The 56,532-nt window shown below is 66.4% G+C and carries 56 protein-coding genes and 1 pseudogene (1 of these 57 only partly in view); 27 read left to right on the plus strand and 30 right to left on the minus strand.

Annotated features, from left to right (window positions below; translation table 11 throughout):
• Window positions 1-38 precede the first annotated feature (38 nt).
• The 3 genes from ABZ293_RS17115 to ABZ293_RS17125 form a co-directional block, all read right to left on the minus strand.
• On the minus strand, window positions 39-335 hold the full coding sequence (locus ABZ293_RS17115; RefSeq protein ID WP_355181577.1) for a hypothetical protein: 297 nt from the start codon (window positions 333-335) through the stop codon (window positions 39-41).
• A 1-nt stretch (window position 336) separates the two neighbouring features.
• Entirely contained in the window at window positions 337-609 is a 273-nt protein-coding gene (locus ABZ293_RS17120) for a hypothetical protein (RefSeq protein ID WP_355181579.1), read from the minus strand.
• Between the two features lie 235 nt (window positions 610-844).
• Entirely contained in the window at window positions 845-2,500 is a 1,656-nt protein-coding gene (locus ABZ293_RS17125; RefSeq protein ID WP_355181581.1) for an FAD-binding oxidoreductase, read from the minus strand.
• A gap of 576 nt (window positions 2,501-3,076) precedes the next feature.
• Here ABZ293_RS17125 and dnaK point away from each other — a divergent pair.
• From dnaK to ABZ293_RS17150, 5 genes are all read left to right on the plus strand, one after another.
• Window positions 3,077-4,927: a molecular chaperone DnaK gene (gene dnaK, locus ABZ293_RS17130; protein WP_355181583.1), complete on the plus strand. Its 1,851-nt coding sequence runs from the start codon at window positions 3,077-3,079 to the stop codon at window positions 4,925-4,927.
• Window positions 4,924-5,607: a nucleotide exchange factor GrpE gene (grpE, locus tag ABZ293_RS17135; RefSeq protein ID WP_355181585.1), complete on the plus strand. Its 684-nt coding sequence runs from the start codon at window positions 4,924-4,926 to the stop codon at window positions 5,605-5,607. The genes dnaK and grpE overlap by 4 nt, the downstream gene beginning before the upstream one ends.
• 24 nt (window positions 5,608-5,631) lie before the next feature.
• Complete coding sequence (dnaJ, locus tag ABZ293_RS17140) at window positions 5,632-6,795, plus strand: molecular chaperone DnaJ (protein WP_354954772.1); 1,164 nt, start codon at window positions 5,632-5,634, stop codon at window positions 6,793-6,795.
• Window positions 6,795-7,196: a helix-turn-helix transcriptional regulator gene (locus tag ABZ293_RS17145; RefSeq protein WP_355181587.1), complete on the plus strand. Its 402-nt coding sequence runs from the start codon at window positions 6,795-6,797 to the stop codon at window positions 7,194-7,196. Before dnaJ ends, ABZ293_RS17145 begins: the two co-directional genes overlap by 1 nt.
• 663 nt (window positions 7,197-7,859) lie before the next feature.
• On the plus strand, window positions 7,860-9,029 hold the full coding sequence (locus ABZ293_RS17150; RefSeq protein WP_355181589.1) for a globin domain-containing protein: 1,170 nt from the start codon (window positions 7,860-7,862) through the stop codon (window positions 9,027-9,029).
• 80 nt (window positions 9,030-9,109) lie between these two features.
• On the opposite strand, the gene ABZ293_RS17155 is transcribed toward ABZ293_RS17150, so the two are convergent.
• The 4 genes from ABZ293_RS17155 to ABZ293_RS17170 all read right to left on the minus strand — a co-directional run bounded on the left by ABZ293_RS17155 (window position 9,110) and on the right by ABZ293_RS17170 (window position 12,552).
• On the minus strand, window positions 9,110-9,886 hold the full coding sequence (locus ABZ293_RS17155; protein WP_355181591.1) for an FAD-binding oxidoreductase: 777 nt from the start codon (window positions 9,884-9,886) through the stop codon (window positions 9,110-9,112).
• 8 nt (window positions 9,887-9,894) lie between these two features.
• Window positions 9,895-11,052: an FAD-binding oxidoreductase gene (locus ABZ293_RS17160; RefSeq protein ID WP_355181593.1), complete on the minus strand. Its 1,158-nt coding sequence runs from the start codon at window positions 11,050-11,052 to the stop codon at window positions 9,895-9,897.
• A 292-nt stretch (window positions 11,053-11,344) separates the two neighbouring features.
• Window positions 11,345-11,599 (minus strand): hypothetical protein, encoded by a 255-nt coding sequence (locus ABZ293_RS17165; RefSeq protein ID WP_355181595.1) that lies wholly within the window; start codon window positions 11,597-11,599, stop codon window positions 11,345-11,347.
• 17 nt (window positions 11,600-11,616) lie between these two features.
• On the minus strand, window positions 11,617-12,552 hold the full coding sequence (locus ABZ293_RS17170; RefSeq protein WP_355181597.1) for an NADP-dependent oxidoreductase: 936 nt from the start codon (window positions 12,550-12,552) through the stop codon (window positions 11,617-11,619).
• A 300-nt stretch (window positions 12,553-12,852) separates the two neighbouring features.
• On the opposite strand from ABZ293_RS17170, the gene clpB reads away from it, so the two are divergent.
• The 5 genes from clpB (at window position 12,853) to pyrE (ending at window position 19,194) form a co-directional block, all read left to right on the plus strand.
• Window positions 12,853-15,411, plus strand: coding sequence for an ATP-dependent chaperone ClpB (gene clpB, locus ABZ293_RS17175; protein ID WP_355181599.1), 2,559 nt, complete (start codon window positions 12,853-12,855; stop codon window positions 15,409-15,411).
• A 142-nt stretch (window positions 15,412-15,553) separates the two neighbouring features.
• Window positions 15,554-16,393, plus strand: a complete 840-nt coding sequence (locus tag ABZ293_RS17180; RefSeq protein WP_355181601.1) for a DUF5666 domain-containing protein — start codon at window positions 15,554-15,556, stop codon at window positions 16,391-16,393.
• Window positions 16,394-16,551: 158 nt separating this feature from the next.
• Window positions 16,552-17,691: a hypothetical protein gene (locus tag ABZ293_RS17185; RefSeq protein ID WP_355181603.1), complete on the plus strand. Its 1,140-nt coding sequence runs from the start codon at window positions 16,552-16,554 to the stop codon at window positions 17,689-17,691.
• Between the two features lie 70 nt (window positions 17,692-17,761).
• On the plus strand, window positions 17,762-18,622 hold the full coding sequence (locus tag ABZ293_RS17190; protein WP_355181605.1) for an SDR family NAD(P)-dependent oxidoreductase: 861 nt from the start codon (window positions 17,762-17,764) through the stop codon (window positions 18,620-18,622).
• A gap of 5 nt (window positions 18,623-18,627) precedes the next feature.
• The gene (pyrE, locus tag ABZ293_RS17195) at window positions 18,628-19,194 is read left to right on the plus strand and encodes an orotate phosphoribosyltransferase (protein WP_355181607.1); all 567 of its coding nucleotides are present in this window, start codon (window positions 18,628-18,630) and stop codon (window positions 19,192-19,194) included.
• Window positions 19,195-19,300: 106 nt separating this feature from the next.
• On the opposite strand, the gene ABZ293_RS17200 is transcribed toward pyrE, so the two are convergent.
• The gene (locus tag ABZ293_RS17200; RefSeq protein ID WP_355181609.1) at window positions 19,301-19,594 is read right to left on the minus strand and encodes an antibiotic biosynthesis monooxygenase; all 294 of its coding nucleotides are present in this window, start codon (window positions 19,592-19,594) and stop codon (window positions 19,301-19,303) included.
• Between the two features lie 299 nt (window positions 19,595-19,893).
• On the opposite strand from ABZ293_RS17200, the gene ABZ293_RS17205 reads away from it, so the two are divergent.
• Both ABZ293_RS17205 and ABZ293_RS17210 read left to right on the plus strand, forming a co-directional pair.
• Entirely contained in the window at window positions 19,894-20,952 is a 1,059-nt protein-coding gene (locus ABZ293_RS17205; protein WP_355181611.1) for a beta-ketoacyl-ACP synthase 3, read from the plus strand.
• A 122-nt stretch (window positions 20,953-21,074) separates the two neighbouring features.
• Entirely contained in the window at window positions 21,075-21,764 is a 690-nt protein-coding gene (locus tag ABZ293_RS17210; protein WP_355181612.1) for a lysoplasmalogenase, read from the plus strand.
• On the opposite strand, the gene ABZ293_RS17215 is transcribed toward ABZ293_RS17210, so the two are convergent.
• The 3 genes from ABZ293_RS17215 to ABZ293_RS17225 form a co-directional block, all read right to left on the minus strand.
• Window positions 21,742-22,194: a hypothetical protein gene (locus ABZ293_RS17215; protein WP_355181614.1), complete on the minus strand. Its 453-nt coding sequence runs from the start codon at window positions 22,192-22,194 to the stop codon at window positions 21,742-21,744. The genes ABZ293_RS17210 and ABZ293_RS17215 overlap by 23 nt on opposite strands.
• 210 nt (window positions 22,195-22,404) lie before the next feature.
• Window positions 22,405-23,058, minus strand: coding sequence for a response regulator transcription factor (locus tag ABZ293_RS17220; protein ID WP_354954488.1), 654 nt, complete (start codon window positions 23,056-23,058; stop codon window positions 22,405-22,407).
• Window positions 23,055-24,419, minus strand: a complete 1,365-nt coding sequence (locus tag ABZ293_RS17225; RefSeq protein WP_355181616.1) for a sensor domain-containing protein — start codon at window positions 24,417-24,419, stop codon at window positions 23,055-23,057. The genes ABZ293_RS17220 and ABZ293_RS17225 overlap by 4 nt, the downstream gene beginning before the upstream one ends.
• A 95-nt stretch (window positions 24,420-24,514) precedes the next feature.
• Here ABZ293_RS17225 and ABZ293_RS17230 point away from each other — a divergent pair, with 95 nt between their 5' ends.
• From ABZ293_RS17230 to ABZ293_RS17240, 3 genes are all read left to right on the plus strand, one after another.
• Complete coding sequence (locus ABZ293_RS17230; RefSeq protein ID WP_355181618.1) at window positions 24,515-24,850, plus strand: DUF4190 domain-containing protein; 336 nt, start codon at window positions 24,515-24,517, stop codon at window positions 24,848-24,850.
• A 28-nt stretch (window positions 24,851-24,878) separates the two neighbouring features.
• Window positions 24,879-25,559 (plus strand): TrmH family RNA methyltransferase, encoded by a 681-nt coding sequence (locus ABZ293_RS17235; protein WP_355181620.1) that lies wholly within the window; start codon window positions 24,879-24,881, stop codon window positions 25,557-25,559.
• A 117-nt stretch (window positions 25,560-25,676) separates the two neighbouring features.
• The gene (locus ABZ293_RS17240; protein ID WP_355181904.1) at window positions 25,677-26,765 is read left to right on the plus strand and encodes a glycoside hydrolase family 76 protein; all 1,089 of its coding nucleotides are present in this window, start codon (window positions 25,677-25,679) and stop codon (window positions 26,763-26,765) included.
• Window positions 26,766-26,768: 3 nt separating this feature from the next.
• On the opposite strand, the gene ABZ293_RS17245 is transcribed toward ABZ293_RS17240, so the two are convergent.
• Window positions 26,769-27,452 (minus strand): DedA family protein, encoded by a 684-nt coding sequence (locus tag ABZ293_RS17245; protein WP_355181906.1) that lies wholly within the window; start codon window positions 27,450-27,452, stop codon window positions 26,769-26,771.
• A gap of 19 nt (window positions 27,453-27,471) precedes the next feature.
• Complete coding sequence (locus tag ABZ293_RS17250) at window positions 27,472-28,128, minus strand: VTT domain-containing protein (protein ID WP_355181908.1); 657 nt, start codon at window positions 28,126-28,128, stop codon at window positions 27,472-27,474.
• A gap of 324 nt (window positions 28,129-28,452) precedes the next feature.
• Between ABZ293_RS17250 and fbaA the strand changes: the two genes are divergently transcribed.
• Both fbaA and ABZ293_RS17260 read left to right on the plus strand, forming a co-directional pair.
• Window positions 28,453-29,487, plus strand: a complete 1,035-nt coding sequence (fbaA, locus tag ABZ293_RS17255; RefSeq protein WP_355181622.1) for a class II fructose-bisphosphate aldolase — start codon at window positions 28,453-28,455, stop codon at window positions 29,485-29,487.
• 154 nt (window positions 29,488-29,641) lie between these two features.
• Window positions 29,642-30,760, plus strand: a complete 1,119-nt coding sequence (locus ABZ293_RS17260; RefSeq protein WP_355181624.1) for a BTAD domain-containing putative transcriptional regulator — start codon at window positions 29,642-29,644, stop codon at window positions 30,758-30,760.
• A gap of 56 nt (window positions 30,761-30,816) precedes the next feature.
• Here ABZ293_RS17260 and ABZ293_RS17265 read toward each other — a convergent pair whose 3' ends face one another.
• Window positions 30,817-31,152: an excalibur calcium-binding domain-containing protein gene (locus ABZ293_RS17265; protein WP_355181626.1), complete on the minus strand. Its 336-nt coding sequence runs from the start codon at window positions 31,150-31,152 to the stop codon at window positions 30,817-30,819.
• Between the two features lie 43 nt (window positions 31,153-31,195).
• Window positions 31,196-31,549 carry an excalibur calcium-binding domain-containing protein gene (locus ABZ293_RS17270; protein WP_355181628.1) on the minus strand — a complete coding sequence of 118 codons (354 nt, stop codon included), beginning with the start codon at window positions 31,547-31,549 and terminating at the stop codon, window positions 31,196-31,198.
• A 314-nt stretch (window positions 31,550-31,863) separates the two neighbouring features.
• Here ABZ293_RS17270 and ABZ293_RS17275 point away from each other — a divergent pair, with 314 nt between their 5' ends.
• Entirely contained in the window at window positions 31,864-33,321 is a 1,458-nt protein-coding gene (locus tag ABZ293_RS17275) for a DUF4185 domain-containing protein (protein WP_355181910.1), read from the plus strand.
• Between the two features lie 10 nt (window positions 33,322-33,331).
• Here ABZ293_RS17275 and ABZ293_RS17280 read toward each other — a convergent pair whose 3' ends face one another.
• Together ABZ293_RS17280 and ABZ293_RS17285 are read right to left on the minus strand one after the other, a co-directional pair.
• The gene (locus tag ABZ293_RS17280; RefSeq protein WP_355181630.1) at window positions 33,332-34,357 is read right to left on the minus strand and encodes a fused (3R)-hydroxyacyl-ACP dehydratase subunits HadA/HadB; all 1,026 of its coding nucleotides are present in this window, start codon (window positions 34,355-34,357) and stop codon (window positions 33,332-33,334) included.
• Between the two features lie 144 nt (window positions 34,358-34,501).
• A complete protein-coding gene (locus tag ABZ293_RS17285; RefSeq protein WP_355181632.1) occupies window positions 34,502-35,602 on the minus strand; it encodes a hypothetical protein in 1,101 nt (366 codons plus the stop codon).
• Window positions 35,603-35,615: 13 nt separating this feature from the next.
• On the opposite strand from ABZ293_RS17285, the gene ABZ293_RS17290 reads away from it, so the two are divergent.
• From ABZ293_RS17290 to ABZ293_RS17300, 3 genes are all read left to right on the plus strand, one after another.
• Window positions 35,616-37,883 (plus strand): hypothetical protein, encoded by a 2,268-nt coding sequence (locus tag ABZ293_RS17290; RefSeq protein ID WP_355181634.1) that lies wholly within the window; start codon window positions 35,616-35,618, stop codon window positions 37,881-37,883.
• An 88-nt stretch (window positions 37,884-37,971) separates the two neighbouring features.
• Window positions 37,972-38,421, plus strand: a complete 450-nt coding sequence (locus tag ABZ293_RS17295; RefSeq protein ID WP_355181636.1) for a DUF3151 domain-containing protein — start codon at window positions 37,972-37,974, stop codon at window positions 38,419-38,421.
• Between the two features lie 52 nt (window positions 38,422-38,473).
• Complete coding sequence (locus ABZ293_RS17300; RefSeq protein ID WP_355181912.1) at window positions 38,474-39,577, plus strand: FUSC family protein; 1,104 nt, start codon at window positions 38,474-38,476, stop codon at window positions 39,575-39,577.
• 292 nt (window positions 39,578-39,869) lie between these two features.
• Here ABZ293_RS17300 and ABZ293_RS17305 read toward each other — a convergent pair whose 3' ends face one another.
• From ABZ293_RS17305 to ABZ293_RS17315, 3 genes are all read right to left on the minus strand, one after another.
• On the minus strand, window positions 39,870-40,718 hold the full coding sequence (locus ABZ293_RS17305) for a glycosyltransferase family 2 protein (RefSeq protein ID WP_355181638.1): 849 nt from the start codon (window positions 40,716-40,718) through the stop codon (window positions 39,870-39,872).
• Between the two features lie 296 nt (window positions 40,719-41,014).
• Window positions 41,015-41,803: a site-2 protease family protein gene (locus ABZ293_RS17310; protein WP_355181640.1), complete on the minus strand. Its 789-nt coding sequence runs from the start codon at window positions 41,801-41,803 to the stop codon at window positions 41,015-41,017.
• Window positions 41,800-42,459 (minus strand): hypothetical protein, encoded by a 660-nt coding sequence (locus ABZ293_RS17315; RefSeq protein ID WP_355181642.1) that lies wholly within the window; start codon window positions 42,457-42,459, stop codon window positions 41,800-41,802. The genes ABZ293_RS17310 and ABZ293_RS17315 overlap by 4 nt, the downstream gene beginning before the upstream one ends.
• 303 nt (window positions 42,460-42,762) lie before the next feature.
• On the opposite strand from ABZ293_RS17315, the gene ABZ293_RS17320 reads away from it, so the two are divergent.
• The 5 genes from ABZ293_RS17320 to ABZ293_RS17340 all read left to right on the plus strand — a co-directional run bounded on the left by ABZ293_RS17320 (window position 42,763) and on the right by ABZ293_RS17340 (window position 48,483).
• Window positions 42,763-44,052 carry an adenylosuccinate synthase gene (locus ABZ293_RS17320; RefSeq protein ID WP_354954456.1) on the plus strand — a complete coding sequence of 430 codons (1,290 nt, stop codon included), beginning with the start codon at window positions 42,763-42,765 and terminating at the stop codon, window positions 44,050-44,052.
• Between the two features lie 80 nt (window positions 44,053-44,132).
• Window positions 44,133-46,742 (plus strand): LuxR C-terminal-related transcriptional regulator, encoded by a 2,610-nt coding sequence (locus tag ABZ293_RS17325; protein ID WP_355181644.1) that lies wholly within the window; start codon window positions 44,133-44,135, stop codon window positions 46,740-46,742.
• A gap of 10 nt (window positions 46,743-46,752) precedes the next feature.
• Complete coding sequence (locus tag ABZ293_RS17330) at window positions 46,753-47,673, plus strand: AraC family transcriptional regulator (RefSeq protein WP_355181646.1); 921 nt, start codon at window positions 46,753-46,755, stop codon at window positions 47,671-47,673.
• Window positions 47,674-47,806: 133 nt separating this feature from the next.
• The gene (locus tag ABZ293_RS17335) at window positions 47,807-48,079 is read left to right on the plus strand and encodes a type II toxin-antitoxin system prevent-host-death family antitoxin (RefSeq protein ID WP_355181648.1); all 273 of its coding nucleotides are present in this window, start codon (window positions 47,807-47,809) and stop codon (window positions 48,077-48,079) included.
• A complete protein-coding gene (locus ABZ293_RS17340; RefSeq protein ID WP_355181650.1) occupies window positions 48,079-48,483 on the plus strand; it encodes a type II toxin-antitoxin system VapC family toxin in 405 nt (134 codons plus the stop codon). Before ABZ293_RS17335 ends, ABZ293_RS17340 begins: the two co-directional genes overlap by 1 nt.
• A gap of 8 nt (window positions 48,484-48,491) precedes the next feature.
• Here the strand turns inward: ABZ293_RS17340 and ABZ293_RS17345 are convergent, their stop codons facing one another.
• The 4 genes and pseudogenes from ABZ293_RS17345 to ABZ293_RS17360 form a co-directional block, all read right to left on the minus strand.
• A complete protein-coding gene (locus ABZ293_RS17345) occupies window positions 48,492-49,244 on the minus strand; it encodes a DUF427 domain-containing protein (RefSeq protein ID WP_355181652.1) in 753 nt (250 codons plus the stop codon).
• Window positions 49,241-49,629: pseudogene (locus ABZ293_RS17350) on the minus strand (hypothetical protein); the annotation flags it as partial. The gene ABZ293_RS17345 and the pseudogene ABZ293_RS17350, both read right to left, overlap by 4 nt.
• 37 nt (window positions 49,630-49,666) lie before the next feature.
• On the minus strand, window positions 49,667-50,140 hold the full coding sequence (locus ABZ293_RS17355) for an NUDIX domain-containing protein (RefSeq protein ID WP_355181654.1): 474 nt from the start codon (window positions 50,138-50,140) through the stop codon (window positions 49,667-49,669).
• The gene (locus tag ABZ293_RS17360) at window positions 50,124-50,750 is read right to left on the minus strand and encodes a hypothetical protein (RefSeq protein ID WP_355181656.1); all 627 of its coding nucleotides are present in this window, start codon (window positions 50,748-50,750) and stop codon (window positions 50,124-50,126) included. The genes ABZ293_RS17355 and ABZ293_RS17360 overlap by 17 nt, the downstream gene beginning before the upstream one ends.
• Before the next feature lie 515 nt (window positions 50,751-51,265).
• Here ABZ293_RS17360 and ABZ293_RS17365 point away from each other — a divergent pair.
• A complete protein-coding gene (locus tag ABZ293_RS17365; RefSeq protein WP_355181658.1) occupies window positions 51,266-51,436 on the plus strand; it encodes a hypothetical protein in 171 nt (56 codons plus the stop codon).
• A 133-nt stretch (window positions 51,437-51,569) separates the two neighbouring features.
• On the opposite strand, the gene ABZ293_RS17370 is transcribed toward ABZ293_RS17365, so the two are convergent.
• The 6 genes from ABZ293_RS17370 to ABZ293_RS17395 all read right to left on the minus strand — a co-directional run.
• Window positions 51,570-52,028, minus strand: a complete 459-nt coding sequence (locus tag ABZ293_RS17370; RefSeq protein WP_355181660.1) for a MarR family transcriptional regulator — start codon at window positions 52,026-52,028, stop codon at window positions 51,570-51,572.
• 124 nt (window positions 52,029-52,152) lie between these two features.
• Complete coding sequence (locus tag ABZ293_RS17375; protein ID WP_355181662.1) at window positions 52,153-53,208, minus strand: acyl-CoA dehydrogenase family protein; 1,056 nt, start codon at window positions 53,206-53,208, stop codon at window positions 52,153-52,155.
• Window positions 53,209-53,346: 138 nt separating this feature from the next.
• Window positions 53,347-54,363 carry an acyl-CoA dehydrogenase family protein gene (locus ABZ293_RS17380; protein ID WP_355181664.1) on the minus strand — a complete coding sequence of 339 codons (1,017 nt, stop codon included), beginning with the start codon at window positions 54,361-54,363 and terminating at the stop codon, window positions 53,347-53,349.
• On the minus strand, window positions 54,360-55,502 hold the full coding sequence (locus ABZ293_RS17385) for an acyl-CoA dehydrogenase family protein (RefSeq protein ID WP_355181666.1): 1,143 nt from the start codon (window positions 55,500-55,502) through the stop codon (window positions 54,360-54,362). Before ABZ293_RS17385 ends, ABZ293_RS17380 begins: the two co-directional genes overlap by 4 nt.
• Window positions 55,502-56,428 (minus strand): enoyl-CoA hydratase, encoded by a 927-nt coding sequence (locus ABZ293_RS17390; RefSeq protein WP_355181668.1) that lies wholly within the window; start codon window positions 56,426-56,428, stop codon window positions 55,502-55,504. The genes ABZ293_RS17385 and ABZ293_RS17390 overlap by 1 nt, the downstream gene beginning before the upstream one ends.
• On the minus strand, window positions 56,428-56,532 hold the final stretch of the coding sequence (locus ABZ293_RS17395) for a FadD3 family acyl-CoA ligase (RefSeq protein WP_355181670.1). The gene runs 1,422 nt beyond the window's last position; the window shows 105 of its 1,527 coding nt (coding positions 1,423-1,527); the start codon falls outside the window, past its right edge; the stop codon is at window positions 56,428-56,430. Before ABZ293_RS17395 ends, ABZ293_RS17390 begins: the two co-directional genes overlap by 1 nt.

Genomic DNA, 56,532 nt, shown 5'->3' on the forward strand with positions numbered 1-56,532 from the left:
CGGCCCCCCCTTTTGCCGCGCCCCCCCCCGCCTCGGTATTACTGACGCTCCAGCGTCGGGATCACCACGTCGTTCAGGTATTCCTCGATGCTGCGGCCGCCGCGCTGGGCTTCGTGCACGACGACCTGCCGTTCCGCCGCCTTTTGCTTCAGTGCCGCACGGGAATCCGGTTCCACCCCGCCGCCGATTATCAGGTCGGTGATCTCGCCGGTGTCGAGGGCGCGCAACGCGTCGGCGTCGGCGATGCAGCCCTCGGCGGCAAATCCATTGGCGCGCAACAGCTTGATCGCGGTGTCGACGACGGCTTGTCCGCGGCCGATGGCAAGTACTTGCATGTCAGACTCCTGTCGGTACCAGTTCCAAAGGGTCATCGATTTCAAGGTGCTCGGGCCGTGCGTCCCTGGGTAGCACGAGGAAGCCGAGGCACATCACGGCCAAGAGGCCGACCCCGTACCACAGCGTGTATTCGAAGGTGTTGGCGAAATTCACCGCGTTGGCTCGTTCCCCCGCATCGGTGAGCACCTGCGTCACAGCATAATTGCCCGCATCGGAACTGCGGCAACTGGCCGGGATCTCGGTCGGATCGACCTCGGTGGACCGATCACGCACGCACGCAAGGAAATTCGTGACGATCTCCGCCTGTGCCGGTTCCGGCACACCGATCGCGAACAGCTCGCGCAGGCCGAGGAGATCACGGCCGGATTGGATGCGGATGTGACGGCGTCGCTCGACCCCGAAGAGCGCGCGACGCTCGTCGAGCTCCTACAGCGCACCGCGATGGGCAATGGGCTGATCCCGGATATTCATCCCGGCCTCCAGGCCGGATAGCGGCTGAGCTACGGCATCAGATCAGTACACCCGGATTGAGGATTCCGGCCGGATCCAGCGCCGATTTGGCGGCCCGCAACGCATTCGCGAACGGGTCGGGGCGCTGTCGGTCGTACCACGGTCGGTGATCCCGGCCGACCGCGTGATGGTGGGTAATGGTCCCGCCCGCACCCGAGAGTGCCTCGGAGACAGCGGCTTTGATGTCGTCCCACTGCGCGAGCGTGCTGCCCCGGCGACCCGTGGCGTAGATGCCGAAATATGGTGCCGGACCGTCCGGATACACGTGGGTGAAGCGACAGGTCACCACGCCGGTGGCGCCGACCGACCGGATGGCCGCGTTCGCGGCCTCGGTCACCGATGCCTTCAGATTGTCGAATTTGTCCCAGGTGCAGGCGGTTTCGAAGGTTTCGGTGATCATCGATCGGGCCGCGAGGGCGTCGCGCTGGTAGGGCATCCGCAGGAAGGATGATCGCCAGGTATCGGCCGCGCCCGAACTCGGTTGGCGCGCGTCGGATTCGGTGTAGCGCGCGGGTTCGGGCAGAGTGCCGCCGTGCTCGGCGACCAACTCCAGCGCGCGTTCCATCCAGGTGCGCGTCGGGTGATCGGCGGATTCGAATCCGAGTACCAGTACGCCGCCGCTGGTGGCGGCACCGGCATTGAGAAATGCCTCGGCCGGATCGAGCAGTCGGCAATTGCTCGGGTGCAGACCGGACTGTGCGATGGCCCTGGTGGCGGCAACTGCCTGCGCATAATCGTCGAAGTGCGCGGAAGCCGTTGCGCGCCAACGTGGTCGGTCCTGTAGGCGCATCCACGCCTCGGTGATGATGCCGAGTATCCCCTCGGAGCCGAGGAACATCCGGTCCGGCGACGGCCCCGCCCCGGATCCGGGCAGCCGCCTCGATTCGCTGATGCCCGTCGGTGTCACCACCCGCATCGACTCGACCAGGTCATCGATATGTGTGTACAGCGTGGCGAAATGCCCACCGGCCCTGGTGGCCAGCCAGCCGCCGAGGGTCGAGAATTCGAACGACTGCGGAAAATGCCGCAGCGTCAGATCCGCGCCGCGCAGCTGATCCTCCAATGCCGGTCCGAACACTCCGGCCTGTATTCGCGCGGCCCGGCTGGTCCGATCTATTTCCAACACGCGATCGAGGGCGCTCAGGTCCAGGCTGATCGCCCCGGCGAATTCGCCTGCCGCCCGGCCGGAATCGCGGTTCGTCCCGGCCGAATCGGTAGATGACGGATCGGACAATCGCGGCTCCACCCCGCCCACCACCGACGTCCCGCCGCCGAACGGAATTACCGCGATATTCGCCCCGGCCGCCCAGTCCAGAACGTCGACGATATCGCCTTCGTCGCGCGGCCGAACGACCAGATCCGGCGCATTGCCCACATCACCGAGCAGATTGCGCACCACATCGCGAAATGCCTGACCGTGTGCGTGTGCCGCTCGATCGGCCGGATCCGCCGACACCAGTTCGGCGAGCGAATCCGGCGCGGTCACCCGCGGTTCGGGCAGCCCGAGCGATTCCACCGATGGCGGTTCGTGTGGTGTGAGATCCGCCCCCGGCAGCATTGCCGCGACCCGCGCCGTCAGCGCGTCCAACTCCGCGCCGACGACCGCATCCTCGACATTGCCCCAGCCCCACCACGACCGCGTCCTCGTCGCCACGACCACTCCTCTCGGCGGTCCGATCGGCCGCACCACCGCCCGCCATCCTCGTGGAGCACCGATCGCCGGGCAAGCACACGCGATATCCCGGGCCGACAACGCCACCGAAATGCAGAGGCGGGTGACCGGCTCGACCGGACCGGCGCCCTCCGTGCCCAGGCGGCAACGGTTACGAGCCCGGTAGGCGGGGTCCGATAAGCCGAGGGCAGGGGGATTCATCGGGACTGGATCGGGGTTGGTCACAACTGGTGCACGTTCCTCGCCTGCGTCCATCCGGCTGGTGAGAATGGCGGACAGTGCCCTGCCGAGCGGTCCGGGAATAGATCGCGCAGGACGCCGGTTGAGCCGTTCGACAACATTGAGTGGGTTCGGCTCAAGTTTGAGTTGACTCCCGGCCGTAATCGGGTGCAGGATTGAGTCGACCACGCTCAGCGTTGCTGGGACCGTGCTCCGTGAGGTGCTTGGGGCGAGGTCTCGCGGCAGCCGAACACGGATGTCGCAGGGCGGGCAGATCGCCCGAAACCCGCGATTACCCAGCACCGACAGAAGTAGTTACGTCAACTAGGAGGAACAACCATGGCTCGTGCGGTCGGAATCGACCTCGGGACCACGAACTCGGTCGTCGCCGTTCTCGAAGGCGGCGAGCCGGTCGTCGTCGCGAACTCTGAAGGATCGCGCACTACCCCCTCGATCGTCGCGTTCGCCAAGAACGGAGAGGTTCTGGTCGGCCAGCCCGCCAAGAACCAGGCGGTCACCAACGTCGACCGCACCATCCGCTCGGTCAAGCGGCACATCGGCACCGACTGGTCGGTGGACATCGACGACAAGAAATACACCGCACAGGAGATCAGCGCGCGCGTGCTGATGAAGCTGAAGCGTGACGCCGAGGCCTACCTGGGCGAAGAGATCACCGACGCGGTCATCACCGTGCCCGCGTACTTCGAGGACTCGCAGCGTCAGGCCACCAAGGAGGCCGGTCAGATCGCCGGTCTGAACGTGCTGCGCATCGTCAACGAGCCCACCGCGGCCGCGCTCGCGTACGGCCTGGACAAGGGCGATAAGGAACAGACCATCCTGGTCTTCGACCTCGGTGGCGGCACCTTCGACGTCTCGCTGCTGGAAATCGGCGAGGGCGTCGTCGAGGTCCGCGCCACCTCCGGCGACAACCACCTCGGTGGTGACGACTGGGACGAGCGCGTCGTGACCTGGCTGGTCGACAAGTTCAAGGCCAGCGCGGGCATCGACCTGACCAAGGACAAAATGGCCATGCAGCGCCTGCGTGAGGCGGCTGAGAAGGCCAAGATCGAGCTCAGCTCCAGCCAGAGCACCTCGATCAACCTGCCCTACATCACCGTCGACGCGGACAAGAACCCGCTCTTCCTCGACGAGCAGCTGACCCGCGCCGAATTCCAGAAGATCACCTCGGACCTGCTCGACCGCACCCGCGCGCCGTTCCAGTCCGTGATCAAGGATGCGGGCATCAACGTGGCCGATATCGACCATGTCGTGCTCGTCGGTGGTTCCACCCGTATGCCCGCGGTGAGCGATCTGGTCCGCGAGCTGACCGGCGGCAAGGAGCCCAACAAGGGCGTGAACCCGGACGAGGTCGTCGCCGTCGGCGCCGCCCTGCAGGCCGGTGTGCTCAAGGGTGAGGTCAAGGACGTCCTGCTGCTCGATGTGACCCCGCTGTCGCTGGGCATCGAGACCAAGGGTGGCGTGATGACCAAGCTCATCGAGCGCAACACCACCATCCCGACCAAGCGTTCGGAGACCTTCACCACCGCCGACGACAACCAGCCGTCGGTGCAGATCCAGGTGTTCCAGGGTGAGCGCGAGATCGCCTCGCACAACAAGCTGCTCGGCTCCTTCGAGCTGACCGGAATCCCCCCGGCCCCGCGCGGCGTGCCGCAGATCGAGGTCACCTTCGACATCGACGCCAACGGCATCGTGCACGTGACCGCGAAGGATAAGGGCACCGGCAAGGAGAACACGATCAAGATCCAGGACGGCTCCGGCCTGTCCAAGGAGGAGATCGACCGGATGGTCAAGGACGCCGAGGCGCACGCCGCCGAGGACAAGGCCCGCCGCGAGGAGGCCGAGACCCGCAACCAGGCCGAGTCGCTGGTGCACCAGACCGAGAAGTTCATCAAGGAGAACGAGGACAAGGTCCCGGCCGACGTCAAGACCAAGGTCGAGGCGGCCATCGCCGAGGCGAACGAGGCGCTCAAGGGCACCGATATCGCCGCGGTGAAGTCCGCGGTGGAGAAGCTCGCGACCGAGTCGCAGGCGCTGGGCCAGGCCATCTACGAGGCGTCGGCGGCCGAGTCCGCTGCCTCCGGCAACGGCGCCGCCAGCTCCTCGGCTGGTGACGATCAGGTTGTGGACGCCGAAGTTGTGGACGAGCCGGTCGACACGGAGAAGAAGTGACACAGGGAAACTCCGAACAGGAGCCGATCACCTTCGTCGACAATCGTGGAATCGATCCGCAGGAGCGGAGCCCGCGCAGCGACCAGTCGGCACAGACTGGTGAGGTTCGGGAACCGGCGGGGGCAGAGGCCGCCGCCGGGCCCGGCCCGGAAGCCGGGAACGGCACCGAACCCCTCCTCGGTAACGATGTGGGCGCCGACGTCCTGGCCGAGACCATCACCAAGGAGCTGGCCGAGCGCACCGCCGATCTGCAGCGGCTGACCGCCGAATACGCCAACTACCGGCGGCGGGTCGAGCGGGACCGGCAGGCGACCATCGAGGCGGCCAAGGCCGCCGTGGTCTCCGAATTGCTCGGTGTCCTCGACGATCTCGATCGTGCGCGCGCCCACGGCGACCTCGAAACCGGACCGCTCAAGTCGGTCGCGGACAAGCTCGCCGACGCGCTGCACAAGCAGGGTCTGCAGGAATTCGGTACCGAGGGCGAGCCCTTCGACCCGACCCTGCACGAGGCCGTGCAGCACGAGGGCGACGGACACGATCCGGTGATCGGTGTAGTTATGCGCAAGGGCTATCGGTTCGGCGATCGGGTGCTTCGGCACGCGCTCGTCGGGGTAACCGATGGCGTGGCCGATCTGGTCGAAGAAGAGGCATCCGATGATGCCAATGCGAACAACCAATAAGAACCCGAGAGGAGGAGATGCCCGGTGAGTCAACGGGAGTGGATCGAAAAGGACTTCTACAAGGAGCTGGGTGTCTCCTCCAGCGCCTCGCAGGACGAGATCAAGAAGGCGTATCGCAAACTCGCTCGTGACTTGCATCCGGATGCCAACCCCGGCGATACCAAGGCCGAGGAGCGGTTCAAGACCGTCAGTGAGGCACATGCCGTGCTGTCGGATCCGGCCAAGCGCAAGGAGTACGACGACACCCGAAAGCTGTTCGCGGGTGGCGGATACGGGCGCGGTGGCTTCACTCCCGGTACGGGCGGCGGCTTCTCGCAGGACTTCAATATCGGCGACATCTTCGGCCAGGCGAATGCGGGCGACGGTGGCCTCGGTGACCTGCTGGGTGGGCTGTTCAACCGGGGCGGCACGCGAACCTCGAGCCGCCCGCGCCGCGGTGCGGATGTGGAGACCGAGACGACCCTCGGGTTCCGCGAGGCCGCGCAGGGCGTCACCGTTCCGCTGCGGATGACCAGTCCGTCGCCGTGTACCACCTGTCACGGCAGCGGCGCCAAGCCGGGAACCAGTCCGCGAGTCTGTCCCGTCTGCAATGGCAACGGCGTGATCAGCCGCAACCAGGGTGCGTTCGGCTTCAGCGAGCCGTGCGACGAATGCCGTGGTACCGGCTCGATCATCGATGACCCGTGCGTCGACTGCCACGGCAGCGGCATCCAGAATCGGACCCGCACCATCACGGTCCGGATTCCGCCCGGTGTCAGCGACGGGCAGAAGATCCGGCTGGCCGGACAGGGTGAGGCCGGGCTGCGTGGCGCGCCCTCGGGTGACCTCTATGTGACCGTGCACGTCAGCCAGGACAAGGTCTTCGGCCGCAATGGCGATGACCTGACCCTGGTGCTGCCGGTCAGTTACAGTGAATTGGTGCTGGGCACAACGGTTTCCGTGCCCACACTGGAAGGGCGCGTCGGCGTCAAGGTGCCGCCCGGCACCGCGGACGGCCGCATCCTGCGGGTGCGTGGCCGTGGCGTGCCCAAGCGCGGCCCCGCCGGCGGGGCGGGCGATCTGCTCGTCACCGTCAAGGTGGCCGTGCCGCAGAAGCTGGACGACAATGCCACCGAGGCGCTCAAGCGGTTCGCGGAGGCGGAGAAGACCAGCGGGTTCGATCCGCGTGCGGGATGGGCAGGTGCGTGATGTCCGATAATCCGAAGCAGGCATCCGGTGGGTCGGCGCGGGCCGAGTTCTTCATGATCTCGGTCGCGGCCCAGCTGGCGGGTATGCATGCGCAGACACTGCGCACGTATGACCGCCTGGGACTGGTTACGCCGCAACGGACTTCGGGTGGCGGTCGACGTTATTCGGCACGGGACGTCGAGCTGCTGCGCGAGGTGCAGCGGCTGTCCCAGGACGAGGGCGTCAACCTGGCGGGCATCAAGCGCATCATCGAACTCACCAATCAGGTCGAGGAACTGCAACAGCGGGTCGCCGAAATGTCGGCCGAGCTGGATCGGCTGCGCGCGGGGTACCGCCCCGATCTCGCGCCGCCGCAACGCAGTACCGCACTGGTGGTGTGGAAGCCGCGCAATCGGCGCTGAAAGGCGCTTCGGCAAAAGCAACGGCTCCGGGATTCGGTACACAACCGAGCTCGGAGCCGTTGTCGTTTCGCCAATGGGTAAATGCGTTATGCGACAACGCCGTAACCACTGCCGCAGCGAATAACCGCTGGCAGTACTCGAGCAAACTCCCGATTCCGGATTTCGGCATACGGCAGGTGGTTCGTGGCTGCGCGGCGTCGGCTCGCAACCGATAGGGTTGCCGATGATGTGCCGAGCTGTGAAGTTTGCTGCGGACGGTATTTCAGCAAACTATTCGCCGGATCGCCCGTGTGTTTTCGTCGGTCGCCAGGCCGGCGGGATGCGCGGCGTTTGCCCGAGCCGGGTAAGTGGTTGCGGCGCGCGGGTTGCCGAGGAATCGCTCTCGGAGCCGCAATGGGATGAATCTTGCAAAACGGGCCGTGCGAAACCGGCAGGTATGTGACGGATTTCGCCGCCGTGTTCGTTCTTTCGGTTTGTTTTCAAGGGTTTTCGTGGTGTTGACCGCCGTTTCAGCCGAATTACATGCTTGATGTTTATCCGACTGATTCCGTAGCTGGCAAACCTCGCCTACACTCGTTCGCATTGGCTGCTGTCAAGTGTCCCGCAGCACCTCACTTGTCGGCCACGGATTGTGTTCGAGCGCAAAAAGGGGTTGTGACACAAATGGATTCGCGGACGGTCGCTTTGATCAGAACAACGTTCAAGGCGGTTGCTGCGGAGGAGGGCGGCCCCGCCAAGCTAGCCAGTTCGTTCTATGCAATCCTTTTCACCAACTACCCCGCCGCAAGGGACTTTTTTCCGGCGGCCATGGATGCGCAGCGTGACCGATTGGTCAAGGCCATCTCCTATGCGCTGGATCGGCTCGAGGAGCCGGACAAACTATTGCCATTCCTCGCCCAACTCGGGCGGGATCACCGCAAGTACGGTGTACAGGCCGCGCACTACACCGCCGTGGCCACCTCGCTGAAGTCCGCGATGCGGATCTTCGCGGGCGCCGAGATGTGGACCGACGAGGTCGACCGGGCGTGGGATGAGGGCCTGAAGATCATCGGCGACACCATGATCGGCGCGGCCGAACAGGAATCGGCGCCATCGGTCTGGTCCGGAACCGTCGTCGAGTGCCGCGAGGTGCTGCGCAATCTCGCCGTTGTCCGGCTGCAATTGGATCAGCCGATGCAGTACGCCGCTGGCCAGTACATCAGCGTGCAGATTCCGTCCCGGCCGCGCATGTGGCGCTATATGTCCCCGGCGGTGCCCGCGAATGCGAACGGGGAGATCGAATTCCATGTCCGCGGAGTGCTCGGCGGCTGGGTCAGTCCGGCCATCGTCGGCCACACTGCCGTCGGTGACCAGTGGTACCTCGGTTCACCCCTGGGCGGACTCGGCATACCGCGCAATGTGAAACGCAAAATGCTGATGGTCGGCTGCGGTACCGGCATCGCACCCCTGCGCGCCCAGCTCATGGCGATGGCACAGCGGCGCCTCAATCCTCGGGTGCACCTGTTCGTCGGCGGACACCATCCCTGTGATCTCTATGATCTGGAGATCCTGAGCCAACTGGCCACCGCCAATAAGTGGCTCACCGTCACCCCGGTCACCGAGAGCGATGAAAACCCCTGGTGGTATCTGGATTCCGGCGAGCCCGAACGCATCTGGCCGGGCCTGGATGCCCGGGTGACCGGCCAGATCGGCAAGGTCGTCGCCAGTTACGGTTCCTGGGCCGACCGGGATGTGCAGATCGTCGGCTCACCCTCGATGGTGCAGACCACCAAGTTCCGCTTGATGGCCGCCGGTACCCAAACCAAGAACATCCGCCACGACCCGCTCTTCTGAATCTTCGGCTGAATTTTTGGCCACGCCTACGGCGCGAACGTCGCTCGTAAGACTCGCTCCGTGGTGGTCCGGTCCGGTTGTTAAAGTCCCTCGAATTGTATTGCGGCAGGGGAAGTTCCGGTTTCCACCAGCCGATCCAGGGTCACCCGGACCATATTCGGTGAGCCACAGACCAGCACCTGATGGTTGTTGAACGCGCCGTGTGAAGCAACCACATCCGCGAGCGTGCCGAAGAGCATGTCATCGAGCGGGAATCCGATATCCACCCGCGAATGCTCGTACCACTCGTCGACCCAACCCGGGTCCTCCGGGCTCTCGATGACGGGAATCACAGTGAGCCAGGGCAATTCGTTCGCCAGCAGGAACAGCATGTCGTCGGCGTACAGATCGCGCGGGGAGCGGCCGCCGGTGAACAGATAGGTCGGCGGCGGATCCTCGTGTCGGGCGAGCTCGAGGATCTGGGCGCGCATCGGGGCCAGACCGGTGCCGCCCGCGATCAGCACCACCTCATCGCCGTACGGGTCGACATTGAAAGTGCCGAGGGGAGCGCCGATCTGCCATTCGTCGCCGGGTTTGGTGTCGGTGACGATGCTGCCGCTGCACCAGCCGCCGGGCACCGTGCGCACATGGAACTCCAACTTGCCGTCCAGCGACGGCGGCAGCGCAGGGGAGAATCTGCGACGCATGCCGGGATGCTGCGGCACCCGGACCTCGACGGACTGCCCCGCGAGGAACGGGACGTACTCGCCGATCAAGCGGATCACCGCGACATCGTGGCGCAGCCGATGGTGACCGACCACCGTCGCCTTCCACTCGGGCGCGGAACCATTGCCGAGCGAGCTCGGATCTATTGTCATTGCTTCTCTCACACGGGATCTGAGCTGATTGCCCACTCTGGGGTGCCGACCGCCATGAGGGCACGGCGGGTATCGGCGATCATGCGGGCCGACCCGGCGATCTGGATCTGGCGGTCGGCCCAGGAACCGAAGCTGGCCACCACCGCGCCCAGATTTCCGATCAGGCGGCGGTGCATGCCGTACGGCTCTTCCTGCGGCGGATGCGGATACCACCACGGGTTGGTCTTCTGTTCGCACACCGGGACCACGGTCAGCCATGGATTGCTCTGCGAGAGCTGCCACATGTTCTCGACGTCGTACAGATCGCAGGGGTAGCGCCCGCCGATGAAGAAATGCACGCGCGGGTTGATACCGCGCTGGCCCATCTCGATCAGTTGTGCGCGCAGCGGGGCGATGCCGGTGCCCGCGCCGATCAGCAGCACATCGCGGCCGCTTTCGCGATCGATGTGCAGGCCGCCGAGCGGACCCGCGATCATCCAACGGTCGCCGACCCTGGTCTCATTGACAATGGCCGGACTCACCCAGCCGCCGCGGATCTTGCGAACATGGAATTCGATCTCGCCATACGGATTCGCGGGAATGGCGGGCGATAGGTAGCGCCACATCTTCGGCCGCTGCGGCAGCGAGATCGGCACATACTGCCCAGCCTGATACGGGATCGGACTATCGGATTGCAGCCGCACGATGGCCAGATCCTCGAGCACCCGACGATGGCCGACGACGGTCGCCTCCCAATACGGCCGCGACTTGTCGGAGTTGGCGCCGATGGCCATGGATGCGGAGATCAGGATGGTGATATCGCGCCAGCCCTCCTCGAGCGCGCGATTCCACATCGGCCCGTTGAACACCCGAAACGCGGCCAGCAGTGCCCGCCCGGCGATATCGTAGTGCGCGGCGATCACACCGAATTTGCGGTGATCGCGCGCCAGCTGCTCCAGGAACTTCTGCGCCCGTCCCCAGTCCTCGAGATTGTCGAGTACGAAATGGATGGCGGTCACCAGGCGCTTGGCCTGCATCTCCATCGCGGGCGGGAACAACTCCCGCAACTCTGGCTTCTCTGCGAACAGATGACCATAGAACGCACTGACCAACCGCTCGGGTCCGTTCGGCGATTCGATCACCGAGCGGAAGTTGGCGCGGACCAGCGCTGCCGAACGCGCATCCACGAGGTGGAGCTTCCTTTCCCTCTATGTGCTGCCCAGGGACATGTCCGTAACCGGCGGTCCTCCGCCGTCAAGTATCCCTGAAAGTCCCGTGGTCGGGTGGGTATGGCCGATCACGCCCGCGCCAACGGTAATCCGTGGGCAAATCGGGTCTGCTGTGGGCCTGACATGCAGGATAGGCGAACAGCCTGGCGGGCGGGTTACCGCTGGGTCAACTCGCCACGTTGGCGCGCACCGCCGGGGCGACCGATTCGGCGTAGCGGTGCACCTGTTCGACGGGGTTGCCCTCGGTCGGCTAGCAGATGAACGCGTCGATGCGCTGGTCGCGGTGCAGGGCGGACAGGTCGTCGACCCAGCGCTCGGGCGGGCCCGCCAGGAAGCCGTGGTCGGTGCCGTCATCGGTGATGGTGCCGGAGAGGTTGTAGACCCGGCGGATGGCGCGCGGGTCGCAGTGTGCTGCGGCGGCGGCTTCCTGCTGGAGGTTATCGGCCTCCGGAATCAGGAAAAGGCCGAATTCGGGTGGACGGGATGGCTTGTCGCGGGTGCGCACGCCGACATTCCGACGCTTCAGATGGCCAGCACGGTCTTGCCGCGCGCACCCACGGCGCCGATGACCGCGGCGGCCGAGGCCAGCGGGACGGTGGCGTCGATCGGCACCACCACATCGCCCTCCGCGACTCGCTCCAGCAGGCGCGTCAATTCCGGTGCGCGGCCGGAGGATTCGATATTGCCGCCATTGATCCCGCGGGTGCGCAGCGCCTGCTCGTCGGCGGCCCAGATGGTGGAGTAGACGGTGCCGCCGTCGCGGACCAGCGCGGTCAGCTCGGCCAGCGTTTCGGGCGGGCTGACCAGGTCGAAGAGCACGTCGACCCCGCCGGGATGTGCGGCGGCGATCTGCTCCGCGATCGGGCCCCGGGTGTAGTCGACGGTCTCGGCCGCGCCCAGCCGGGTCATCTGGTCGGCGGCCGCGCCGCGGGCGGTCGCGATGACGTGCGCACCCGCCATATTCGCCAACTGCACCAGGAACGAGCCGACACCGCCGGTCGCGCCGATGATCAACACCGTCTGACCCGGCTCGATCTTGCTGGCGTCCACGATGTCCTGGGCGGTGACGCCCGCGGTCGGCAGGGCCGCGGCCGCCACGGTCGGGACCCGGTCCGGGATCCGGACCAGTGTGGCGTTCTCGGGCAGTACCGCATACTCCGCGAAACTGCCGTGGCCGACGGGCGGGACCAGGAATTTGCCGACGACACGGTCGCCGACGGCGAATCCGGTGACGCCGGGGCCGATCGAGGACACGGTGCCCGCGCCGTCGACACCGAGGATCATCGGAAAATCGTGCGGCAGCTTGCCGTCCAGAATGCCATTGGCCATCTTCTGGTCGAAGGGGTTGACGCCCGCCGCCTCCAGTTGCACTCGCACCGCGCCCACGCTCGGCTCGGGCATCGGCATTTCGGCCAATTCGGGTGGTGCTCCGAAGCTTCGTACCACGATCGCGCGCATCCATCGCTCCTCGGGTTGGGCTGGATTGTGGTGCATAAACCAGGGCAAAGGCCATCGTAGGCATCCTTATGCCATAGACCCTGTGATTGATGCCATTCGGCAGTGTCGCGGCGTAGCGTTCAGCACGAGTCTGTTCAGGTGTCGGGCGAATCGGTGCGGTTCGTTCAAAAAACTAAAGTTGAGTGGAACAGACTCAACCTTTCGGACGTTGAACGGTGCGAAGCGGTGCGAGCCGCGCGGTGGAACCGCGTGGATTCCGGCGAGCTCGACACCGCGCATCGACTAGTAGGAAGGTGACTTGTGGACTCGTTCAATCCCACCACCAAGACCCAGGCGGCCCTGACCGCCGCCCTGCAGGCCGCCTCGGCCGCGGGCAATCCGGAGATTCGTCCGGCGCACTTGCTGGTGGCGTTGCTGGATCAAACCGATGGCATCGCCGCCCCGTTGCTCAAGGCCGTCGCGGTGGATCCGGCGACGGTTCGACACGAGGCGCAGGACATTGTCGACCGGCTGCCGCGCGCAACCGGTGCGACCACGACACCGCAGCTCGGCCGGGAGGCACTGGCCGCGATTACCGCCGCCCAGCGCCTGGCCACCGAACTCGGCGACGAATACGTCTCGACCGAACACGTCCTGGTCGGCCTGGCCGAGGGCGATTCGGATGTGACCATGCTGCTGAAGAAGTACGGCGCGACCCCCGACGCGCTGCGTGAGGCGTTCACCGCGGTGCGCGGCAGCGCGCGGGTGACCAGTCCGGATCCGGAGGGCAGCTACCAAGCGCTGGAGAAGTATTCGACCGACCTCACCGCGGCAGCGCGCTCCGGCAAACTCGACCCGGTCATCGGCCGCGATACCGAAATCCGTCGTGTCGTACAGGTTTTGAGCCGTCGCACCAAGAACAACCCGGTGCTCATCGGCGAGCCGGGTGTCGGCAAGACCGCCATCGTCGAGGGTTTGGCCCAGCGCATCGTGGCCGGTGATGTGCCGGAGTCGTTGCGCGGCAAGTCCGTTGTCTCGCTCGACCTCGGTGCGATGGTGGCCGGCGCGAAGTACCGGGGTGAATTCGAGGAGCGGCTCAAGGCCGTACTCGAGGAGATCAAAAGCAGTGCGGGGCAGATCATTACCTTCATCGATGAGCTGCACACCATTGTCGGCGCCGGCGCGACCGGCGAATCCGCCATGGACGCCGGCAATATGATCAAGCCGATGCTCGCCCGCGGTGAACTGCGCCTGGTCGGTGCCACCACGCTGGAGGAGTATCGCAAGTTCATCGAGAAGGACGCCGCCCTGGAGCGCCGCTTCCAGCAGGTGCTGGTCGGCGAACCGTCGGTGGAGGACACCATCGGCATTCTGCGCGGCATCAAGGAGCGCTACGAGGTGCACCACGGTGTGCGCATCACCGACTCCGCGCTGGTGGCCGCGGCCACCCTCAGCGACCGCTACATCACCTCCCGGTTCCTGCCGGATAAGGCGATCGATTTGGTCGATGAGTCCGCATCGCGGCTGCGCATGGAAATCGACTCGCGCCCAGTGGAAATCGACGAGGTCGAGCGCGCAGTGCGTCGCCTCGAGATCGAAGAGGTCGCGCTGGAGAAGGAGACCGATGCGGCCTCCAAACAGCGTTTGGACAAGTTGCGCCAGGAACTCGCCGACGACCGCGAGAAGCTCAACCAGCTGATGACCCGCTGGCAGAACGAGAAGAGTGCCATCGATCAGGTCCGAGTCCTCAAGGAGGAGTTGGAATCGCTGCGCGGTGAATCCGAGCGCGCCGAACGCGATGGCGATCTCGGCAAGGCCGCCGAACTGCGTTACGGGCGGATCCCGGCACTGGAGAAGCAGCTCGCCGAGGCCGAAAAGGCCTCTGCGACAGCCGGTGACGGCGAGGTGATGCTCAAGGAGGAGGTCGGCCCCGACGATATCGCCGAGGTGGTCTCGTCCTGGACCGGTATTCCGGTCGGCCGCATGATGGAGGGCGAAACCCAGAAGCTGCTGCGGATGGAGCAGGAGTTGGGCAAGCGCGTCGTCGGCCAGGCCGAGGCGGTGCAGGCGGTCTCCGATGCGGTGCGCCGGGCCCGAGCCGGAGTCGCGGATCCGAACCGGCCGACGGGTTCGTTCATGTTCGTCGGCCCGACCGGTGTCGGTAAGACCGAGCTGGCAAAGGCGTTGGCGGACTTCCTGTTCGACGACGAACGCGCCATGGTCCGCATCGATATGAGCGAGTACAGCGAAAAGCACTCCGTCGCGCGGCTGGTCGGCGCCCCGCCCGGCTACGTCGGTTACGACCAGGGCGGTCAGCTGACCGAGGCGGTGCGGCGCAGGCCGTACACCGTGGTGCTGTTCGACGAGATCGAGAAGGCGCATCCGGATGTCTTCGACATCCTGCTCGCCGTCCTCGACGAGGGTCGCCTGACCGACGGCCAGGGCCGCACGGTGGACTTCCGCAACACCATCCTCATCCTGACCTCGAATCTGGGTGCGGGTGGCGATCGGGACTTCGTCATGAACGCGGTCCGCGCGGCCTTCAAACCGGAATTCCTGAACCGCCTCGACGATGTGGTCATGTTCCACGCCCTCGACGAGGAGCAGCTGGAATCCATCGTCGACATCCAGCTCGACCAGCTGCAGAAGCGGCTGTCGCAGCGCAGGCTGAAGCTGGACGTCAGCGATTCGGCCCGGTTCTGGCTCGCGGTGCGCGGCTACGACCCGGTCTACGGCGCCCGCCCGCTGCGTCGCCTGATCCAGCAGTCCATCGGCGACACCCTCGCCAAGGAACTGCTCGCCGGTGAGGTCACCGACGGCGACACCGTCGCGGTCAACGTGACCCCGAACGGCGAGGGCCTGATAGTCGGCCGCGGCTGACCCAACCGCCCGCCCACCCCTGCGGCCCGGCTCGCGATCAACCCGCAGCCGGGCCGCCTCCGTACCCACCACGGAGCGAGTCTTACGAGTGGATACGCCGCGCCGCACGCGCGGCAAAGTGTCACAGCCTACCCTGGAGGCCATGACGAATCCCAACGATCCTTGGGCACAGCGACCGGAGGATGCGCCGACGGAACACATCGGTCCGCCGGGTAAGTCGGGGTTCGGGCAGGCGTCGCATTCGACGGACCACACCGAGGCGTACGGACCGGGCGGTGTGACGTCGGTTTATCCGTCCACCGAACAATTCGATCCGTGGGCGCCGCCGACCGCCAACGCCACCAAGGAATTCCCGCCGTACGAGAGCCAGCCGCAGTGGGGCTCGTACGGCGAGCCGTGGGCCGGGGGGCAGGATCCGACCCAGGTCGGTGCGTATCCCCAAGCGGGCGCGCAGTACCCGCCGGGTCCGCCGGGCGCCCCACTACCGCCCGACGAGCAGCCGCCGCGTAGGCGCAATACCGCCCTGTGGATTGCCCTCGGCCTCGGTGTGGTCCTGTTGATCGGCGCGGTCAGTGTGGTCGCCGGCGTGGTGCTCGGCGGTAAGGATTCCTCGTCGAGCACCGCCGCGAGCACCTCGGCGTTGCCGACCGCGGGCCGCCCAACCGGTACGGTCCCATCGGGTCAGCCATCGCCGACCCAGGCCATCCCGAGCCTTCCGGGGCTCGGCGGCATCGACAACCTCGGCGCGACCATGGGTACCATTTCCGCCAACTCCGGCGGCCAGCTGACCCTGGACACTCTCGGCGGCTCCAAGGTCACGGTGCGCACCACCGATAAGACCCAGGTGATCTCGCTGAAAGGCGGCAAGGCGGCCGATCTGCCGGTCGGCGACATGGTCATGGTGCAGGGCGATAAGGCCGCCGATGGTTCGATCGACGCGAAGATCATCATCAGCACCGCGCTGCCGGGAGGAACGCGGTGAGACGGCAGCGGGGGAAGAATATGGGCTACCCGAGCAACCCTGGGACAGTGACGCGCGATCGCTCGGTCGGCTCGATAGGCGAATGCCTCACCTTCGATCGGCCCGGCGCGGGGCTTATGTCGGACTTCGTCCGACTGCGCATATTAGGGTAGGCGACGATGACGGCAATGTGGTTCGGGTTGGCGGCGGTCGCGCTCGTTGGTGCGATCGTGCTGCTCTATTTCGATCGGGTCCAGCGACAGCGGACCGGTCATGCGCGCCAGGTCTGGGCAAAGGCCCAGGGCTATACGTATGTGTCGGTGGAACCGGCGCTCGCGTCGACCTGGCGCCGCGGTGCGCTGGCCAAACTCGGCTATCTATCCGCGGTAGACGTGGTGTCCGGAAACCGCAAGGGCGAGAAGTTCGTCCTCTTCGATCTCGAGGATGCGGCGACACTGGTCGCGGTGCGCAGGCAGATCGGTTCGGATATCGATGTGGATATGCGGCTCAAGACCGCCTCGCCACCCAAGGACGCCGATCTGGAGCTACTCGGCGCGATCGGCGACCGGGTGGTCTTCGCGACCAATCCGGAGATCGCCAGGCATGCCGTCGACCAGCGCATGGTCGCCTTCATCGAATCGCTGGCCGATACCGTGCAGATGCTCTGGAGTGAGGGCAACTGGACCCTCGGCATGCTGAATGTCGGTACGGCGGCCAAGGATTGGGAGACCGCCATCGATGCGGTGCTGCGGCTGTCGGGTCTGTTGCATGTGCTGCCGCCGGTCAGTGAGGTGCGCGGCGTGGACTCGGGCGGTCACGATCCGGGTCGGCCGCATCCGCGCAAATCGCGCTCGGCCGCGTCGGACCAGGCCGATCCGCCGGCGGGTGCGAGCCGGGGCGCCGCGCCGGAGCTGCGCAAGGGCGACCACGACGATCCGGACTACGCCGAGTCGGATTCGTCCTACGACGAATCATCTTATGACGATAGCGATTTCGATCGGCCGAAGTACCAGGAGTCGCAGTACTCCGACTATGACGACTACGACGACGAACCGGCCGCGGCTCCCGAACCGCCGCGCCGTCCGAGCCTCGCCGTGGTCCCCGACTCCCGCTCGCGGGCCCGCGATGACCGCTGGGCAGCCGAGTCGGAGGACAACTGGCCGTCGGATGACCGTCCGGCGGCACGCAAACCCGCCCAGCCCGAGTCCATCCGGCCCGAGTCGGACGAGGACGATTGGCCGCCCGCCGAGCACACGGAACAGCCCGGCGGTCCGTTCCACCCCGGATTCCGTCCATACCAGGGACCCGTGCCGCAGTGATGACCGTAGCGATTGCTTGCAGGTCGCTCGAAAAGATCAGCCCATGGGCCCCTTCTAGCTGGATTGTGCAATGAACTCAGCATCGCAGAGCGATTCGATCGGGGGCGGTGGTCGGGTGACGGGCGGGAGTGATAGTCCTGTGCGTCTGCCCGGCGCGATCCGTCCCGTCGCACTGATCACCGGACCGACCTCCGGCATCGGGCACGGATTCGCCGAGCGGCTCGCCGCCCTCGGCTACGACATGGTTCTCGTCGCCCGCGACACGGAGCGGCTGGACGCGCTGGCCGCGGAGCTGGAACGAAGATTCGCCACCCGCTCGGAGGTGCTGGTCGCCGATCTGGCCGAGGCCGCCGATCGGGAGCGGGTTGCGGCGCGCGCCGCCGACGGCGTCGAATTCCTGGTCAACAATGCGGGATTCGGGCAGTCGGGGGAGTTCTGGACCCAGTCGCCCGCGGCGGTGCAGGCTCAACTCGACGTCAATGTCACGTCGGTGGTGCAGCTGACCAGGGCCGCGCTACCCGCGATGATCGCGGCCGCCAAGGGTTCGGTCGTCAATGTCGCCAGCGTCGCCGGTCTGATCCCGGGGCGTGGCTCGACCTATTCGGCCTCCAAGGCCTACGTCGTATCCTTCACGGAAGGGTTGGCGGGTGGACTGGCCGGAACCGGTGTCCGAGTACAGGCCCTGTGCCCAGGATTCGTGCACACCGAATTCCATGAGCGGGCCGGCATCGAGATGTCGTCGCTGCCCAAGCAGTTGTGGCTGAGCGTCGACCAGGTGGTCGCCGGTTCGCTGCATGATCTGGAGAAGGGCCGGGTGCTCAGCGTGCCCGGTGTGCAGTACAAAGTGCTCACCACCGCCGCCGGAATGATCCCGCGGACCCTGGCGGCCCGACTGAATCGCGGCATGTTCAACGCACGCGGAAGGACTTAATACAGATGATCGACCAGGCAAGCAATGCGGCCGTCGCGACGGATGACCGCGATAAATTGGCCGCGCTGGTGCGTGAACTCGCCGTCGTACACGGCCGGGTCACCCTGTCCTCGGGCAAGGAGGCCGACTACTACGTCGACCTGCGCCGCGCCACCCTGCACCACGGCGCGGGACCGCTGATCGGCAAGCTGCTGCGCGAACTCGTGGCGGATTGGGATTTCGAGGCCGTCGGCGGTCTCACCATGGGCGCGGATCCGGTCGCGCTCGCCGTCATGCACGCGCCGGGCCGCCCGATCGACGCCTTTGTGGTGCGCAAGGCCGCCAAGACCCACGGCATGCAGCGCCAGATCGAGGGCCCGGATATCGTCGGCAAGCGGGTGCTCGTCGTCGAGGACACCACCACCACCGGCAACTCGCCGCTGACCGCCGTGCGCGCGCTGCGCGAGGCGGGCGCCACCGTGGTCGGCGTCGCGACCGTGGTGGATCGGGAGACCGGTGCGGATCAGGTGATCGCGGCCGAGGGGCTGGAGTACCGGTCCATCCTCGGATTGAAGGATCTCGCCCTTGGCTGAGTGCGGTCTGGGAACTCCGACCCGCCACCGACAACGGCCTACGACATCGTCGTCGATGGATGGTGATGGGCCGTTGGAGCTGTGGGCTCACTTCAGCCGGTGAGAATCAGCCGTCGTTGAATCGGCGAGCGTCTGCGGCGCGGACGATCGGCACATGTCCACCGAGTGCGATCGACTGGACCCGGGAGAACGAGGGGTGGGCGGAGAGAGCCTCGAAATCGGCATATTTCTCGATGGTGACGTAACGCTCCGGGTTGTCGACAGAACGGAGAACCTCGAACGACACACAGCCCGGCTCGGCAAGGCAAGCGCGGGCGACTTGTCGCAGCGCGTGGCCCAATTCGTCGGCATCTTCGGGACGGGACCACGCATCGGCGATGATGAGCAAAGGGGAATCCATTCCCGCACAGTAGATCACGCGTGCCGTTCGGACCCTGTCCGGTGGTTTAGTCAACCCGCCAGCTCGGACCGCCCCACATCGGGATGGATATCGGACGTCCGTGAAGGACGGCGTCACGGACTCTCGAGGGGAGTCTGCACGCGCGCTGTAAACTTCGAGTGCGGTCCCGGGTCGCAATCGCTGGTGGTCGGAGCGATGGATTGTGCTGAAACGCCGATGGTGGTGCGACCCGATAAGGGGATGCATGCGCCGAACGCAGCGAGGCGTTCGGAGACAGTGAAGGGTCGTGTGAGTTACCTGTGGTGAGCATTGCAGTCAATAAGAGTCGTGCGAATGTCGCGATGCTCGGTATCGGTGCTTACCGTCCGAAACGCCTGGTCAGCAATGAAGAGGTGTGCGAGGTACTCGACTCGACCCCGGAGTGGATCTACGAGCGTACCGGCGTGCGCAACCGCCGGTGGATCAGCGGTGACGAGACGCTGCAGTCGATCGCGGCGGCCGCCGGTGAGCGCGCGATCGTCAATAGCGGTATCGACCGGTCCAAGATCGGTGCGCTCATCCTGGCCACCTCGAGCTGGCTGACGCTGACCCCGCACGGCGCCCCGAAGGTCGCCGATGACCTGGGGATGAACGGTATCGCCGCCTTCGACCTGACCTCCGGCTGCGGCGGTTTCGGCTACGGCCTCGGTGTCGCCGCGGATCTGATCCGAGCGGGCTCGGCCGATTATGTGCTGCTCATCGGCGCCGAGACGATGACCGTCGGACTCGATCCGACCGATCGCGGCACCGCGATGATCTTCGGTGACGGCGCGGGCGCGGTGGTGGTCGGTCCGAGTGCGGAGAACGGTATCTCCCCGACGGTCTGGGGCAGCGACGGCGAGAACGCCTCGGCGATCGCGCAGGATGTCGACTTCCTCGAGTACATGGAGCGGGCGCAGGCGCTGCAGGGCACCGATCCGGCCATCGAGCCCATCGGCCGGATGTCGCTGCGGATGGAGGGTCCGCGGGTATTCCGTTGGGCCGCGGTCACTTTGCCGCGCGCGCTGGCCTCGGCACTGGAGGTTTCCGGGGTGTCCAAGGAGGACATCGAGGTCTTCATTCCACACCAGGCCAATGCCCGCATCAACGATCTGATGAAGAAGAACCTCGGGCTGTCCGATGACATCCCGGTGGCCAATGACATCGAGAACACCGGCAATACCTCCGCCGCGTCCATTCCGCTGGCGATGGAGGAGATGTTGGTGACCGGTAAGGCCAAAGGGGGCCAGACGGCGCTGCTGCTCGGCTTCGGCGCCGGGCTGAGCTATGCCGGCCAAGTCGTCACCCTGCCGCCCGCCCCGAAAGAGCCGAGCTTCTGACAGTGTCTGATTTACAGCGCTCCCGGGTCCCTACGTGGCCACGCAAGCTACCGCCTCCGGGCCCGTCGCTCACGCTGCGGCGTCCTTTTCGCGCCGCTTTTCTAGCGGCGGCGGCGGCGACTGTGTACGGCGCGGTCACCGGCCGCGACAAACTGCAGTGGATCGCCAAACCGCTGATGATGCCGCTATTGGCCGCCGATGTGGCGACCGATCGGGCGGCGCTCGACCCGGTCGACCGGACGGTCCTGCTCGGCGCGCTCGGCGCCGCGACGGTCGGCGATGTGCTGCTGATCGAGCCGGATAACGATCGCCGTTTGATCACCGGCGCCACGTCGTTCGCGATGATGCAGACCGGGTATTCGGTGCTCTGGTGGCGGCGCGGTGGACGGCCGCGTCCGGAGATCGCGCTGCCACGAGTGGTGGCCTGGCTCGGGGCCGCTGCGCTGATGCGGGCCAAGGCGCCGACCGTGGCGGTCCCACTGACGGCCTATGGCGCGACGTTGGGCAGTGCGGCGGTGCTCGCCTCCGATCCCGGTTTGGCTCCGGAGGCGAAAAACGTTGCCGGGCTCAATATTCCGGGTGTGGATCCACGCAGTCGGCTCGGCCTCGGCGCGCTGCTGTTCACCGTCTCCGATGGGTTGATCGTGCTGCGTCGGCTCTTCGCGCGGGGCGAGCGTTCGCGGCGGATCGTCGAAGGCGTCATTCTGTCGACCTACGCGGCCGCGCAATACCTGCTCGCCGATCCACGCGCCCATGCTATGGCCGACGGCTGCGGGGTTGACGCGAAAGTTATTGTCTCAGAACGAGAATGATCCGATCGCGATTGGCCGGATCGACTCGGATCGAAATCGTCTCGCCGACCGCGAGCCGCGGTTTGTCGGCCGGGGTGACATCGAAAACAATGGTGCCACGGTAACTTTCGGATCCGGGCACGACGAGCTCGAGATCGAATTCGGTCAACTCGGTGTGATGATCGGTGCGCTCGAGTGGATGCGCGCCCTCGATGGTCGCCCATCCCTCCAGCCCGTGTCGCCACAGCTGCCGATCCGCTCGCGATGGCCGGGCGGCCAGCAGCATTCCGATGCCGCAGCACGAACCGAACAGGCCGACCAGCGCGATGATCTGATAGGGCGCGGTGCCCGGAGGCGTATGCGGAAGCAACCAGCCGAGCCACAATCCGAGCAGCACCAAATACCCGGCGGTCACCCCGAGCACTGTGCGGAGAATGCGTGCGTGGTCCATACCAGCCTCCACCCCGACTGCCCTGCATCTCCAGGATAGGTCCGCCTGGTCCGGTGTGAATGCGCCTTGACCAGAGCTGTGACCTGCTTGTATCCGGTGCACTGTCATGACGATGACCGCTGGCTCGACGGCGGGTCCGCCTGCGTCGCCAGCGGTGGCTCGGCGACACCCCTCGATGCCGCCGAGCTGCTCTGGGCGTCGAGGGCCGACTCAGCCCTTCAACCGCAGTACCGCGAGCACCCGGCGATGATGGGTATCCGAGGGCGGCAGATCGAGTTTGGTGAAGATATTGCCGATGTGCTTCTCGACGGCGCGTTCGGTGACGGTGAGCGCGGACGCGATCGCGTTATTGGACAGGCCCTGTGCCATCAGTTCGAGGACCTCGCGCTCGCGTGGAGTGAGCCGAGCGAGCGAATCCTGTTGGCGTGAAGCACCCATCAGCTGACTCACCACCTCCGGGTCGAGTGCGGTGCCGCCGGTCGCGACGCGGTCGAGTGCGTCGACGAAGTCGCCCACGTCGGCCACCCGGTCCTTGAGCAGATAGCCGACGCCGCTCGCGCCACCGGCGAGAAGTTCGGTGGCATAGCGGGTTTCGATCCACTGCGAGAACACCAGTACGCCGGTGAGCGGATATTTGCGGCGCAGTTCGATCGCGGCGAGCAGCCCCTCGTCGGTGAAGGTCGGCGGCATCCGGACATCGACAACGGCAACGTCGGGGTTGTAGGTGCCGACCACATCGCTCAGAGTGCTGGCGTCGCCGACCATGGCGACCACCTCGTGGCCGCGCTCGGTCAGCAGCCCGGCCAGACCGTTGCGCAGGATCACGCTGTCCTCGGCGATGACCACCCGCAACGGCGTACTCATCGCGGTCCGGCCATCGGCAGCAGGATGGTCACCACGGTCGGCCCGCCGGTCGGGCTCTGCACGGTGAGCGTGCCGTCCACTGCGCGGGCCCGCGCCGCGAGCCCCGAGAGTCCGCTGCCTGCGGCATGTTCTCCGGCCATCGGCTGCAGCACACCTCCGATTCCGTTGTCGCGTACCGAGACCGCGATGGTATGCGCATCGGTTGGCAGCACCGACACCCAGGCACTGGTGGCATTCGCGTGTTTGACCACATTGGTGAGCAGTTCGGCGACCGAGAAGTAGGCGATCGCCTCGATGGCCGGATTCGGCCGCTGCGGCAGGTGCACTCGCAGCTGCACCGCAACGGCACACCGGGACGCCAGCGTTTCCAGCGCGGGCTCGAGCCCCAATTCGAGTGCGGGCGGATGGATTCCGCGCACCAGTTCCCGCAATTCGGTCAATGCCTCCTTGGCGTTGGCGCGCGCGTCGGCGATCAGATCGCGGGCATCGCCGCCCGTTGCCAGCCGCTCCTCGGCCCGGCCGAGCGCCATCGCCATGGTGACCAACCGCGCCTGCGTACCGTCGTGCAGATCCCGCTCCACCCTACGCAGGGTCGCCGCCGAATCCTCCACCGCCGCACGCCTGCTCGCCCGTAACTCGACCAGCTGCCGGTCCCGTGCGGTCGCGGAAAGCAGCGCGATGGTGAGCAGCCCGTGGACCCAACAGACCGCGCGCAGCAGCCACGGCAGGGCGAAGCAGCCGATGATGCCGACCGCCGACATCAGCAAAACCCTTGGCCAGGTTTCGATGTAGAAGGAACCGAACTGGACGAGTGAACGGTGTTCGACGCCGTTGTCATCGACGTTTATCGGATCGAAGAGCACCCATGGAATGGGCGACAGGGCCGTGAATACGGTCACGGCGACCGTGATGAGCACGAAATAGCCGCCGACCACACCGAGTACGGCCTGTGCGAACAGGAACAGGATGGCCCGCCAGCTCGCGCGATCGGTGAACGCGCTCTTCAGGAATCCGAGGAAGCCCGGTTGCGAGACGTAGGGCGGCGGCCCGTCGACCGGCGTATCGAGCAGATCCCTGGCCAGCGCGCGATAGACCTTCCCCCAGATGCGCCCGCCGAGAATCACCAGTGCCAGTACCGGAATGCCGATGAGGACGATCGAGGCGTACAGTCCGCCGCCGAATCCGAAGAACAGATAGCCGATGGCGAGTACGCCGATTACGAAAACCGTGAAGACATAGGCGAGTTGCTTCCAGGTACGAGCCTGAAACGGTGCCCGCAGCACCGCGCGCAGCACATCGCGCGCGTCGGTACCGGGCTTGCCGGTCGGCGCGTCGAGCACGAGGGTTTGTGTCTCGGTCATGGGCTCCATGGTTGTCGCAATCGGGGCGGCGTTCGATGGAGCTGACCGCCGAATCCGTGGTGTAGCCAGCTACACCACCAACTACCATCCTGCGCATGAACTACCCGCCGCCACCGCCGTACGGTTCGCCATATGGCTACCCAGCCTATGGGCCACAGGATCACCCGCAGGCCATCACGATCATGATTCTGGGGATTCTCGGCTTGCTGCTGTGCCAGTTCCTCGGACCGGTCGCCTGGGTGATGGGTAAGAAGGCCCTCAACGAGATCGACGCGTCCGGCGGTGCGATCGGCGGTCGGAGCAGCGTGATGGCCGGATATGTCTGCGGCATCGTCTCCTCGATCCTGCTGATCCTGACCATTCTGTTCATCACCGCCATGGTGATCCTCACCGCCGTCGGCGTCCTGGACAGCTCGTCCTCGACCTACTAGCCGCGCCGGGGGAATTAGCATCATCGGCGTGAACCACCCCGCGCCGGATACGGCTGAACAGCCAGGACCCACCGAATGGGGCGAGCACCCGCACGGAGTCGGGCCATGGGCCGAGGAGCACGACGGGGCGCCGCCGACCGATCCCCGCTACGACCCGGAGCTATTGGCGGGCGGCGACCGCCGCAATGTCGTGGACGCCTACCGCTACTGGTCGCGGGATGCGATCGTCGCCGATATCGACCGGCGCAGGCATCCGTTCCATGTCGCCATCGAGAACTTCGGGCACGACGCCAATATCGGCACCGTGGTACGCACCGCCAACGCCTTCGCCGCGGCGGCCGTGCACATCGTCGGCAGGCGGCGCTGGAATCGGCGCGGCGCCATGGTCACCGACCGCTATCAGCACATCGAACATCACACCGATATCGGTGAGCTCATCGCGTTCGCCGAGCGAGAGCGGCTGACCGTGGTCGCCGTGGACAACGTGCCCGGCTCGGTCCCGCTGGAAACCGTCGAGTTGCCACGCCGCTGCCTGCTGCTGTTCGGACAGGAGGGGCCCGGTGTCACCGAACATGCGAAGGGTGCGGCCGCGCTGACGGTTTCGATCGCGCAGTTCGGTTCGACCCGCAGTATCAATGCCGGAGTCGCTGCCGGTATCGCCATGCACGCGTGGATTCGGCAACATGCCGATTTGACGTCGGCTTGGTAACGAAAAGATCCCTATGAACCGGCGCGAAGCTGGCACCATTGACCCATGACCTCGCGGAGCCCGGAGAGCGGGCGCGACGCTGTATCCCCGCCCGCGCTGTGGTCGCACCGGGCGGACATGGCCGAAGCCGCGATCGTCTCTCGGCACCTGCGTGCCCTATGGGGTTGTCCCGGAACCGAATTGGGTGTGGTGGGCTGGCCCGCGACCAGTCGCGAGCGCGTCTTCGTCTCCTGGCACTACTGGTGGCAGGCGCATCTGATCGACTGCGCGGTCGATGCCGCAAACCGGGTGCCGACTCCGCAGCGCCGCAAGCGCATTGCCGCCATCGCGCGTGCGCATCGCATTCGTAATATCACCGGCTGGACCAATAGCTACTACGACGATATGGCTTGGCTGGCTATCGCTTTGGAGCGAGCCGAGCGGACCCAGGGCATCACCGAGGTGCGCGGCGGTCTGGTCGCACTCGAGCAGGAGCTGTACGGGGCATGGGATCCGGCGCGCGGCGGCGGCGTGCCGTGGCGGGTCGGCTCGGACTACTTCAACGCACCAGCCAACGGACCGGCCGCGATCGCGCTGCTGCGCCTGGGTCGCCAGGCCCGCGCACAGGAGATGGCGGACTGGATCGATGCGACGCTGCGCGATAAGGAATCCGACCTGATCCTCGACGGCATCCATCTGCCCTCCGGTGAGATCGAGAGCCCGACTTTCACCTACTGCCAGGGCGTGGTGCTGGGCCTGGAGGCCGAACTCGCGGTGCACACCGGCGAGCCGCGCCATACCGAACGGGTGCACCGGCTGCTCGCCGCGGTCGAGGAACATATGACCACCGACGGGGTGATCAATGGTGGCGGTGGTGGCGACGGCGGCCTGTTCAACGGCATTTTGGCCCGCTATCTGGCGGTGGTCGCGCTGATGCTCCCCGGCGACGATCGGGAGCAGGCGGCCGATCGGCGCGCCGCGGCGGATATCGTGCGTGCCAGCGCCACGGCGGCCTGGGCCAACCGGCTGGAGGTCGAGGGTGAACCGCTGTTCGGGCACGACTGGAACCAGCCCGCACAGCTACCCGGTGGCCCGTCCGGCGCCGGATATTTCACCGCGGGCGGCTCGGTGACCTCATCACAGGTGCCCGAACGCGATATGTCGGTACAACTGTCGGGCTGGCTGCTGATGGAGGCGGCGTTCCAGGTCAGTGCTGCCGGACTTTAGGAATCAGCACTCCGATTCGACCACGCCGGTGGGCGCGGCCTCGAGATCGAAATCCTCGGCGGGTTTGGCGATCTCCTGCCGGTAATGCCGGATGCCGAGCGCCGTTCCGATGATCAGCCCGGCCACCAGCGTCCCGATGACCCCCGGCATGAGCCACGGCACCCGCTCCAGGAAACTGCCCGCGTAGTAGCCGATGAGCAGTAGCACCGGCGCCCAGATGATGGCGCCGATCGTGCTGGCCACGGTGTATTTGCGGTGGTCCATCTGCGCCGCGCCCGCGACCATCGGGCACAGCGTGCGCACCCACGGAATCCAGCGCGAAATGAGCACCGCGAGGAATCCGTGCCGCTGCAGCAAATCGGTGACCCGCTGCAGATTGCGGGTGTTGATATAGCGGCCGTTCTTCCTGGCCACCAGATGATGACCGGTGCGGTGGCCGATCACATAACCCACCTGGTTGCCCGCGATGGCCGCGATCATCGCGCCCACCGACAGCGCCCAGACATGGGCCTCGCCGGTCGCATTGGAGGCCATCACGATGCCCGCGGTGATCAGCATCGAGTCACCGGGCAGGAACAGCCCGATGATCAGCGCGCATTCGAGGAAGACGAAGGTGAGCACCACCGTCCACACGAGCGCGGGGCCCGCCGAGGTCAGCGGATCGAAACTGCCCACTGCTAGGGGCAACTGCGCCGTGGACACCGGCTCAGTGGGTCGGCTCGTTCGTCGAGGCGGTCAGCGCGGCGTCTTGCTGACCGGCCTCGTCCGCACCGCGGTTCAGGACTTTCTTCGCCACGGTGATGATGGCGGGCAGGATCGAGAGCAGGACGATGAGCAGGAAGATCGGCTCGATGTTCTTGCGAATGAATTCGATATTGCCGAGGAAGTAGCCCAGTACGGTGACACCGCCGCCCCACAGGATCGCGCCGACGATATCGAAAGTGACGAACTTGCGGTAATCCATTTTGGACACACCCGCGAGCACCGGCATGAACGTGCGCACGATCGGCACGAAGCGGGCCAGGATGATCGTCTTCGGACCGTGTTTTTCGAAGAAGGCGTGCGTCTCGGTGACGTAGTGCTTCTTGAACAACCGGGTGTCTTCCTTGTGGAAGAGCGCGGGCCCGATCGCCCTGCCGATCCAATAGGCGCACTGGTCACCGGCGAAGGCGGTCACCATGACGGCGGGCAAAAGCACCCAGATCGATACCGGCGGATTGTCCGTCGCCGAGAGCAGGCCACCGGTGAACAGCAGCGAGTCGCCGGGCAGGATCGGGAAGAGCAGACCGGTCTCGATGAAGACGATCACCAGGATCGCCGGGAGCACCGCGTTCTTCAGCCACGTCTCCGTAAGCAGGTGCATCGGGTCCAGCAACTGGGTCAATGCGACGTTGCTCGTCACCGATTCTGTCGCTGCCAGCAGAATCACGCGGCCTCCTGTCCCGGGTACGGCTGGCTGCATTGCTTTGCCACCGCATCGGAAGCTGCCAGCGCAATTACGCGGCCAACAGTACCGGGTCCAGCTGAGAAACCTCTCGCTGTGCGAAAAGTTCGTCCCGGCCGACCGGCCGGTTCGGATCGTCCCGCCGCCGCGCAGGAAGGTCCCCTGACATCGTGCGAAAGCGCGCTGGCCTACTCTGAGGGCTGACAGAATTGTCTTTTTCCGCACAACACGGAGGTCTTCACAGTGCCCATCGCGACTCCGGAGGTCTACGCCGAGATGCTCGGTCGGGCCAAAGCGAACTCCTTTGCCTTTCCGGCCATCAACTGCACCTCCTCGGAAACCGTCAATGCCGCTATCAAGGGCTTCGCCGACGCGGGCAGCGATGGCATCATCCAGTTCTCCACCGGTGGCGCGGAGTTCGGCTCGGGCCTGGGTGTGAAGGACATGGTTGTCGGCGCCGTCGCGCTCGCCGAGTTCGCGCACGTGGTCGCCGCGCGCTACGACGTGACCATCGCGCTGCACACCGACCACTGCCCGAAGGACAAGCTGGGCACCTTCGTGCGTCCGCTCATCGCCATCTCCCAGGAGCGGGTGAACTCGGGCCGCAACCCGCTGTTCCAGTCGCATATGTGGGACGGCTCCGCGATTCCGATCGATGAGAACCTGGAGATCGCCAAGGAACTGCTCAAGGCGACGCACGCGGCGAACATCATCCTCGAGGTCGAGATCGGCGTCGTCGGCGGTGAAGAGGACGGTGTCGAGGCCGAGATCAACGAGAAGCTCTACACCTCCCCCGAGGACTTCGAGAAGACCATCGACGCGCTCGGCGCCGGCGAGAACGGCAAGTACCTGCTCGCCGCGACCTTCGGCAATGTGCACGGCGTGTACAAGCCGGGCAATGTGGTGCTCAAGCCCGAGGTACTCGCCGAGGGCCAGCGCGTCGCGGCGGCCAAGCTCGGCCTGGCGGCCGACGCGCAGCCGTTCGATTTCGTCTTCCACGGCGGTTCGGGCTCGCTGAAGTCGGAGATCGAGGATTCGCTGTGTTTCGGCGTGGTGAAGATGAATGTCGACACCGATACCCAGTACGCGTTCACCCGGCCGGTCGCCGCGCATATGTTCACCAACTACGACGGCGTGCTCAAGATCGATGGTGAGGTCGGCAACAAGAAGACCTACGATCCGCGCAGCTACCTGAAGAAAGCCGAAGCCGCCATGGCGGCACGTGTTGTCGAGGCGTGCAATGATCTGAAGTCCGCGGGTCGCTCGATCAGCGCCTGACCCTTTCCCCGCGGTGTACGTGTCAGGTCCGGAGGCAGCAGTGCCCGGACAAGTACAGTCGGCCGCAGGCCGCCCGTTGAGGGTGGCGGTGGGAGACGGGCGGGCCTACCTAGGGCCCGCGGACACCGCAATTGGAAACGGGGGCATTTAGCACATGAGTCTGGATGTGCGCGTGCTCGGGCCCGTACGACTGCTGGTCGGTGGTGAACCGGTAGCGGTCGGCGGGCCCAAGCCGCGAGCCTTGCTCGCCGCGCTGACCGTCAATCGACGGCGCGCGGTGGCTTCGGCTGCGCTGGCCGATATGGTGTGGAACGAGGATCCGCCCGACTCCTACGCCGCCAGCCTGCAGGTATTCGTCTCGAATATCCGCAAGGCGCTGCGTAATTCGGGTGTGGATCCGGCCCTGGTGCTGCGCACCGAATCATCGGGCTATCGGCTCGAGATCCCGGAGGATGCCTGCGATCTCGGACGCTTCGAGGCGGCCAGGGATGCGGGCGCGCGCGCCGCCGAGGTCGGCGATCACGTCGGTGCGGCGCAGCTGTTCGGGAATGCGTTGCGCGAGTGGAGCGGTCGGGCACTGGCCGATCTGGCCGGATTGCAGTTCGCCGACGGCTTCGCCACCGCGATGGACGAGGAGCGGCTGCAGGCCGCTTCGGCCCGCATCGATGCCGAAATCGCCTGTGGGCGTGCCGCATCGGTGATCGGCGAGCTGGTCTCGATGACCAATGAGCATCCGCTGCGCGAGCCGCTGTGGGGTCAGCTGATCACCGCGCTGTATCTGTCCGGTCGGCAGGCCGACGCGCTGGACGCGTGCCGCCGGGTGCGCACAGTGCTCGCGGAGGAACTCGGCATCGACCCGGGCCCGGTGCTGGTCGATCTGGAACAGCGGGTGCTGCGCCAGGAGCCGCTGAGCACAATGGAACTCAAGCGCACCGAGCGACTGGCCGCCGCGATGACCGAGACCGTCACCGAGATGCCGCGTGCGGTCCGCAGCGGGCAGCTGCGCATGCCGGACGGCCGGGTCTTGACAATCGCGCAGGGCGGCATGCGAATCGGCCGGATGACCGATAACGATCTGGTCCTCGACGATCCGAAGGCCAGTCGCTATCACGCACACATCATGCCGAGCCGGGCCGGACTGCTGATCAAGGATCTGCATTCGGCCAATGGCGTGTACGTCAACGATGGCGCGATCGACAACGGTGCGCTGCTCGCCGACGGTGACACCATCCGCATCGGCGCGACGATACTGGTGTTCCAAGCGGTGCAGTAGCTCGCCCGGTCGCGAGCCGGGTGGCCGGCTCGGCCGCAGCCTCCTGCGGGCCGCCCTCAGTCGCAGGCGATACCGTCGCCGTCCGGATCGAGGTACGGCGCGTAGCCGGGCTGGCCGCGGTAGAGCGGGAGCTTTCCTGCCGCGCGCACCTGATCGCAATCGGTGTAATACCTCGGCGACTCCTCCTTCGACGTCTCCGGTGGCGGGACGTTCGATCCCTTCGGACCGGGCCGATAGCTGGGCACCGGAAGCGAACTATCGGGCCCGGCAACGAATTGGACGGTGGACGAACCGGCGGCGGCGATCGGCGACGCGGCCGCGAGGCCGCCGATCACCAGACATGCGGCACCGAGCGCGGGTACAGCGCGGTGATAGATCAGTGAAGCTTTCACATGCTCCATCCTGCTCCGCTTCCGGTGCCGCTGTCAGTGCCGTTTATTCGCAGGCGATTCCGTCGTTGTCGCGGTCCAGGTGGGATGCGTATCCCGGGTCACCCCGGTGCAGCGGAGCCTTACCGGCTCGGCGGACCTCGTCGCAATTTCGGTAGTAGGGCGCCGGTTGGGTCTGCGGTGGTTGTGCCTGGGGCGGTTGTGTGAGGGGCGGCGGGTTGTTCGGCACGTTCTGTTGCGGTTGGGCGGGCGGGCACAACTGGGCGGAGCCCGAGTTGCACAGCAGGTCGGTGAGCGGATCGGCGGACGCCGTCGGTATCGCGAATGCGATTGCGGCGGAGGCGATCAGGATCGTCGAAGCGGTTCCGAGCAGCGACCCGGGCTGCAGAGCAGGTTTCATGGGTGTCCTCTGGTCGAATGGAACCACCGGGGGCCCCTTGCTCCCCCGGTGGACGGCCACTCACCCCGACTCGAGTTGTCGCTTCGTGGAAGGTAGCAGGGCAGTCGCGCTGCGGTCCCGAAAATGGAGTGGGAGTTTGCTGTTAATTCTGGATGTCGCTGCGGTGGATGGTGCTCCGGTCGGTAAGTCGGACTAGGTCAAGGGGGCAGAACAGGTAGGGTCGGGCGCTGGTGCACGGCATCGCGAAGGGCATCGATGCGGCGCGGTGGCCGGGCGGCGGTGTCCGTTTTGCGCGAGATATCGAGGGGTTGAAGATGACTCGGCGGTGGGTGGCGGTGTTCGCTGCGGTCGTGTGCACGGCCGCAGCACTGACGTACGCGGGTCGACCCGCTGGTGCCACGCCGGAGGCAATCGGGCCGGTGCCCGGTCCGTGTGTGAGCGATCCGCCCGCGCAGCATGAGGGCCTGGTGCCCAAGACGTTCGAGGTGCCGATCCCGTATCCGGTGATCACCGTGCTGCCGCCGGATCGGCCCGCACCACCGCCGACGCGGACGGAGATGGAGTTGCCGTCGAATCCGTGCACCAACCCGTGCCCGGATCTGACCGATTCGTCGACACCGCCGCCGAGCCTGGCCAGCCGACTCGGCATTCCGGAAATTCTCTTGAATCCCAAGCCCTTCCACTTCGCGATACCCGGACCGGGACCGGATCCGGGTGCGGTGCCGCCGCCCCCGCCGCCGGTAGATCCGCCGACCGAGCCCGCCCCGCTGTCCGCGGCCCGGCCTGCGCCGCGCATCGGTTCGGTCACCGAGGTGGCCAAGCAGACCGGCGCGAATTCGGTGAATCGCACCGATAAGCGTTGGCAGGTGGACGGCACTGACCTCGGGATCATGTGGGAGAGTGCGCCGGGGGAGATCGCCACCGCCTTCGGTGACACCATCGGGCGCGGCTTTCACCCACCGGGCGGGGTGGGGATGGATTGGCGCAGCAATGTGCTGGCCTTCAGCACCGACCGGGACCTGTCCGACGGTATGACCTACGACCGGATGGTGACCGACGACCGCTGCCACGCGGCGGAAGTGCTCTCCAGCCGCAAACTCGACAATGTCGAGGTCACCACGATTCCGACCTCCGGATTCGCGCTCGGCGGGCGGCAGTACCTGAGCTATATGTCGATTCGCACCTGGAACAGCTTTCCCGGTACGTTCTTCACCAATTACGGCGGTATCGCCTATTCCGATGACCACGGCCAGACCTGGACCAAGGATCCCTACGCGCGCTGGGACAACATCTTCGGACTCGCGAATTTCCAAGTGAGCGCGATGGTTCCGCAGGGCGACTACGTATACATGTTCGGCACGCCCAATACTCGGCTCGCGGCGGTCGGCCTCGCCCGGGTACCGAAGGATCAGCTGCTCAATACCACGGCCTATCAGTACTGGCGCGACGGAAACTGGACTCCGGTGGGTGGATTCGGCTCCGCGAGCCCGATCGTCGACGGACCGGCCGGTGAGCTGTCGGTGCGCTTCGACGCTGCCCGAAATGTTTGGCAGATGAGCTATCTCGATACCGCGAAGATGGCTCTGGTCGTCCGCGAATCGAATTCACCGCAGGGCGTGTGGTCCGATGCCGCGCCGACGGTGCGGGTGACCGACTACCCGGAGCTGTACGGCGGATTCATCCACCCCTGGTCCTCGGGTTCGGATCTCTACTTCAATATGTCGACCTGGAGCGACTACAACGTGTATCTCATGCACGCGACCATCGAATGAGGTTGCGCCGCTAGGCGAAGCGGACCTCGGCGATGGCCCGGCCGAAGAGCTTGCGGCCCTCCGACGCGCCCGCGAGCAGAACGGTGGCGGTGCGTCTTTGCGGATCGAGCGATTTGATCTTGCCGCTGAACTCTACGTTGCTCGGCGCCTCGGACGTCACCGGGACGAATCCGGAGAACCGCACGCTGAACTTCTCGATGGCCGTCGGATCGCCGAGCCAGGAGGTCAGATAACCGCCCGCCAGGCTCATGGTCAGCATCCCGTGCGCCACCACCGTCGGGAGTCCGGCCAGTTGGGCCGCACGCTCGCTGAAGTGAATCGGGTTGGGGTCGCCGGAAACTCCTGCGTAGTTGGCCAGATCGCCGCGCGTCACCTGTGCGGTTGCGGCCGGGAGTTGATCGCCGACGGATAGTTGGTCGAAGTCCGGGATGGTGTGCACGAATTCGCTCGGCACTGCGGGCGCTCCGGGGGGCGGGGCATCCGCGGCCAGGGCGATCAGCGGCCCGCTGTCGGGGACCGTGATATCACCGACAGTCACTGGGCGTGCGTGCATCATGATGTTCTCGACGGCGTCGGCGATATTCGGGTCGACCTCGACACCGCGGCGCGCCACGATGGTGGTCGAACCCGACTGCACGATCTCGCCGTGCTGGTTGGTCAGCGAGAACGTCACCAGGATGAAGTCGTTATCGCCGAACTGCCGGATCGACTCGATCACGACCTCGGTGCTGAGCCGATCGCCGGCCACGATCGGCCGGGTGAGTTCGAAGACCTGGTCGGTCTGCAGGATCTGGGACAGGTCGTAATCGGCCAGCACCGTTTCGAGCAGCGCCCGGGTCGCACTGATGCCGATGACCGAGGCGAATGTCGGCGGCGCGACGATCGTGTCGTAGCCGAGCTTGTCCGCATCGGGTTCGAAATAATGCGCGCCGTGCTGACTCTGCGTTGCGCGGGCGAACTCGCGGACCTTCTCCCGGCCGACCGAATAGTGCTCGCGCACCCGGAACCGGCGCCCCGCCATCGTGTCTGTCTGCACAACTACATCGTTTTCCGGCTGTGCGATTGTCTGCTCCCTGACCATGATCCGGGCCATGCTACTGGCGAGCCGGTCCATTGACCAGGTAAATGTGACGTTCGCTACCGGTTAGAGGGCTTGCCTTTTGGTTATGGCGGCGGCCGTCTAGGGCGTTCCTGCGGTCGGCGGGTCGCAGACCTTCCAGCCGGCGTCGGTCCGCTCCAGATCGAAGGTCCTGGCCGATCGCTTCGACGGATCCGCGTCGGTATAGACGGTGGCCTGTGCAATCGCGGACTTATCGGTGATCCGGACCGCATCGACGCTCGCCACCACCGGAATGTTCTTGCGATCCATCGATAGCCGGTGCACGCCCGCGAACTGGTCTTCCGGAATGCCCTGGTAGAAGTCGTGCAGCTGCCCGCACGTCGACTTGCGCAGTGCCGCGAGATCGCCGGACTTCAGTGCCTCGGTGTAATCGGTGATGCTGGCGCGCACCTTGGCCTCCGGGGAGTTGTCGCCCCGATTCCCGACCAGGACGACCGCGAGTGCGATCACCGCGATGATGGCGACCGCGGCCGCCCCGAGCACCACGAACAACCGGCGCTTCGACCCCGCCGGTGCTTCGGCAGTGGCCGCGGCCTGCTGGCCGGGGGGCGTGATCCGCTGCGGTTGCGCCATCGGCCGTGGCTGCGGCGGCCGTGGCTGGACCGGCTGTGCGGGCCGGGTCAGTTGGGTATCCGCCGGTGACGGCGCCGATGCGACCTGACGCTGGCGAGCGGGCGGGCGCGGTGCGGACGGGGCGGTCTCCTCGACCCCGGGTCCCTGGGCGGGTCCTTGGGCTCCGGCCTGCTTCGGCCCGGCCGCCGGACGCGGCGTACTCGGCGGCTTGGTGACCGGTCCGGGGCGCGCCGGGGGTGGTACGACCCGATCGGTGGCACCGGGCTTCGATCCGGTCCGCATCCGCTGCGTCGCGTCCTTATCGACCGGCTTCTGAATCGGCAATGCCATGGTCTTCTCGGCATCCAGCTTCGAAACCACCGGCATCGCGACGGTCTTGTCATCGGCCCCGGTCAGATCGGGCTCGTCGCCGGTCGTCTCCTCCGGAGAAGTCGAGACCGCATCCTTATCGCCCGCCGACGGCTTCACCAGTTCGATCCGCGGCATCACCGTGGTCGCCGCATCCGCCCCCGCGGCGTCATCGACCTGATCCGCCTTCGCAGCGGCGGGTACTGCGGACCCGCTGGTATTCGAATCCCGCCGAATCACAACGGTTTCCGCCGTGGATCCGGTGGACGGTGCCGCACCGGCTGCGGCTGCGCCGGATTGCGTGGCAGCGCGGCCGGACGATACGGCGGCGGAACCGCTGGCTGGTTCGGCCGTATCACCGGCCGGGGTGGTGCGGCCCGATGATGCGGCAGCTGGGCTTGCGCCGCTGGCCGGAGCAGGTGTGGCACCGGACGGGGTGGCGGTCCGGCTCGACGCTGCGGAGTCGCCAACTGGTGCGGTAGCGCTGCCGGACGGCGCCGCCGGGCCCGCCGACTTGGCACCCGCCGGAGCACCGGGTTTCGTGGTAGCGGTCGCGGTGGGTTCGTTGGGTGAGGATTTGGCGCCGGCCGGGTCGGATCCCTTACCCGTATCGGCCGGTCGACCAGCTGCCGAACCGCCCGCGGCGGCGGATGTCGCTGCCGCACTTGCGGATCGGACCGCAGGACCGTCCTCTTCGATCGCAGCAGTCGGTGCGTCGGGTCCGGCCGCAGCCTTGGTCGGTGCGTTGGTGGGGCCGTCAGCTGTAGGCGTCGCTTTGCCGGAGGGAGTTGCGGTCGGTGCGTTGGTGGGGCCGCCAGGTGCTGGTGTCGGCTTGCCGGCGGAAGGCGCGGTCGGTGTGCCCGGTCGGGCGGCGACGTTGGTCGGTGCGTTGGTGGGTCCGCCAGCTGTTGGTGCCGGCTTGTCGGACGGAGTGGTGGGTGCGGCGGCGCTGGCGGGAGTTGGTGCTTTGGTGGGGCCGCCAGCCGTTGGCGTCGCTTTGCCGGGGGGAGTTGCGGTCGGTGCGTTGGTGGGTCCGCCAAGTGCTGGTGTCGGCTTGCCGGACGGAGGCGCGGCGGGTGCGGCGGCAGTGCTCGCCGCGGGCGGTGTGCCCGGTCGGGTGGCGACGTTGGTCGGTGTGTTGGTGGGTCCGCCAGCTGTTGGTGTCGGCTTGTCGGACGGAGTGGTGGGTGCGGCGGCGCTGGCGGGAGTTGGTGCGTTGGTGGGGCCGCCAGCCGTTGGCGTCGCTTTGCCGGGGGGAGTTGCGGTCGGTGCGTTGGTGGGTCCGCCAAGTGCTGGTGTCGGCTTGCCGGACGGAGGCGCGGCGGGTGCGGCGGCAGTGCTCGCCGCGGGCGGTGTGCCCGGTCGGGTGGCGACGTTGGTCGGTGTGTTGGTGGGTCCGCCAGCTGTTGGTGTCGGCTTGTCGGACGGAGTGGTGGGTGCGGCGGCGCTGGCGGGAGTTGGTGCGTTGGTGGGGCCGCCAGCTGTTGGTGCGGGCCTGCCGGAGGGAGCGGCAGTATTCGGTGCGCCAGGTCGGGTGGTAGCGGCGGTCGGTGCCTCGGTCGGGCCGCCGGTTGTTGGTGTCGGCTTGGCGGCGGGTGCGGCGGTGCGTGCTGCGGCAGTAGCCGTCGTGGCGGCCGCCGATTCTTTGGCAGGCGCTTTGGCCTCGGTGACGCCGCGCGGGATCGCTACGGTCTTCGCTTCGGAAGTCGGCGTCGCCGCGGCGGGACTACTCGGAGTGCTGCCGGCGGCCGGTTTCGTTGCGCTGGGTCGGCCCGAGCCACTAGCGGACCGGCCTGCCGCGGCGGGCTTGGCCGGGCCGCCTGCAGCGGAATTGGGCGGCTGTGCACCTGCGGATCTGGCCGGTTGGCTGGGAGTGGCGGCGGAAGGCGGAGTCGTTCGAGGGGCCGCGGCCTCGGCAGGCTTGCCGAGCGCCGCGATATCTCCTGTTGAGGCATCCGAGACGCTCGACGGCGTGGTGCCGGGCGGTTGCTTCGGAGTCGACGGTGTCGCGATCGGCCGAGTCGGCGCGGCGGCCGCCCGTTCCTCGGTGGTTGCGCCAGATCCCCCAGACGTGCCAGGTCCCGGCGATGGCCTCGACCCGGACGACGGCGTTGATCGGGACGACGGCGTTGACCCGGACGATGGTGTTGATCCCTGCGACGGTGTCGAGCCGGACGATGGTGTCGATCCCTGCGATGGCTTCGAACCGGCCGACGGCGTCGGATTCGACGATGGCGCCGAACCGGTCGGGGCTGGAATCGGTCGCGTCGGCGGGGCGGCGGCCCGTTGGCCAGCGGCAGTGCGGTCCGCGGCAGCGCCGGGCTTCGACGATGCTCCGGTCGCTCCGGTCGCACCGGAGTTCGCCGGTGACGAGCTGGTTTTCGATGCGGGTGTCCGGTCCGCGGGTGCGCCGGGGCTTGCGTTACCGGCCGCTCCGGCGGGTCGGCCGGTATCTTGTGCCGGGCTCTTCTCGTCGTTCGGATCGGACACCTACTACCCCTCGGTCGAGCGGAACAGTTGAACTCGACGGCCAGCCTAATCAGCAATTCGTCCAACTGTGAGGATTCCCCCCGCGCCACGACCCGGGCGGTCGGTGCACAATGAACCGCATGACCTCGTTCGGTGACTTGCTCGGACCGCAACCGGTACTCCTGCCCGAAGACTCCGAAGCGGAGGAGGCGCTGCTCGAGAAGGCCGATCCAGTGCAGGTCGCGGCCGCGCATCCGGCGGCCTCGATCGCATGGGCCCATCTTGCGGAGGCCGCGTTGGCGCGCGGTGGGGCCGAGGGCGACGCCCAGTTGGTCAACCACGACATCGTCGCCGCGTACGCGTTCGCGCGCACCGGCTACCACCGCGGCCTCGATCTCTTGCGGCGCAATGGCTGGAAGGGTTTTGGGCCGGTGCCGTGGAGCCATGAGCCCAATCGCGGTTTCCTGCGCAGCGTCGGTGCGCTCGCTCGGGCGGCCAGGGCTATCGGCGAGACCGAGGAGTACGCGCGCTGCCTGGATCTGTTGGAGGACTGCGACCCACGCGCAGCTGCGGAGCTCGGGCTCGACTGAGACAAACTTGATCGATCCGAATTCCCCGGTTGGTGTTGCCCGCGCCAGCACTATGGAGAAGCTGCGCAGCTCATGGGCGCGGTTGCGGCTGTCCGCGCTGCCGATTCTGCAGTGTGCGGTCGGTGCGGCGCTGGCTTGGTTTATCGCGCACAAGATAGTCGGGCATACTCAGCCGTTCTTCGCACCGACCGCGGCCGTGGTCTCGATCGGCATTTCCTTCGGTGCGCGGCTGCGCAGGTCGGTGGAACTGGTGGTCGGCGTCGCGGTCGGCATCGGCATCGGCGACCTGTTCATCACGCGCGCGGGCACCGGCGTCTGGCAGATCGCCTTGGTGGTCGCGGTGGCCATGGCGCTCGCGGTATTCCTGGACGGCGGGTCGATCATCACCATGCAGGCCGCCGGTTCGGCGGTGCTGGTGGCCACCCTGCTGCCGCCCTCGGCGGGCGGCGGCTTCTCGCGCATGATCGACGCGCTGGTCGGCGGACTGGTCGGCGTGGTTGTGGTCGCCTCGATCCCGCTCCATCCGGTGCGCCGGGCCCGTGAGCAGGCTGCGGAAGTCCTTGCGGTGATGGGCAAATCGCTGCACGAGTGCGCCGACGGACTGCTCGAACAGGATCAGGAGAAGATCCGCCTCGCCCTGACCGCCGCCCGCAAGACTCAGCCGCAGATCGACGGCCTGCGCTCCACCCTGGAGGGCGGTCGCGAGATCAGCCGAATCTCTCCGCTCTACTGGAATTCGCGTGCGCGCCTCGACCGCATCCGCGCCACCGCCGATCCGCTCGATAACGCGGTCCGCAACACCAGGGTGCTGCTGCGCCGTTCGCTGACACTGGTACAGGACGACGAAATTCTCGATCCCCGACTCATCGAGGAACTCGAGCGCCTGGCCCAGGCCGTCGACGTGGTGCGCCGAATGATGCTCGCCGATCCCGGCCAGCAGCCGGATCAGGCCGAGGCCGCCAGGGTGCTGCGCGGCGTCGCCAAGGCCACGCGGCCGGAACTCGTTGACGGCGCGGGACTTTCGGCGCATGTGGTCTTCGCGCAGATGCGCTCCATGCTGGTCGATCTCATGCAGGTCTGCGGTATGCAGCGCATCTCCGCAATGGCGATGCTGCCTCCGACGGTCCCGAATCCGCATGTGCCGCCCGAGCAATAGCACGACTACTCAGCGGATTTCAGTCATTTTCCATCGTGCGGGAACGCCTGCGCGATCCCCTGCGCGCGAACCGGCGATCATCGCGTAGTGCGCTACTCGTGTTCGCACGCCGTCGCGGTCATAGCCTCGAGAGGTAACCGCGGTGACGAGGGGTAGCGCGGTTCGGCGGCTTCGCACGACGGCGAGACGCCCTACCGGCCATATGGTGTGGTGGCCGGGCGGGTAGGGGCGCACCGTGGTCGAGCGAAGAGGTCGCCCGGTCCCGGAGGACCGGGCGACCGGTACCCGCGATTCAGTCCACCGGGGACAGGCGTTCCGGACTGCCGCGCAAAGTGAAGCGGCGACGATCGAAATCCCATAGCCGATAGATCGGCCATTGCAGGGTGTGCCCCAGCCAGGCCAAGCTGGCGTAGACGCGGGTCACCGGCAGGAGGGTGTATCCCCGATTCGTGAGGGCGTCCAGTCCGCGCAACTGATAGGTCCAGAATTCACGGGGATTGGTCCGGCGCCGCCGGGCCGAGATCCGCACCCGCTGATCCGGGAGCTGTTGAATGCGCAGCTCCTTTATCGACAGGCACAGTGCCAGATCCAGATCCTCGTGGATATCGGTCCGAGTGGTGGTGTCGCCCTTGACTTCATCCCATGCGGTGCGGCGGATGGCCATATTCGCACCGTGCATATTGCCGACCGGGCCGCCGAACATGCCGAGCTTCAGCTTCGCCCAGACGCCGATGTCCAAGAAGAAGGGGACCGGCGAGTCGTGGTAGGTGAAGATGCCGGTCGTCGCGGCGACATCCGGATGTGCGGACGCATAATCGCGGATGGCCGCACCCCAGTACGGTTCGACGAAGGTGTCGGCGTCGATGCGGGCGATGAAATCACCACGCGCCTTTGCCAGTCCGGTATTGCGTGCGGGGATGAGACCCCGCGTCTCCTCGTAGACGAGTTCGACCTTCGGATGTGCGGCCGCGTATTCACGCACGATCGCGTCGGTGCCGTCGGTGCTGCCGTTGTCGACGACGATGATTTCGCTGATCGCTTCCTGGTCCACGAGTCGGTCCAGGCACTGCAGTATGAGCGCGGCTTCGTCTAGAACGGGGATGACCACCGACAAGGTGATGAGGGATGGCGTGCCAGTCATGGCATAGCTCCAAAGGGTCGAGCACAAGCTGGAGATGACGACCGCCGGGATTGTGTCGGGCGGTCGGAGGTAGGACAGCGCTGTCTACGGGGGTCTGGGCGAGTCGGAGGGTGCCGTCGCCATGGTGTTTGTCAGGCGAGAGTTGAACGCGCCGCTCGTCGCGATCGACCGGGCGTTCTTTCTCGCAACCTAACCGCTCAAACTTCTTGAACGGGTGTCCGGGACGATAGTTGGCGCAGATGAACAGCGAGATCCCCAGCGCTGGGAATAGATCGGACCGACCGGTTCCAAACCGGCTACGTCCAGAACCGGGTCAGCCAGCTGCCGAACCGCGACCAATCCGCGTCGACCCCGGACAATTCGTAGAGCGAATAGACCGCATCGAAGAACACCTTGTTGATCGATGGCGTGAACAGCAGCGCAAACAGGATCAGCATGCCGAAGGGCTTGAACTGATCGAGCGCACGCCGGGTCTGATAACTCAGTGACGGCTCGATCAGGCCGTACCCGTCCAATCCGGGCACCGGCAGAATGTTCAAAAGCGTTGCGGTGATTTGCAGAAACGCCAGGAAGCTCAGGCCGTACCAGAACGCGCGATGCGACGTGTCGCTGCCGAAGTACCGCACGACCACCAATAGCAGCACCGCACACACCGCGTTCACCGCCGGCCCGGCACCACTGATGATGCGCTGCATGCGTGGGCTGACGTTCTGTGTGTGCACGTACACCGCACCGCCCGGCAATCCGATACCACCGAGCGCGATGAACACCATCGGAAACACGATCGACAGCAGCGGATGGCTGTATTTCAGTGGATTCAGCGTGAGATACCCCCGCAATTCCACCTCGCGATCGCCCGCCCGCCAGGCCGTGAACGCGTGCGCGAACTCGTGCAGACACAATGTGACGATCCAGCCGAAGACGACGAGCAGAAATACCCCGAACTTCGCCCGCGTGGACTGCGCGTCGGCATTCCAGGCCAGCACCCCGCCCGCCACGGAGATCGCGATCACCAGCAGGAATACCGGGCTCGGGCGCACGGCGCCGAGTCCGGAGCGGCGGTCTTTCGGGAATGGAATCGTCATCGGACCAGCAGCCAGTTTTCGTGATGTCGATAGAACGACGAGCGCGGCAGAATCCGTTCATTGGCAATGCCGTCGCGGGTGACCACCGCCCCCGGTGTGCCCAGCTGCGCGGCCCGTCCCATCAGCCAGTGACGTCGGCGCAGGAACCTTGGCACGGCCGCCCGCACACCCGGCAGTTCGAGTGTCGGGGACACGAGCATCGCGTTGACCTTGCCGGAGAACAATTGGGCGTCGTCCACGTAGGCCTCGCCCTCGAGTTTCCCGCCACCGGGGCCGGTGATCACGGCCCGTCCGACCAGCACCGTTCCGGTGTCGTCACGGATCAGCGGGACTTCGGATGCCCGGCCCTCCACCGCCCGCTTGGCGGCGGCATTGCCGGTTCCGGTCTGGTAGGCGCGGGAGCCGTAGGTCTTGTCGACGGGCACATAGCCGATCTCCACATGGAGTCGTTCGCTGCGCATCAGATGGGTCAGCACCGAGGCCAGGGCGGCGTCGTCGCCGAGCACGATCAGCCGGGGCAGGCTGTCGGCGGCGAGGACGGGCAGTAGCTCATCGATCACGCTGGTGTTCGGGATGGCGGTCGTCTGTGAGATCGGCAGTGACGCGAGGGCGATGGGTACCGGTGCGCCGTCGCAACAGAGAACGTGGGTACTCAAACTGCGGTACACCCTCCTCGGTTCGGCCGACAAACCCGTCGGCCACCCTCGCCACTTTCCCGGTCGGATCCCTGCTCGTCCGCCAGTGCCACGCAACCATAGCCCTGCCCGACTACAGCCACACGGTTGCCGAGCCTACGGTGCGATCCGGTTCGATGCCGCCTCGAACGCTTTGGGTAGACTGTGCTTCCGGCCACCGCCTCAGTACGGCAGGTAGCTGCAGCACAGGTGTTCCCCACCCGGTCGGCCGCGCCGACTGCCATCTCCCGGGGTGCTGCGCGTCGAACCGTAGGAGACACGACCATGCCGGCAATCGTCCTGATCGGCGCCCAATGGGGCGACGAGGGTAAGGGCAAAGCAACCGATCTGCTCGGTGGCAGGTTGCAATGGGTGGTTCGCTACCAAGGCGGCAATAACGCCGGTCACACCGTCGTGCTGCCCAATGGCGATAAGTTCGCACTGCATCTGATCCCGTCCGGAATCCTCACCCCCGGCGTGACGAATGTCATCGGCAACGGTGTCGTGGTCGATCCCGGCGTCCTGCTCGCGGAGCTGGCCGGACTGGAGGAGCGCGGCGTCGACACCTCGGGTCTGCTGCTCTCGGCCGACGCGCACCTGATCATGCCGTACCACGTGGCCATCGATAAAGTCACCGAACGCTTCCTCGGAAATAAGAAGATCGGCACCACCGGCCGCGGTATCGGCCCGTGCTACCAGGACAAGGTCGCCCGGGTCGGCGTGCGGGTCGCCGATGTGCTCGACGAGAAGATCCTGACGCAGAAGGTCGAAGCCGCCCTGGAGTTCAAGAACCAGGTGCTGGTGAAGATCTACAACCGCCGCGCGCTCGACCCGCAGCAGGTGGTGGACGAGGTGCTCGAGCAGGCGGACAGCTTCAAGCACCGCATCGCCGACACCCGGCTGGAGCTGAATCTGGCGCTGGAGCGCGGCGAAACCGTGCTGTTGGAGGGTTCGCAGGGCACCCTGCTCGATGTGGACCACGGCACGTATCCGTATGTCACCTCGTCCAACCCGACCTCGGGCGGTGCGGCGGTCGGCGCCGGCATCGGACCCAACAAGATCAATACGGTGCTCGGCATCCTGAAGTGCTACACCACCCGCGTCGGCTCGGGTCCGTTCCCGACCGAACTGTTCGACAACTTCGGTGAATTCCTGGCCAAACAGGGCGGCGAGGTCGGTGTGACCACCGGCCGGGCCCGCCGATGCGGCTGGTTCGACGCGGTCATCGCGCGCTACGCGACCCGGGTCAACGGCGTCACCGATTACTTCCTCACCAAGCTGGATGTGCTGTCGAGTCTGGAGCGGGTGCCGATCTGTGTCGCATACGAGATCGACGGCAAGCGGGTCGAGCAGATGCCGACCACACAGACCGAATTCCACCACGCCAAGCCGATTTACGAGGAGATGCCCGGCTGGTGGGAGGACATCTCACACGTGCAGACCTTCGAGGAACTGCCCGCCAACGCGCAGGCCTATGTGCTGCGCCTAGAGGAGTTGTCCGGCGCCCGTATTTCCTGCATCGGCGTCGGACCGGGTCGTGACCAGACGATTGTCCGCCACGACGTACTCGGCTAGGGCTACAACAGCGGAATCGGTGCGCCCGTTCATCGTTCGTTGTCATCGATCATGATCCGGGACGAACTAAAGTAAGAGCTATGGCTCGGAACTGGCCGATGATCGAGCGCGAGACCGAGTTCGCAGCGATCCGCGCAGCACTCACCGGTACCGAATATGTCGGTGCTGTACTGACCGGAGACGCCGGTGTCGGAAAGACGACACTGGCCAGACACGCGACGGCGGCCGTGGGCGGCAATATCCGGTGGGTTGCGGGCACGGAATCGGCCCGCAGCATCCCGCTCGGCGTATTCGCCCATATGGTCGGCGTTTATACCGCGCACGATCCGGTGACGTTCATGTCCGCCGCGCGCGAGGCACTGCTCGCCGACGGGCACGCGATCATCGGCGTCGATGACGCACACCTGCTCGACCAGCTCTCGGCGACACTATTGCTGCAGTTGGCCATCGATAAGGCGGCACATATCGTCGCGACCGTGCGCAGCGGGGTGCAGGTGCCCGATGCGGTCACCTCGCTGTGGAAAGACGGCCACCTGCTGCGCGTCGATCTCAACCCGTTCAGCCAGCAGCAGAGCGTCGATCTGGTCGAGCAGATGCTCGGCGGACAGCTCGAGGGTTTCACCGCCAATCTGATGTGGGAGTCCTCCGGCGGAAATGCCCTGTTCCTCCGGCACTTGGTGGAGGGCGCGCTGGAGGCGGGTTCGCTGCGGCAGGTGAACGGGGTCTGGCAGCTGCGCGGCCGGGCCGCGGTGACCTCGGAATTGGCTGCGCTACTGGAGGATCGGGTCGAACAGCTGCCCGATTCGGTGTTGCGGGTGCTCGAACTGCTCACCTTCTGCGAGCCCATCGACCTCGACGTGCTCGCCGAAGTGGCGGGTGAGGAGGCCGTGGAGGCCGCCGAAACCCGTGGTCTCATCCGGGTTGTCGAGAATGCCAACCAGCTGATCGTGCGCTACAACCATCCGCTGTTCGGTGAGGTGATCCGGCGTCGGCTCGGCATCGCCTCGGCGCGGCGACTGCGCGGTCGGCTGTACTCCTCGCTCAAGGAACGGCCGATCAATTCCGCCCCGGACCGCATCCGGTTGGCCGAATTGGCCTTGGACAGTGATAAATCCGCCGATCTCGAACTCTTCGAGGCGGCCGCCGCCGATGCGATCGGGTTGGCCAATCTGCCGCTCGGTGAGCGTTTCGCCAGGGCCGCGGTGGAACGTCGCGGCGGGGTGGAGGCCGCGGATCTGCTGGCTCGCGCGCTGCTGTGGCAGGGCCACCGCATCGAGGCCGAACGCACCCTGGCCAGCTTCGATCCGGATCAGATGAACGAGGTGCAGCTGGCCCGCTGGGGCAGCACCCGGGTGTCGAATCTGTTCTGGGCCATGGGCGATGCCGAGCGGGCCGATGAGGTGCTCGCGATGTTGCGGACCAAGGTGCGGCATCCGAAGATCGTCGCGACCTTCGATGGCCTGGCCTCGGCGTGCGCGGTCAATGAAAATCGGCTCGAGGACGCATTTTCCGCGGCCGAGGCGGTGATGGAGACCAAAGGCGCACCGCCGTGGGCGGTTTGGTGGGCCTCCTTCGGCGGCGGGCTGGCGCTGGCACTGATGGGCAAGGGCGAGGCGGCGCGGCAGTACGCGGCCCGCGGGCATCAGGTGGAGTCGCATATCGACGGGCTCAACCGGTACATCTCCACCCACGCCGAGGTGCTCGCGCTGACCTTCACCGGTGATCTCGAGGCCGCACGCCGTTGTGCCTCAGGGCATTTCGGCTATTCGTCGGCAGGTCAGTACCTGGCCTGGGGCATGTCGAAAATCCTGCAGGGGACCGTCGACGTGGCGCAGGGCCGCTTCCTGGACGGGATCGAACATCTCGAACAGGCAGTGGCCGCGCTCACCGCGGAGGGCGCCGCCGCCTGGCACATTCCGGCGAGAATCCGTTTGGCCGAAGCATATTCGGCACTCGGCCGGGCGCCGGAGGCCGCCGAATCCATTGCCGAGGCGATTGCGCGCGGCGGCAGGCACAGCGCGGTCTACGACCCGCAGTTGGAGATCGCACGGGCCTGCGTCGCCGCCGCGGAGGGCACCGTCACCCCGGCCATCCGACTGGCCATGGGCGCCGCCGATGCGGCAGCGCGCTCACATCAGCACGCCATCGAGGCCATGGCACTGCATGCGGCCGCCCGCTTCGGCGACCATTCCGCGGCAGGCCGACTCGCCGATCTGGCGGTTCGGGTCGACGGCGGTTTGGTGCAGGTCCAGGCCAGCCATGCGGTGGCCTTGGCCGCCCACGACGGACCCGGCCTGGATGCGGCCGCGGCCCAATTCGAGCGCATCGGTGCCTTGCTCTCGGCCGCCGATGCCGCCGCCCAAGCGGCATCGGCCCATGAACGAGCCGGAGACCGCCGCCGCCTGCTGGAATCCGCCGCCACCGCGAACCGCCTGGCCGCGGCCTGCGGCGGTGCGAGCACCCCCGCCCTGCGCCAAGCCGCCCAGCCCTTACCGCTCACCTCCCGCGAACGTGAAATCGCGAATCTCGTTGCGGCAGGACTGTCCAACCGCCAGATCGCCGACCGCCTGACCGTTTCGGTCCGCACCGTGGAGGGCCACCTCTACCGCGCCTGCATCAAGATGGACGTGACGGACCGGGAAACCCTCGGAGCGCTCATGCGCGGTGAGTCCTCCGGGGGAGCCAGCTGAGGGAGAGCAGGTGGACATCCTCAGCGAGACCATCGCGGCCATCCGCACGGGCAACCCGACCTCCGGTCTGTTCGTCCGGCACGCGCCGTGGGGCCGTGCCTATCCGGTGGTCCCCGGCGCGGGTTTCCATGTGGTGCTGCAGGGTTCGTGCCTGGCAGTGCCCTATGGCGGGGAACCGATCGCTCTTGGGGTGGGCGATGTCCTGTTCATGCCGCGTGGTGCCGACCACGATCTGGTCGACCGCCTCGACAGTCCGGTCACCGAGGAGGCGCGGCCGGGTGAGCCGCGCGAGATAATCGGACCCGGCGTCCGCACCGCGTTGCTGTGTGGCGCATACGAACTCGGCAGGCAGCGCAGCCACCCGCTGCTCGACGAACTCCCCGAATTCATCCATCTCCCGGCACGTCCCGGCCGGCACCCGTCCCTGCGCGCTGCCGTCGACCTGCTCGCCGCCGAGGTCGCCGAACCGAAACAGGGCAGCGATGCCGCCGTTCCTGCCATTCTGGAGACCCTGCTCCTGTTCATTCTGCGCGCCTGGTTCGACGAACAGGCCACCGGCGAACCGGCAACGGGTTGGGCTGGTGCGTTCGCCGATCCGGCGGTCGCCGCCGCCCTGCGCGCCGTGCACGAAGAACCCGGCCGCAGCTGGACCGTCCCCGACCTCAGCGATATCGCTGGCGTATCGCGCGCCACCCTGGCCCGTCGCTTCACCGCCACCATCGGCGAACCGCCCCTGGCCTACGTCACCCGCTGGCGCATGCTCACCGCCGCCCGCCTGTTGCGCGATACCGATAGCCCCCTCGGCGCCGTGGCCCGAAAGGTCGGTTACACCTCGGAATTCGCCTTCGCCAAGGCCTTCAAACGCGAATACGGCTTGCCGCCCGGCCAATACCGTCGCGCCGATGACCAGCCACCGCTGATCGCGGTCTGAACTCCGGTCGGGCACGATCCCGCGGCGCCCTGGCGGCATCGCCGAACAGTCACCGCCGCATACCGGTGGCCGTCGCCGAACTGCCCGGCGGCGGCTTGTAGCCATGTGTGCTACGTGAGGCTACGCTGGGGGTATGAAGGTGATCACGCAGCGGGAGTTCCGCAATAACTCCGCAGCGGTCATGGATGCTGTCGAGGCTGGTGAGGTCTTTCGCGTCACTCGTAATGGTGTGGAGGTTGCCGAACTGCGGCCGGTCGAACGCCGCCGTCGCCTGACCGCCGAGGAACTCGTGGCACGGCATCGTAAGCTGCCGCGCGTGGACCATGCTCGTATGCGGCGGGAGGCCGACGACTTCTTCGGTACCGAGGATCGCATCGGTGACGATGACACATGGGAATCCCGTTGATGACGAACCGTCACTCGTCCGGCGTCCTCGACACGTGCACATACCTCGATTTGGATGTCCTGGATCCAAACGCCTTGCCGGAGGTCCCCGAGATCACCGCGATCACCCTGGCAGAGCTGAATCAGGGTGTTGCGATGGCAAAGGACGCCGCGACCCGTGCTGCGCGATCCGAACAGTTGGGCGCAGCAATTGTGGACTTCGATGCGCTGCCGTTCGATGAAGACGCGGCGACACGATACGGGACTTTAGTGGCACTGACCATGGCGGCGAAACGTGATCCGAAACCACGCCGGATGGACCTGCTCATCGCTGCCGTAGCGTCGTCCCGCGGGTTGCCGCTGTACACGCGCAACAGCAAGGACTTCCGTGGTCTCGAGAGCATGCTCGAGATCATTTCGGTCTGATCGGCTCGTCAGCTGAATGGGGTGTGCGGGCGGGGCTGGAGTTCGCCGTCCACGAAGATATCGACCTTTTCGTTGTAGAAGCAGGCCAGGCCCGCGATCTTCTGGCTTTCCGGGAGTGGGGTGCGGTAGCCCCAGACAATGTCCGGGTAGTCCTTGTCCGCGATGCGGACGGTCCAGTACTCGGCGGTGCCTTTGTACGGGCAGCTGGTGTGGGTCGTAGTGGGGCTCAGCAGGTCCATGCGGACGTCGGTCGGCGGGAGGTAGTACCGCGCGGGAAGTCCGGTTTCGAAGAGGATGCGCGGGGAGCGGGAGTCGGCGACGGTGACACCGTCGATCTCGACGCGGACGTGGCGCGAGCTGGCGAGGATATCGACCCGCGTATACGGATCGCGTGGGTGGACGTAGACGGGCTCGTCTTCCTCGAACCACTCGTCCATCGAATTCCAGTCCAGCCGCACCAGTTCGTCGAGTTCGGGAATCGGCGAATCATGGTGGCGCAGTGCGGCGCCCGGCGCGGTCACGCCGTCGACCACCACATCGTATTCGGTCGCATCCCCGCGACTGGGGGAATGTTTGGTCCTGCCATTGGGCTCGAGCTTCGCGTGCAGATCCGCGACCGGCAGGTAGTAGGTCGGATAGTGCGGTCCTTCCCATACCAGCACCGGTCGTATGGTGTCGGCGACCAGCTGTCCACGCAGGTACACCCGCACCCGTTTCTGGCCGGTCTCGACCTTCACCCGGCCCCGCGTCTCATCAGTCATACCTTCCGACCGTACTCCGCGGGGGTTACCGAGCAGGTCGGTCGCCGACTGATCGCCTGCGCCTCATCGACGCCGTGCTGCGCTGGGTCGTGGTCATCGGTATGGGCCAGCGCGGAACGCCCGGTGAGCAGCACGAGCACGGGCCACGGCGCACGCCGGACCCGCCCGGAACGGCAGGCCGATGCTGTGTTTGCCGAGCTTGCCCGCCAGGTGGGGGCCGCGGCGCCGCCAGCGAAACGGACGAAACTGTACGCGGCGGATGCGGTCGCGCGTTCCACCGGCGCCGTGATCATGACGGCCTCGGTGATCAGCGTGTTGTTGATGGCGAGAACAGGCCCGCCGGGACGGTCCCGACGATCAACACCGGCTTGTCATCGGATAGCAGTCGGCGGCGAACAATGCCAGCGCGGCCTATGCGCCGCTCATCCCAGATACGGCGTCGAGCGTTGTTCGGCGTGGTGCTGCAACCTGAGCCGAACCGTCTGGTGTACCGGCAGTGTCTCGAGTTCTTCGAGCCGAAGGAATTTCACTTCCGTCGACTCGGAACTGACCTCGATCCGGCCACCGATCACCCTGCCGTAGAAAGTGATGTTGAACTCTTGGCGGATCTCGCCGTCCGCGTAAGCGATCACGTGCTGAGGGTCGGTGTAGATACCGAGTATCCCGGTGATCTCGATATCCAGTCCGGATTCCTCTTTGGTCTCACGGATCACGCACTGCTCGAGCGTTTCTCCGATTTCCATGATTCCTCCGGGGAACGACCAGTTCCCGGAGTCGCTTCGGCGTTGCATGAGGATGGCCCCCCGGTCGTCAACGACCAGTGCCGAACCTCCGGGGACCAAGCTGTTCGGCGTGGGTGCGTTCGGATCTCGGTAGTAGTCACGCCGTGAGCCCATCGGGATTCACCTCTTGCAGGTACGGGGTTACGGTTCCCCAGATCTGTTCGAATTGGTCTTCGAACGATGCGAACAGCCCGTACGGGGAGAGCTTTCGGAGGTAGAGCGCGGGGTGCTGATAACCCCTCGCTCGAACCAGGTACGGCGTCACCAACATCAGGTCATCGAACCTGAACACCGAGTTGTACAAGTGCGTTGTGTGTAGCCCGATTCGGCATCCGGGAGTCTCGGCAAGGGGGCCGATCATGCTCAGCGCGTTTCGTATCCGTCCGGGCAATGTCCCTTGCATCTGTTCGAGCGCGTCACGCTCGGCTACGTGTGCGGACTCCGGGTCTGCGAAGGCCAGGCGGACGCTCGCGCCGTTGCGGCATTTGTCCGCGATCAGATCGGCGGCATCGGGCAACAGCTCGAGGACGAACGGGTAGGCGTAACCGATGATGTCTATTCGCTGAGTAGCGCTCAGCAGCAGCGATGTCCAAACCTCGTTGGGCACGTCGGCCCGGTGTGCGTAGGCACCGATGACTTCGGCTGTCGCGGGGGCTCCCGCGCTGATGTCCGGACGAGTGGCGGGCCAGAGACTCGACTCCGATTCGCCGAGCGCACTAGCCACAGCGGCCCGAGTTCGTTTGTGCGGCACCCGACCAGCTAGCCATCGGTTCACGGTTTTCACGTCTACGTTGACGGTCTTTGCGAGCGCGGCGGAGTCGATTTGTGCTCGCAACATCGCCGATTGGAGACGGTGACTCATACCGAAACGATACCGGGACGTTTAGATGCTTTGAAGTGTCCGGCGAAACGTTCTCCGCGAAGTTCAGGTGTCTGCGGATTGTCCATAACGTTTGATTCGGCCCCCGTGACATGTGGCGACAACCGGTCACGGGGTGCCTACCAACATCGGACTACAGGAGTCGAGATGGGCAGGCGCACACGACTGTTCGTGTTCCCAGGCGGGGTATTGGAGGTCGCAGACAACGGCGACACAGACGGTTCGCTGTACCTCGAGTTGATTCCAGCTGATCGTGCTCTACCGCAACGGGTTCCGGGTGCTGCCATCGTGAATCACGCTGCCAGTCCGGCCGACGCCGAGACGTGCGCCAAGGTACTTCGATTGCTCCGGGACCTGCCGTGATCGCGCTCGGCTGGGTTGTCGCGATCGGGCTGCCGCTGTCGGTGATCGTCGGAGTGATCGTGTGGCCCGAGCGGACGCCGAAGGATCGCACGGTCTGGGGAATACGCGAGCGGATCGAACGCGAGGACACGGGCCGGATGAAGCCCGATGCGTCACGGGAGTACTGATCGGGCTGGTCAGGCTATTGGAATGGGGAAGAGCTCGCGGTACAACATTGCTCGGCTCGGCGCTGCTGTTGCCCCCTCGGCACAGCGTTGTCTTGCCTCGCGGCACCAGCTACGGCGGCGCACATCGCTCACCTCAGGTCGAATAGTGCTGTGGCGCAGCCTTCTTCAGGGCGTCCAGCAGTTCTGTTAGATCTGTCTCCATGCGGGCGAGGCGGTTGGTGTCGAATTCGGGCAGTCTGGTCGCGAGTGCGGTGCCGAAGGCGCGGCGCGCGCGTTGCAGCCGGTCACGTCCGGCCGGGGTGAGTTCGACGACGACGGCCCGCGAATCCTGCGGGTCCTTGCGTCGGGTGGCGAATCCGTCCGCGACGAGTCGCCCGATCAGCGCCGTTGCCGCCGGTTGCGAACATCGATCGATGCGGGCGAATTCGCTGACCCGCACGGCGCCGTGTTCATCGAGCACCGCCAGTGCCCGCATAACGGCCCGTGGTAGGTCCTCGCCGCTGATCACCCCGGCCAGCCGGGTCAGCCGACCGGCGGTGACGAGTAGATTGACGACGCTGTCCTCTGCGGATGTCACCGGTGTCTGCTGCACACCGTTATTATTACATAACCTAACTATCTATCTCGATGAAGTGCGTTACGACCCGCTCTACCTGCGGAAACGGCAGCGCCCCGGAGAGTGGGAGAGCTCCGCCGGGGCGCTGCCGGTGTGGTGACTACGCGGGCTGGACGAGCGGCCGGTGCGGCGTGCCGAACAGCTGGGCGTCACCGTGTGCGCGCTTGAAGAACAGGTGCGCGTCGTGCTCCCAAGTAATGGCGATGCCGCCGTGCAACTGCACCATCTCGGCGACGATCGTGCTGAACGCCTCCGAACAGTGCAGGCGAGCCGCCCAGACATCCTCGGCCGCCGATGACGACCGCTCCGCGACGGCGGTGGTCGCCGCATAGGAGGTGGACTTGGCCGATTCCACCAGCACGTACATATCCGCCATGCGGTGCTTGAGCGCCTGGAAGCTGCCGATCGCACGACCGAACTGCACCCGTGACTTGGTGTACTCCACCGTCAGCTCCAGGCAGCGCTCGGCCGCGCCCACCTGCTCGGCCGCGACGGCGGCCCAGGCGATTTCGTGCAGTCGCGCGGTGACGGCGGCGGGATCGCCGGTCCCGAGCCGTCGCCCTGCGACGCCGGTGAAGGTTATTTCGGCAAGCTTGCGGGTCGGATCCATGGTCGGCACCGAATGCCGGGACACGCCATCGGCCGCGGCATCGACCTCGAAAAGTCCCGTCGGCGTCACCACCACGAGAGTGTCGGCGTGCAGTCCATCGAGTACGTAATGTGATGTGCCGGACAGTATTTCGCCATCGGCGTGCACGCCGGGCGCATCCCAGCCATCCGGGCCCGCCCAGCAGAGGGCGATCGTTCTCGCGCCCTCGGCGACCTCCGGCAGCAGCCGCTCACATGCGTCGACGTCACCGGACAACAGCACCGCCTGCGCACCGAGCACGGCCGAACCGAGCATCGGAACCCCGGCGAGTGTGCGGCCCAATTCGGTGACCACCAGCAGGGATTCGACCAGACTCGCGCCGAATCCGCCGTACTCCTCCGGAATCGCCAGCGCGGCGACGCCGACCTGCTCGCACAGCAGCCGCCATAGCTTCTCGTCGTAGCCGAGCTCGGTATCCATACCCGCGCGCACCGCCGCGGAGCCCGCGTGCTTGGTCAGCAGCGCCCGCACCGATGCGATGAATTCCTGATGTTCAGTGCTGGTCATGCGAAACCTCGTATGGGCGATCGCACGATAGGTCGCGAGTGCGCGAGTCGTTCGGGCGATGGCGGGTCGGATATGGGACACGGCTGCGGCGCGGTGAGCGGCCGAATCCGGCGGCGGGTTGATGGATTTCGACGCTGATCACGCGGACCCCCGCAGGTCGCGATCCCGCAGCGTCGCCGCGATCCGGGCGCGATGCAGATCCGGTGTGCCCCACGCCGATCGAAGCGCGGTCACCCTGGTCAGCCACAGCGACAGGTCGTACTCGGCGGTGTAGCCGATGGCGCCGTGTACCTGTAGCGCCGCACGCGCGGAGCGATAGGCCGCGTCACCGCAGGCGATCACCGCTGCCGAAACATCGCGGCCGCGGGTGGTATCACCCATGGTCAGTGCCGCCCGGTAGAGCAGCGGCTCGGCCAGATCCAGCCCGATCAGCACATCGGCCAACTTCTGCTTCACGGCCTGGAACTCACCGATCGGCTTGCCGAACTGCTTGCGCTGCTTGGCATATTCGGTCGCGGCGGCCAATAGCGCCCGGCCCGCGCCGAGCAGCTGCGCCGCATTGGCCAGCGCCCCCGCATCGAAGGCGGCGGCAATGGCGTCGCGGACATGATCGCCCTCGGCAACCACCGCATCGGCCTCGACTGTGAACAGTCGTCGCGCCGGATCGACCGACCGCACCAGCTCCGTCCGGTGCGCGGTGCGGAGTTGATCACCGTCCGCGATCAGCACCACCTCGGCGACATCCGCGTCCAATGCGACCGTGCCGTGCGCGGGTGACGCGAACGCCAGCGTGCCCAGCGCCGCGCCGTCGGCGAAGCCGGGCAGCCAACGCGCGGCCAGCGCGGTATCCGGAAGGGCCTGCAGCAGTGCGGGTATCGCGGCCGCCGTCGCCACCAGGGGGCCGGGCGCGGCGGCCCGGCCGATCTCCTGGAACGCGACGACCAGATCGATCGGCTCCGCGCCCATGCCGCCGTGCCGTTCCTCGATGGCAAGGCCGAGCGCTCCCGCACCGGCCAGCTGCCGGATGAGCCCGCGGCCGGGCTGAGGATCTCCACTGGCCCAGGACCGTACGGCCGCGGGGGTGCGTCCGGCATCGAGCAGCTTGCGCAGGCTGGTGCCGAAGTCGACTTGTTCCGGGCTGAGCGCGAATCTCATCGGCTGCTCCCTCTCGGTAGTCCGAGCAGTCGCTCGGCGATGATATTGCGCTGAATCTCGTTGGTACCGGCATAGATCGGACCGGAGAGCGAGAACAGATAGCCATCGGTCCACGGCCCGGACCGTTCGGCCGCGCCGCCCAGTACCTCCAGTGCGGTTTCGTGCATGGCGATATCGAGTTCGGACCAGAACACCTTGGTGATCGACGATTCCGCGCCCAATTTGCCGCCCTCATTGAGCCGGGTGACCGTGCCGAAGGTGTGCAGCCGGTAGGCCTCACTGCCGATCCAGGCATCGACCACCGCATCGCGCTGTGCGGTATTGGTGTGATCGCCGGTGTCGAGCCACAGGTCGATCAGCCGCTGCGCGGTCGCGCTGAAGCGGCCCGGACTGCGCAGCGACAGGCCGCGCTCATTGCTCGAGGTGCTCATCGCGACCCGCCAGCCGTCACCGGGCTCGCCGATCACATCGCGATCCGGGACGAAGACGTCGTCGAGGAAGATCTCCGCGAATCCGGGCTCACCGTCCAACTGCGGGATCGGCCGTACCGAAACACCATCCGCAGAGAGCGGGAACATTACGTACGTGAGTCCGCGATGCCGTTCGGCCTCGGGATCACTGCGGAACAGCCCGAAGGCCCAGTCCGCGAACGACGCCCGCGAACTCCAGGTCTTCTGCCCGCTCAACAGCCAGCCGCCGGTGGTGCGGCGCGCGGTCGAGCGGATACCGGCCAGATCGCTGCCCGCCTCCGGCTCGGACCAGGCCTGCGCCCAGATATCGTCGCCGCGCGCCATCCGCGGCATGATCCGGTCCAACTGCTCCGGGGTGCCGTGCTCGAAAAGCGTCGGCGCCAATAGGAAGATGCCGTTCTGGCTGACCCGCCCCGGCGCGCCGGCGGCGTAATACTCCTGCTCGAAGAGCACCCACTCCAGCAGCGAGGCATCGCGTCCGCCGTACTCCCGCTGCCAGGAGACGACCGACAGGCGCGCGTCGGCGAGGGTGCGTTCCCATTCGCGATGTGCCTCGAAGCCGGCCTTGGTATCCATGGAGGGCAGCGGTTTCGCGGGTTTGTTGGCGGCGAGGAATTCGCGAACTTCCTGTTGGAATTCGGCGGTCGCCTGATCGAGATCCAGATCCACTACGTTGTCCCGTTCTGCTCGGACGTCGGCTCGGTGGTCACCGAGGCCGACGCGGATGCCGAAGCGGTCGCCGTGCTCTTCATCGACTTGGCGGTCATGCCGCCGAGCGAATCCGCGCCAACCTCGGCATTGTGTGCGTGCGCGAAATGGTGCAGGCCGAATGCCGAATCCATGCCCGCGCGCATACCCATCAGATCCTCGGCCTGGTTGACCGCCTTCTTGGTCAGCGCCAGCCCGAATTGCGGCATGGTGGCGATCTTTTCGGCCAGCGCCAGGGTTTCGGTTTCGAGTTCGGCGCGCGGCACGACGCGATTGACCATGCCCCATTCCTTGGCCTGGGCCGCATCGAAGCGGTCCCCGGTGAACAGGAATTCCTTGGCCGCGCGCGGCCCCATCACCCACGGGTGCGCGAAATACTCCACACCCGGAATGCCCATGCGGACAACGGGATCGGAGAAGAACGCGTCATCGGAGGCGATAATGAGGTCGCAGACCCAGGCCAGCATGAGCCCGCCAGCGATACACGCGCCCTGCACCATCGCGATGGTCGGCTTGGGGATTTCCCGCCAGCGGCGGCACATCCCCAGGTACACCTCGGTCTCGCGGGCGAAGCGCTGATCGCCGCCGACCCGGTCCACATGGTCCCACCACAGCGCGGCCTTGTTCTGATAGCGCACATGGTGATCGCGTCCTGGCGTGCCGATGTCATGGCCCGCACTGAAATGCTTTCCGTTGCCCGCCAGGACGATCACCTTGACCTCGGCGTCTTCGACGGCACGCTCGAATGCGGCATCGAGGGCATAGGTCATCACCGAATTCTGCGCGTTGCGGTAGTCCGGCCGGTTCAGCGTGACAATCGCGATCGGGCCGCGCCGCTCATAGGTGACGACGTCTCCCTCATCGGGAACACCGTTCTCGTCGGACATTACGACTTCTCCTCACGTAGTTGACGCTTGAGCACTTTCCCGGCCGCGCTATAGGGCAGTTGGTCCCGGAATTCGATGAATCGGGGCACCTTGAAATTGGCCAG

This window comes from Nocardia sp. NPDC005998 (assembly GCF_040614395.1).
In the GTDB taxonomy this organism is placed as follows: Bacteria; Actinomycetota; Actinomycetes; order Mycobacteriales; family Mycobacteriaceae; genus Nocardia.

Bases quoted from the DNA above. Each gene is read 5' to 3' on its own strand.
- ABZ293_RS17380 (WP_355181664.1), bottom strand. From the start codon at position 54,363: ATGAGATTCGCGCTCAGCCCGGAACAAGTCGACTTCGGCACCAGCCTG.
- ABZ293_RS17310 (WP_355181640.1), bottom strand. From the start codon at position 41,803: ATGACGATTCCATTCCCGAAAGACCGCCGCTCCGGACTCGGCGCCGTG.
- ABZ293_RS17220 (WP_354954488.1), bottom strand. From the start codon at position 23,058: ATGAGTACGCCGTTGCGGGTGGTCATCGCCGAGGACAGCGTGATCCTG.
- ABZ293_RS17190 (WP_355181605.1), top strand. From the start codon at position 17,762: ATGAACTCAGCATCGCAGAGCGATTCGATCGGGGGCGGTGGTCGGGTG.
- ABZ293_RS17115 (WP_355181577.1), bottom strand. From the start codon at position 335: ATGCAAGTACTTGCCATCGGCCGCGGACAAGCCGTCGTCGACACCGCG.
- ABZ293_RS17390 (WP_355181668.1), bottom strand. From the start codon at position 56,428: ATGTCCGACGAGAACGGTGTTCCCGATGAGGGAGACGTCGTCACCTAT.
- ABZ293_RS17145 (WP_355181587.1), top strand. From the start codon at position 6,795: ATGTCCGATAATCCGAAGCAGGCATCCGGTGGGTCGGCGCGGGCCGAG.
- ABZ293_RS17325 (WP_355181644.1), top strand. From the start codon at position 44,133: ATGGCTCGGAACTGGCCGATGATCGAGCGCGAGACCGAGTTCGCAGCG.
- pyrE (WP_355181607.1), top strand. From the start codon at position 18,628: ATGATCGACCAGGCAAGCAATGCGGCCGTCGCGACGGATGACCGCGAT.
- ABZ293_RS17335 (WP_355181648.1), top strand. From the start codon at position 47,807: ATGAAGGTGATCACGCAGCGGGAGTTCCGCAATAACTCCGCAGCGGTC.
- ABZ293_RS17320 (WP_354954456.1), top strand. From the start codon at position 42,763: ATGCCGGCAATCGTCCTGATCGGCGCCCAATGGGGCGACGAGGGTAAG.
- ABZ293_RS17260 (WP_355181624.1), top strand. From the start codon at position 29,642: ATGAGTCTGGATGTGCGCGTGCTCGGGCCCGTACGACTGCTGGTCGGT.
- ABZ293_RS17270 (WP_355181628.1), bottom strand. From the start codon at position 31,549: ATGAAACCTGCTCTGCAGCCCGGGTCGCTGCTCGGAACCGCTTCGACG.
- ABZ293_RS17250 (WP_355181908.1), bottom strand. From the start codon at position 28,128: ATGCACCTGCTTACGGAGACGTGGCTGAAGAACGCGGTGCTCCCGGCG.
- ABZ293_RS17225 (WP_355181616.1), bottom strand. From the start codon at position 24,419: ATGACCGAGACACAAACCCTCGTGCTCGACGCGCCGACCGGCAAGCCC.
- ABZ293_RS17230 (WP_355181618.1), top strand. From the start codon at position 24,515: ATGAACTACCCGCCGCCACCGCCGTACGGTTCGCCATATGGCTACCCA.
- ABZ293_RS17345 (WP_355181652.1), bottom strand. From the start codon at position 49,244: ATGACTGATGAGACGCGGGGCCGGGTGAAGGTCGAGACCGGCCAGAAA.
- dnaK (WP_355181583.1), top strand. From the start codon at position 3,077: ATGGCTCGTGCGGTCGGAATCGACCTCGGGACCACGAACTCGGTCGTC.
- ABZ293_RS17170 (WP_355181597.1), bottom strand. From the start codon at position 12,552: ATGCGCGCGATCGTGGTACGAAGCTTCGGAGCACCACCCGAATTGGCC.
- ABZ293_RS17295 (WP_355181636.1), top strand. From the start codon at position 37,972: ATGACCTCGTTCGGTGACTTGCTCGGACCGCAACCGGTACTCCTGCCC.
- ABZ293_RS17215 (WP_355181614.1), bottom strand. From the start codon at position 22,194: ATGGACCACGCACGCATTCTCCGCACAGTGCTCGGGGTGACCGCCGGG.
- ABZ293_RS17355 (WP_355181654.1), bottom strand. From the start codon at position 50,140: ATGGGCTCACGGCGTGACTACTACCGAGATCCGAACGCACCCACGCCG.
- ABZ293_RS17340 (WP_355181650.1), top strand. From the start codon at position 48,079: ATGACGAACCGTCACTCGTCCGGCGTCCTCGACACGTGCACATACCTC.
- ABZ293_RS17185 (WP_355181603.1), top strand. From the start codon at position 16,552: ATGACGGCAATGTGGTTCGGGTTGGCGGCGGTCGCGCTCGTTGGTGCG.
- ABZ293_RS17375 (WP_355181662.1), bottom strand. From the start codon at position 53,208: ATGACCAGCACTGAACATCAGGAATTCATCGCATCGGTGCGGGCGCTG.
- ABZ293_RS17200 (WP_355181609.1), bottom strand. From the start codon at position 19,594: ATGGATTCCCCTTTGCTCATCATCGCCGATGCGTGGTCCCGTCCCGAA.
- ABZ293_RS17305 (WP_355181638.1), bottom strand. From the start codon at position 40,718: ATGACTGGCACGCCATCCCTCATCACCTTGTCGGTGGTCATCCCCGTT.
- ABZ293_RS17180 (WP_355181601.1), top strand. From the start codon at position 15,554: ATGACGAATCCCAACGATCCTTGGGCACAGCGACCGGAGGATGCGCCG.
- ABZ293_RS17240 (WP_355181904.1), top strand. From the start codon at position 25,677: ATGGCCGAAGCCGCGATCGTCTCTCGGCACCTGCGTGCCCTATGGGGT.
- ABZ293_RS17150 (WP_355181589.1), top strand. From the start codon at position 7,860: ATGGATTCGCGGACGGTCGCTTTGATCAGAACAACGTTCAAGGCGGTT.
- ABZ293_RS17275 (WP_355181910.1), top strand. From the start codon at position 31,864: ATGACTCGGCGGTGGGTGGCGGTGTTCGCTGCGGTCGTGTGCACGGCC.
- ABZ293_RS17155 (WP_355181591.1), bottom strand. From the start codon at position 9,886: ATGACAATAGATCCGAGCTCGCTCGGCAATGGTTCCGCGCCCGAGTGG.
- ABZ293_RS17300 (WP_355181912.1), top strand. From the start codon at position 38,474: ATGGAGAAGCTGCGCAGCTCATGGGCGCGGTTGCGGCTGTCCGCGCTG.